We start from the raw sequence: 54,500 nt of genomic DNA, 5'->3' as shown, positions 1-54,500 counted from the left end.
CTGGCTGGCTGCGGTCCGAGGCGATGCTCGAAGGGTTCGGCGTCCGTGAGGACAACTGGCGGGACGCGACCGAACGGATCCCGCACTTCGCGATCTCCGAAAGCCCCGCGTACGTCGGCCGCGCGGTCGCCGCCCTCGCGGCCGACCCCGACGTACGACGCTGGAACGGCAAGTCCACGTCCAGCGGCGAACTGGCCCAGATCTACCACTTCACCGACCTCGACGGCTCCCGCCCCGACGCCTGGCGGTACATCGTCGAAGTCGAGCAACCGGGCAAACCCGCCGACACCACCGGCTACCGCTAAAGCTTGTACGGCGGGCAGGCTTCGGTCCCGTCGGTTGGAACCGCCACAGGCGACGCGTTGGCCGTGAGGGGTGCGTGGGGGTGTGCGGCTGCGATGGGGACGCCTGTTGTGGCCGCCAGGGCGAGGAGTTCGTGGCGGGAGGTCACGGCGACGGCTGGGTCTCGTTCGTACACGTACGTGAGCTCCGGCCACCGCGCCTGCGCGGGATGCACCAGCACATCACCACCAAGGATCGCCCGCTCGGTCACCACCGACTGATGCCCAGGCGTATGCCCCGGCGTAGGCAGCACCCGCATCCCGCGCAGCGCGACCTCCCCGTCGACCACCCGCAGCTGCCCGGCCTCCTCGATCGGCCGGATCCGGTGCGAGTACGTCGCCCCGCCCCGCACATGCTCCAACTCGTCCCGCTGCACGATGTACTCCGCCCGCGGAAACGCCGGCTCGACGCCGTCGGACACCCACCCCACATGATCCAGATGCACATGCGTCAACACGACCGCATCCACATCCGCCGCCTCCACCCCCACCTGTCCCATCAACCGAGGCAACCGCCCCACAACCCCCAACCACTCAGCCGCCTCCCCACCAGCCGGCCCAACCCCCGCATCCACCAACACCACACCCGCGTCAGACACCACCAAGTAACTATGAAAATGCAGCAGCCACCCGTCCCCCCGAACATTCCCCGGCATCACCCGCCCAGTCCATGCCGCCTCCTCAACACCCCACCCAGGCAACGCCTCGGAAACCCCCTCAGGAAACACAGCCACCGCATCACACAACACCGTCACATCCACGGCCAGCACTCCTCCCACCGAGCCGGAAACCCCATCTCCGACAGACTTCGCCCACACGCCGGAATCTCTGCGGGGACCAATTCGCGCACCCCCGAAGCCCAGTCGCCCTCGCCCACCCGATGGAGCAGGAACGCCAGGACGCACAGCGTCGAGTAGATCCTGTGAGGAGACACCTCCGGCGCGCTGAGGTGCCGCAACTCGGGAATGGTGGCCAGCTGACGTGCGCCGATCTTGTTGACCATGTGCCGATTCCACAGCCGGGAGTGATGTGCGCAGATGTTGCGGACGTAGTTCAGCACCCGCAGCCAGTTGCCCAACGTGTGCCCATTGCCGCGACCGAGGCCGTCGACGATGTCCAGCTCCTGTGCGATCGCCGTACGGTCAACAGCCTTCAGACCGCGGTACAGGTGGGCGGTGGATCCGAAGTCGAGGATCTCGGTGACGCCCCAGACCGGGAGGCGTCCGTCGTACTTCGTCTGGAAATGCACGACGAAGTCCTCCGATGATCGACGCTGAGCATCCAGCACCTTGGCGATCCAGTCGTCGTACCTGCTCCGGTGTCCGCCGTTGGCCTGAGTGAACTGTCCATCGAGGTTGGCGCGGTCGAGGTGCGCATAGGCACCGCGCTCGCCCAGGGTGAAGCCGATCATGACACGAAGTGCGATCTCGACACGCTCGACGGCGTCGAGGACATGCAGCTTGAGCCGGCGGTCGGCGTCGTACAGCCGAATCACCGTGCTGAAGTTGGTACCTCCAATGAATTGATCGGCGCGTTGTCTATGGCCGAGCTGGCGACGGTACGGGTACCAGTAGCCGCTCAATCGGTGGTAGCCGACCACGCTCAGCAGCTCGGCCGCTGCGGCGGGGTCGTCGACGGCCATGCCCCTGCTCTTCAGAAGCTGGACTTGGTCGTCGAAGGACAGGTGTGGCTTGGTGTAGGGCAGCACGTGAAATCCCCCGGAAAGACGACCAGCCCGTGCCCGAGTGGGCAGAGGGGCTGGTCTTGCTACTGACAGTCTATCCGGATGTGCGGGTGGCGACCACGCCAGATTCTGGGCCTGTGGATATCAGGTGAGGAGCATCCAGGTGGCGAGGGTGGTCATGAGGAGGGCTATGGAGGTGTCCAGGAATTGCCAGGCTCGGGGGCGGGCGAAGAGGGTGGCTAGTTTGCGGGAGAAGAAGCCCAGGGAGAAGAACCAGGTGAAGCTGGCGGTGACGGCTCCCAGGCCGTAGAGCCAGCGGCCGTCGGTGCCTCGTTGGTTTGCCAGGGAGCCCAGGAGTACGACGGTGTCCAGGTAGACGTGGGGGTTGAGGTAGGTGAAGCCCAGGCAGGCCAGTACGACGCTGCGGAGGGCGGACGGGGCGTGGTCGGCGGCTGTCATCGCGCCGGGGTTGAAGGCGCGTTTCGCGGCGAGGAACGCGTACGCGTAGAGGAACGCGGCGCCGCCGAACTTGGCGATGTCGAGGGCCAGTTGACTGCGGGTGAGGAGGGCGCCGAGGCCGAGGATGCCGCTGGAGATCAGGAGGGCGTCGGAGAGTGCGCAGGTCAGGACCACCGGGAGGACGTGTTCGCGGCGCAGGCCTTGGCGGAGGACGAACACGTTCTGGGCGCCGATCGCCACGATCAGCGACAGTGCCGTGGCGAAACCGGCGAGGAGGGGCATGCTGTCGACGGTAAGCAGCCGACCGCCTTCAAACCAGCTAAAGATTCTGATGCACCATTAGGATTGCTTCATCATGCAGTTCGACTCCGTGCAACTCGAGACGTTCGTGGCCGTCCTCGACGAAGGCAGTTTCGACGCGGCGGCCCGGCGGCTGCGCGTGACGCCGTCCGCGGTCAGCCAACGAATCAAGGCGTTGGAGAGCCGCCTGGGCCAGGTCGTGGTGATGCGCGGCAAGCCGGCCCGAGCGACCGCGGCAGGTGCGGCGCTGCTCCGGCTCGCCCGTCAGGTGTCGCTGCTCGAACTGGAGGCGATCGCCGCCGTCCGCGGCACGGTCGACGCGCAGCGGATCCCGATCGCGGTGAACGCGGACTCGCTCAACAACTGGTTCCTGCCCGCGATGCTCGACCTGTCCCGGACCCATCACGCCCGGTTCCTGGTGCACCAGGAGGACGAGGAGCACTCGGCGCAGTACCTCCGCAACGGTACGGTCCTGGCTGCGGTGACCGCGGACCCGCGACCGGTCCAGGGCTGCCGCGTCGTACGGCTCGGGAAGATGCGGTACCTGCCGCTCGCCACCCCGGAGTACGCCGAACGCTGGCTGGCCGGCAAGCCGCTGCCGGAGGCGCTGGCCGAGGCGCCGATGGTGGTGTTCAACGAGAAGGACGTGTTGCAGCACCGGCTGGTGCGCAAGGTGACGCGGCGGAAGCTGGATCCGCCGTCGCATGCGATCCCGGCGTCCGCGCCGTTCCACGAAGCGGTCCGGATCGGGCTCGGCTGGGGGATGATCGAGGATCAGGTGGCCGGCCCCGAGCTGGCCGCCGGCCGCCTGGTGGAAGTTGCTCCAGGCAAGTACATCGACGTACCGCTGTACTGGCAGCACTGGAAGCTCGAGTCCGGCGTCCTCGACGCACTCACGGCCGCCGTACTGCGTGCTGCTGAGGCAGGCCTTCGTCCGTCGTGAGCTCGATCAGTCCCAGCGCAGAGCCATCGGGTTGTCCGGCGGGATCAGCCCGTCGGACATCAGTACGGTGCTCAGCGGGCGGACGAGATCGTGCAACTCGGTGGTCAGCTCGTCGCCCAACGCCTGCCACCCCTGATCCGCCAACGAGTCGGTGGTGTCCTCGACCTGCTGCCGCAACGCCCGCCCGGCCTCGGTGAGTGCGCCGGAAGCATCGAGCAGACCACGCGCACGAAGATCCTCGGAGGCAGCCGACCACTCCTCGTCGCTCCATCGCCGGTTGAGCTGGAAGATCTCCTTCGAGGGTCCGCCGGCGGCGGAAATCGTCACCAGCGCTTGGCACGGGCTGAGGCCCGCGGCGACGAGTGTCGCGACATGCCCGTCACCCCGTGACTCGCGCAGGATCGTGGTCGCCTGCCACAGCACCAGATGCGGCTCGTCCGGCCACTCCAGCGCAGCGTTCGCCGCCGCGATCGGCCGTCCCGCAACCGGTGCGACCTCTGCCGCGCGCCGCCCGAGCTCGGCGGCCCGCGCGACATCAGCGTCCGGGAACAGGCGGCGTACGGCGTTGTCCACGGCCGTGAGGCGTGCGTCGAGGAGTTGGGCTGGGGTGGCGTAGGTCCACGCGTCCGGGAGTGATCGGGCGACCATCGCGGGATGGAAGTTGTAGAACACGGCGGCCACGATCTCGGGACCGACCGGGCCGAGGGGCGCGGCGCGGCAGCCGAAGTAGCTCATCCATCCGCCCTTCAGCCCGAGTGCGTCGGTCGCCTTCCGCGTCTCGGGGGAGAAGTACGTGATCGCGTGGTACGGCTCGAGCGCCTTCCACATCCGCCGGGCGCGATTCATGGCAGCGGGCGGTACATCACGTGCAGGCCGACGTACCCGAGTGTGGGGTGGTCGAAGGCTTCCGGGACGGTGCCGGCGATGCGGAAGCCGAGGGACTGCCAGAGGTGTACGGCGGGTTCGTTCGTCTCGACGACCGCGTTGAACTGGATCGAGCGGAACCCGGATCGGCCGGCCCACGCGATCATGTCCTCGCAGAGCAGCCGGCCGACGCCCTTGCCGCGGGCCTTCCCGTCGACCATGAAGCTCGCGCTGGCCACGTGCGCGCCGGGACCGGGGCGGTTCGGGTACATGTTCGCGCTGCCGAGAACGGTGCCGTCGGCATCGACCGCGACCGTGGTCCGGGCCAGCGGCGAACTGGACGGCGACATCCAGAGCGCACGGGCCTGTTCCTCGGTCAGCTCCGGGTCGTAGGTGTACGTCTCCCGGGCGGTGACGATGTCATGGAAGAACGGCCAGATGGCCGGCCAGTCGTCAGCGGTCGCGTTCCTGATCTGCACGAGAGAAGCATCACCCGAGGCTCGCCGGATGCCAAGAGGATTCCGGATAGGCTGTCTGAGGATGACAAACTCCGTGATCCAAGGGCTGCCGCGCTGGACGCTGGCCGTGCCGCCGCTCGCCTTCGTCGTCCTGGCCGGGACCTGGCATCGCGACCTCGGCGCGGTGCTGCTGATCCTGGTCTGTCTCGGTCTCGGCGCCGCGGTGATCGCCGCCGTGCACCACGCGGAGGTGGTCGCGCACCGCGTCGGTGAACCGTTCGGCACGCTGATCCTGGCGCTCGCGGTGACGATCATCGAGGTCGCGCTGATCGTCACGCTGATGGCGTCGGGTGGCGACAAGGCCGCGTCGCTGGCCCGCGACACCGTGTTCGCCGCGGTGATGATCACCTGCAACGGGATCCTCGGTCTGGCGCTCGTCGTCGGCTCGCTGCGGCACCGCGTGCAGGAGTTCCGGGTGCAGGCGTCGTACTCCGCGCTCTCGGTGACGACCGCGCTGGTCACGCTGAGTTTGGTGCTGCCGACGTTCACGACGAGCGCGCCGGGGCCGCAGTTCAGCTCGGCGCAGCTGGCGTTCGCGGGGGTGACGTCGCTGGTGATGTACGGCGTGTTCGTGTTCATCCAGACGATCCGGCACCGGGACTACTTCCTGCCGGTCGCTCCGGACGGTGAGGTCGACGAGGACGAGGACCACCACGCGGCCGCGCCGAGCGGGAAGACCGCGCTCCTGAGTCTCGGGCTGCTGTTCGTCTGCCTGGTCTCGGTGGTCGGGCTCGCGAAGACCGTGTCGCCGAAGCTCGAGTCCGCGGTGGAGTCGGCGGGCGCGCCGCTGGCCGTCGTCGGTGTGGTGATCGCGCTGCTCGTGCTGCTGCCGGAGACGGTTGCCGCAGTCCGCGCGGCACTGCGGAACCGTCTCCAGACCAGCGTCAACCTGGCGCTCGGCTCAGCGCTCGCCAGCATCGGCCTGACCATCCCCGCGATCGCGATCGCCTCGATCTGGCTGAGCGGTCCGCTCGTCCTCGGGCTGGGCAGCAAGGAGCTGGTGCTGTTCGCGCTGACGGTCGTGACCGGCATGTTCACCCTCTCGACCGGCCGGGCGACGTTGCTCCAGGGTGCTGTTCACCTCGCGGTGTTCAGTGCGTTCCTGTTCCTTGCGGTAAGCCCTTGAGGTACTCGATTACCGCCTGCTGGTGATTGTGCTCGGCCCAGCCCAGCGCGTTCCCGTTGTAGTTCGGGTCGCGTACGGACGGGTCGGCGCCCAGTTCGACGAGTTTGCGCACCGTCTCCAGGTGCCCGTTGAGCGCGGCCCGGTGGATCGGCGCGGCGCCGCCGGAGATCCGGTTCAGGTCGAACCCGAGCCGCTGCAACGGTTCCATCGCCTCCGCCCGGCCGACCTCGGCGGCGCGAACTGGCAGATGCGGGACGCGAGCGACGGCGCGGGCAGCCAGGGCGGCGTCGACGTCCGGTATCTCACCGCGCATCGCCGCGGCGTACACCTCGTGGATCTCGTCCAGCGGCGCCGCGCCGCGTGCGCGGAGCAGGTCGGCGATCTCCGTGTGCCCTTGCACAGCTGCCAGTTCGTACGGGCGCTGGCGGCCGAACCCCGGGTGCCTGGTACCGAGACCTTCCGGATCGGTGCCTTGGGCGAGTACCAGTTCGGCCCGGTGGAGCAGACCGGCCGAGGACGCGAAGACCAGTTCGTCCTCGAGCAGTTGCCGCGGAGTCGGGTGCGCGGTCGTCATCCGTTCGTGCCACGGTCCGCCGTCACCGCGCCCCAACCCGTACTCCAGCAGCAGTTCCAGGTGCACGTCGTCGTACGGCGGGGGACAGCCGGGACCGCAGTTGTACATCGTCTGGCTGTCGTTCGGGTCGGCGCCGGCGTCGAGGAGGACTCGCGCGAGTTCGACGCGATCCCGGTGCGGGGGCTGGTCGCCTTCGCCGCGGCCGAAGACGCCGGTGAGCGCCGTGAACGGTGACGGCAGGCCCTGCCAGAGGTAGCCGGCGTTCGGGTCGGCGCCGTTCTCGAGCAGGAGCCGGGCGATCTCGACCTGGTTGGGCGCTTCGAGCCGGTTGTAGGTGAGGTAGAGCAGCGGTTCCCAGCGGTACGGTCCGCCTTCGACACTCGCCTGACTGACGTCGATCCCGTCGAGGTTGCCGGCCACCACCTGCGTGTAGATGTTGCTCTCGGCAATCTCCGGGTAGCGCTCCAGCAGTTCGCGCGCAGACTGCTGCCGCGCCGGATCGTCCTGACCGTAGTGCAAGGTCGCGAGGCGCAGGAACTCGTCGGAACGTTGTTCGGGCGTGTCGAGCGGGCCGCCGACGGACTGCCGATGGGGTGACCGGCTGTAGTGGTCGACCAGCTCGAGGTGGCGCACGATCCGTGGCCAGCTGGGGAATCCGTAGCTGCGCGCGATCACCAGCTGCGCGTCCGCCAGCGTCTGTACGGGATGGAACTCCGCGGCCAGTGCGAGCGCCGCGCTGTCACCGGCGCGGACCTGTTTGAGCAGGGTCTTGGCCTGACCGCGCAGGTGATCGAGGTGCGGGTCGTCGGGAAGATTTCGGGTCGGCATCGCCGACCTCCTCTCTACGAGCCTGCTGTCCGCGTCGTCAGGCGAGAAAGGAGGTGAACTGGTGCCACACCACAGCGATCTATCAGGTGGGCTGAGCCCTTCCCGCGGACCGGTGGCACCCTGAGCGCCTACTCAGGAGCCTAGCTCAGCGCGGCTTTTCCATCCACCACTCGGTGAACTCGTAGGCGCGGTCCTTGTCCAGCCGGATCACCCAGAGGTTGCTGAACTCGCCCGGCGGATTGGTCAGGTACGTCGTCCAGCCGCGGACGAACCCGACACCGTCGCCGAACCCGAGCACCTCGTACTCGAACGTCGTCTCGCCGGGTGCGTCGGCGATCTCGAGCCAGGCCGCCACGATCGCGTCTCGGCCGGTCACCGGGGCTTCGTCCGGCCGCCGGTACCAGGCGGCGTCCTCGGTCCAGAGTGCCGCGATGTCCTTGGGATCGTTGCTCTCCCACGCCTTCCGGTACCTCTCGACCCAGCGGTCGAGGTCCTTCTCCTTCACAAGATCCTCCGGTGGTTGAGGACGACCGCCGCCGGGGTCGCGAGTACGCCGGGATGCTCGCGCGGATCCACCTCGTACGTGACCAGGTTGCCGGCGCCGCTCAGCCCGAGGAAGTCCTGCGCGCCGGTCGAGGCCGCGGTGATCGCCTGCTCCACAGTCAGCCCGTGCTTGACAAGCTGGTCGATCTCGGCGGCGACGGTGCCGACGGCGTCGGATCCGGTCAGCACGCGGACGCCGTACCGCTCGGCGAGCGGCAGCACCGACGCGAGGTACGCCGATCGTTCCTCGCGCCGGGCCTTGCGCTCCGGGGTCTCGTCGGGACTCGGGCTGACGGAAGCGCAGAGCGTCGGCGTCCACGCGCCGCCCCGGGCGCCCAGCGCGTGCAGGTCCTGCTCGGTGAGCGCCGTACCGTGCTCGACCGAGTCGATGCCGACCCGGATCAACTCGCTGACGTGATCGGTGTTGACGTGCGCCGCGACGCGGACGTTGCGGGAGTGGGCCAGCTCGACCATCGCCTCGACCACCTCGATCTCGTACGACGGCGCGACCTTGCTGCCGCGGATCGGGCCGTCCGGGCCGACCTCGGGGAAGTCGCCGACCAGTTTCAGCCAGGTCGCGCCGTCGGCGATCTCGGCCTCGACCGCGGTGAGCAGGTCCTCCGGGGCGACCGGTTCGTACGCGTCCGAAAAGTACCGGCCGTTCGGCGCGAGGAACCGGCCGGCCGCGAGGACGAGCGGACGGTCGGGGTCTGCCGTCCGGGCGAGTTCGAGCGTGACCTCACGGTTGCCGCCGACGTCCCGGACCGCGCTCACCCCGGCGTCGGCGAGTTCCCCGAGTCGCTCGGCCGCGAAGTCCGCACCGCGCAGGACCGGCCCGCGCGGACCGGGCGCCAGCGTCAGGTGACAGTGCGAGTCGACCAGACCCGGTACGGCGTACCGCCCGGGCAGCTGCTCGCCGGACGGGTCCTGGCCGAACGTCAGGCGGGCGGTGTCGCCGGAGGGAAGGACGGTTCCTTCGAAGACCCAGGTCATGAACATCATCTTGCCGCAGCCGAGACCCAGATCACGTCCTGTTCGACTTGAACATGTTCAAAAGAGCGGCGTACCGTCAGGGCCATAAGATTTGAACATGTTCAAGAGTGGGGACGAGAGATGGACATGACAGTCACGACGTACTTGGTCTACCTGCTGATCGCCGTACCGCTGACGATCTGGGTGGCGCGGACGCTGAGCCGGAACGGGCGGATCTTCCTGGTCGACGTGTTCCACGGCAACGCCGCCTTCGCCGATGCCGTGAACCGGTTGCTGGTGGTCGGGTTCTACCTGATCAACCTCGGGTTCGTGACGCTGTTCCTGCGCAGCGACAGCCCGGTGCTGGACGCGAGCGGGGTGTTCGAGCAGCTCAGCGTGAAGCTCGGGATCGTGATGCTCGTGCTCGGGGTGGTGCACCTGACGAACGTGTGGATCTTCAACAAGATCCGGACCCGCAGCCGGCTCGACAGCATGACCCGCCCGCCGGTGCCGCCGAACGACACCGTGCAGCCGCTCACGGCGGCCGAGCAGGCCACCCAGTACGGATATTGAAGGCCGCCCGGCCGTGCGTGAGTTGACGGTTCTGTACGACGCCCACTGCGGACTGTGCCGCCGCTTCAAGGAGTGGCTGGCGGCCCAGCATCCGGCACCGGACGGGTACGGCGGGGTGGTGCGTCTGCGGTTCGTCGCGGCGGGGTCGACGGACGCGCGGACGCTCTACCCCACGCTGGATCATGACGCGACGCTGCGGGACGTGACCGTGGTCGCGGACGACGGGTCCGTGTACGTCGGCGATCGCGCCTGGATCGTGTGCCTGTGGGCCACGGGGGAGCACCGGCACACCGCCGTACGACTGGCGAGTCCGGCGATGCGGCCGGTGGCGCGGGCGATGGTTCAGGCGGCGGCGGGGCTGCGGCGGATGAGTGGAGGTGATTACGCTGACGGGTGTGACGGACAGTGCGACCGCGAAGGGTGAACAGACGCGTGAGCTGATCCTGTCGACCGCGTTGCGGTTGTTCCGGGAACAGGGGTACGGGAAGACCACGATGCGCGCGATCGCCAACGAGGCGGGCGTGTCGGTGGGGAACGCGTACTACTACTACGGTTCCAAGGACCACCTCATGCAGGCGTACTACGACCTCCTGCAGGACCAGCACCGCGAGGCGGTCGAGCCGATCCTCGCGACCGAGAAGGCGTTCGTGCCGCGCATGACCGGCGTACTGCGGACCTGGCTGGACGTGTCCGCGCCGTACCACGAGTTCGCCGGCACGTTCTTCAAGACGGCGGCCGATCCGCGCAGCCCGTTGTCGCCGTTCAGTGAGGAATCCCGCCCGGCGCGGGACGCGAGTGTCGAGATCTTCCGGCGCGTCATCGACGGCTCCGACCTGAAGCTGGCCGCCGACCTCAAGACCGAACTGCCCGAACTGCTCTGGTTGCTGCAGATGGGCGTGGTCCTGTTCTGGGTCCACGACCAGTCCGAGGACGTCCGCCGAAGCCGCGCTTTGATCGACCGCGCGGTCCCGCTCGTCGACCGGCTGCTCCGCCTGACCCGCATCCCCGGCGTCCGAGGCGTCACGACCGACATCGTCACCCTGATCAACTCGATCAAGCCGTAGTTCTATTCGCCGGTGGCACCGTCCAGGCGTTGGCGGAGGAGGTCGGCGTGGCCGTTGTGGCGGGCGTACTCCTGGATCATGTGGTTGTAGAGGTAGCGGAGTGAGTGCGGCGGTTCCTGGCCGGGGCGGAGGAACGTGTCGTCCAGCGCGTAGTTCGCGGCCAGCGCGTCCGAGGTCTTGACGATCTGGCGGTATTCCTCGAGGTCCTGCTCGACGAGTTCGGGGTCGACGTGGTCGAAGTCGCCGTCGGGGAACTCGCGGGACCAGTTCTTCGGCGGCGAGTCGTGCAGCGCCAGCGCGCGGTGGAACCAGTACTTCTCCACCTCGCTCATGTGCCTGACGAGCCCGATCAACGACATCGTCGACGGCGGGACAGCGCGCTCGACGAGCTGCTCGCCGGTGAGCCCGGAGAGCTTCCACAGCAGCGTCCCGCGATGGAAATCGAGGAATCCCTGCAGCAACGCCCGCTCGTCCGCGACCGTCGGCGGGTCGACCCGAGACTGTTCAGTCACGTGCAGAACCTACCCGTGTGACGAGCGTCCCGTAAGAAACGGCCCGGTTGTGCCGTAAACTGCTCAGGACGGCCCGCCCAGTTCTGCCTCGGGCCGGTGAGCGCAATTACTGTGCGCCAGCAGTCGACCACCACGCGCCGCGGCCCACCGGCCGCGCCGGGCAGGACGACCCCCGAACTTTTGGAGTACCACTATGGCGGCCCGCCGCCTCACGTCTACAACCACGTCCAACCAATCCGCCTCCCAGTCCCGCAAGTCCGCCGGCGACAACCCGGCCGGGCAGTCCCGGCCGCGGCGCCGGCGCCGTTCAGGTGCCGCTCGCAACCAGCAGCCCGCTGCCACCGAGCAGCTCTTCGAAGTTGCCATCAGCAACGATGACGAGGTGACCGAAACGGTTGCCCCGGACAACCGCAGCTTCGCGGAGCTCGGCGTACCCGCTCGGCTGGTGGCCACCTTGGCCGCTGCCGGGGTCGAGAAGCCGTTCCCGATCCAGGCGGCCACGTTGCCGGACTCGCTGGCCGGCAAGGATGTCCTCGGCCGCGGACGCACCGGGTCGGGCAAGACCTACGCGTTCGTCCTGCCGGTCCTCGCGCGGCTCGCCGCGAGCGGCACCAAGCGCCGTCCCAACCATCCGCGGGCGCTGATCCTCGCTCCGACCCGCGAGCTCGCGACCCAGATCCAGGCCTCGATCACGCCGCTCGCCGACACGCTCGGCCTGCGCTCGATGACGATCTTCGGCGGGGTCGGTCACGGCCCGCAGATCAGCGGCCTGCGCAAGGGCGCCGACATCGTCGTCGCCTGCCCGGGACGGCTCGAGGACCACCTCCAGGCCGGTCACGCGAAGCTCGACGCGGTCGAGATCACCGTGCTCGACGAGGCCGATCACATGGCCGACCTCGGGTTCCTGCCCGCCGTACGCCGGATTCTCGAAGCCACCCCGGCCACGGCCCAGCGGCTGCTGTTCTCGGCCACGCTGGACGCCGGCGTCGACGTTCTCGTCCGGCGCTTCATGACGGACCCGGTCACGCACAGCGTCGACTCGGCCCGCTCGCCGGTGTCGCAGATGACGCACCACGTCCTGCACGTCCAGCCCGACACGCGGCTCCCGGTGCTCGTCGACCTGACCGCCGCGCCGGGTCGTTCGCTGGTGTTCACCAGGACGAAGTACGGCGCCAAGTCGCTCACGAAGAAGCTGATCGCCCAAGGCGTCCCCGCCGTCGAGTTGCACGGCAACCTGTCCCAGGGCGCCCGTACGCGGAACCTGGAGGCGTTCTCCGACGGCTCCGCGCGGACCTTGGTCGCGACGGACATCGCCGCTCGTGGGATCCACGTCGACGGGGTCACGCTGGTGATCCACGCCGACCCGCCGATCGAGCACAAGGCGTACCTGCACCGCTCCGGCCGCACGGCCCGCGCAGGCGCTGACGGCACCGTGGTCACGCTCATGACCGACGACCAGGTTCGCGACGTCCGCGACCTGACCCGCAAGGCCGGGATTGCGCCGAAGGTCACCAAGCTCGGCGCCGATCACCCGATGCTGTCTGAGCTCGCGCCGGGCGAACGAACCTTCGTCGAGCCGACGGCCAGGCCGGTCCAGCAGGAACGCGTCGCGGGCTCGGGCGGTAGCGGCTCGGGCCGCGGCAATCGACGTCGGCGCGCTTCGGGCACCGCTCAGCAGACGACCGGCAAGCGGTCCGGCCAGAACGGTTCCGGCCAGGCGACTCGTGCGGCCGGTGGCTCGCGGAGCTCCGGTCGCTCCAAGTCCCGCGGCGGCTCGGGGAGCCCGAAGAGCTACAGCACGAGCACTCCGGGATCGACAACTCGCCCCGCCGGAGCCGCCGCCTTCTCCGCAGGCTCACGCGCCGGCACCTCCCGCCGAGGCCGCTGACCCACTGACCCGCTGAAAGGCCCAGTCACCGCGACTGGGCCTTTTGTGCGTTTCCGTCCGCTTGCTCTTGGAAGCCGGCCGGACGACAGTCGGAGGCATGATCAGGCTCGCGGCTGGGGTGGTCGCAACTGGTGGGCTGGTGATGCTGGCCGTGCGGGCTGACCTGGCATCCCAGGTCGACGGCTGGCGGATGGCTGTGGACGTCGCTGTCGGTGGCGCCTTCATCCTTGCCGGGGCCTTGCCCACCGGGCCCGCTCGTCAGCGAGTGATGGTTGCCGTCGTAGGTGGTGCATGGCTGCTGGGATCTGTCTTCCTGCAGGCCCTCCCGCTGCATCAGGCAGTGCTTGCGGTGGCGTTGGTGGCATTTCCGACTGGCCTGATCCGCGGCCGATTCGCCTGGCTGGTGGCCGCGCTCGCGGGAGTGGTGGCTCTCGGCTTCGTCCCGCAACCCGGGGTGGCTCTGCTCTTCGCTCTGGTCGCCGTCTGCGCCGTGATGCGTCCACCGAGCGCTCGGTGGTACCCGGTGACGGCAGCCGTCGCAGTGGCAGTGACACTTGGCATCAGCTGGTCGCTCGCCCGCGGCGAGGAGTCGTTCGATCCGGCGCTCGCCCTCCTTGACTACCAGGTCGTCCTCGGGCTCGTCGCCGTGACCTTCCCCGTCGCGTACTGGTCGGCGCTACGAGTACGGCGACGGCTCGCCGACGCGGTCCTGGTCAGTCGACCGTTGGCCGGACTCGACGGCTTCGCCTCCGTGCTCGGAGAGGCGCTCGGCGATCCGAGCCTCAGAGTCCATCGCTGGCAGGACTTCGCTGGTGGGCAGGCAGATCGACAGCTGCTCATGGTGAGCGAGGACGACGTACCGGTGGCTGTCGTCGTGCATCAGTCGGCGGCGCTGGAGGATCCGCTGACTGCCCGGGCGGTCGCGACAGCCGTGCGGCTGGCGGTGGCCAACATCCGGCTGCAGGAGGAGCAATTGGCCCGGCTGCGCGAGCTGGAGGCGGCGCGTGCGCGAGTTGTCGCAGCCGCAGACCGTCAGCGGGAGGAGGTGGCGGAAGAGCTGGGGCAGAAGGTGGCAGCCTTCTTGAGGGACGCCCAGGCTGAACTCGCCGACGTGCGCGTCGGGACAGGGACCGCCTTGGGCATTGTGGGATCAGAACTCGTAGCTGCGATCGCGGAGATCGGCGACCTGGTGGCAGGCATTCCACCGGCGACGCTGGGGGAGGGAAGGCTGCGCGATGCCCTCGAGATCCTCGCGGCGCGAGCTCCGGCCGAGGTGGTGATCAGCTACGGCGACGACTCTGCCGGTGACGCCGCTGCCGAGACCGCGTTGTTCTATGTCTGTTCAGAGGCATTGGCCAATGCGGCCAAGCACGCCGGCGCCGGCCGGATCAAGATCGACGTATGCCGGTACGGCGATCTGCTGCAGGTCAGCGTCACCGACGACGGGCGCGGTGGAGCCGACGTGTCCGGATCGGGACTGACCGGCCTGTCCGACCGACTGGCTGTACTCGACGGCAGGCTCCGGGTGGAGAGTCCACCCGGAGCCGGTACGACGGTGACTGCCACCGTCCCTTGCCGACGCCGTCTGTCCTAGCCGATCTTCTGCCACGGCTCGAGGATCATCTCCGCCCCCTTTGGGGCGGACGACTCGCTGAGAACGAGAGTGTTGCCGTCGACCGCCCAGGTGAACTGGACCGGATGGTCCTTTCCCTTGGGCACGAGCCAGACCTGGTGACCGGTGCCGCGGAGATCTCCTGCGCCGAGCACACCGTCGGTGATGGTGCCACCGCAGTCATCGCTTGGGTCGCCGATGGGCCGGCAGCGGACCTCGAACGTTCCGTTCCGCACAGTCAGGGTCCAGGTCCCCGAATTTCCGTCGCTGTTGTCCAGACCTGCTGCGTGCACGTCCTCGAGGGTGATTTCCACCCGGTAGACACCGCTCGGCAGCGCGGAGACCTGTTGAGGGATCTTGGCGGCAGGAGCTTCCTTACCCGTCTGCCGACAGGCTTCTGGCACGTTCGGGACGTCAGCCAGGGGATTGGCCGTCGCGATGGCCTGGATGTCCTTCAGCATCGGCCCGCTCTTCGGGTCGGCCGCAAGCCGGTCGAGTACAGGCTGCAGTTTCCTGCGTAGGCCGGCGACCTCACCTGGTGTGGCGGTGATGAAACGGATGCCGTCGCTACACATCTCGCCGGCGATGGCCGACTCCTCGTAGGTGGCCTCGACAGACGCCCTCGTCGCTCGCTGTGCCGCATCCCGGATCCAGCTTCGCTGCTGCTCGGTCAGGGCCTCGAACCGTTGCCGGCTGAAGCTCAGGACGAAGACCTTCGGCCAGAGCACGACATTGGCGGTGACCTGGAGGGCCAGAACGGTGTCGTTCCTGGCGTACTGCGGAACGTCGAACTCGGCGCCGCGAAGACGACCGGCCTTGACCTCACCGCCCCACTCGATCCCGAAGTTCACCGGCGTACCGCCGAGCGCCCGGATGGCATCTTCCTGCACGGGCGAGTTGTAGGTCCGGAACCGCGTACCCGTCCAGTCAGCCGGTCCGAGCAGCGGCTTCTTCGCGGCGAACGGCCGGCGAAGCGGTCCGACGGCCAGTCCGAGGCCGACGACTCCGGTGCTGTCCAAGCTGGCGAGCAGGGACTTGGCGACCGGCGCTGTCACCAGCTGCTTCTCCGCGGTATAGCTGGTGATGGTCATCGGCGCCTCGACGGCCTTGAGGCTGGTGATCCCGGCTCCCGCGAAGGCCCGCGTCGACGGCCAGCCACCGTCGATCTCGCCGGCCGCGATCGCCTTCACGATGGCGGATTCGGCCTGTGCGTCGCCTTCGCCGTAGTTCTTCTTGATCTCGACCTTCAGCTTGCCGCCGGACACCGTGCGGAGGTTGTCGACGAAGGCCTGCGGTCCGAACGACTGACCGTTGTCGTTCACGTCGTCGATGGTGGCCAGCGTCAGTACGGCGCTGTCCCCACCGGCCTTGTCGACTGCCTTCGCACCACTACAGCCGAGCGGTGCCATCAGCATGATGCCGACGAGGCTGTAGCTGAGACCGCGCCTGCGCAGTACGTTCATGGTTTCTCCCCCTACGTCCAGAAGATTGGACGTTGAGTAACGTCCAGTACTCCGGACGCTACGAGTGGCGCTGTCTTCTGCCGACCGTGTTGGCACGCGGATCGAATGTGGCTACCACTGCACCCAACTGTGACTTCACAAGCGCACAATGGGAAGCGTGACCATGGTGGCGGGGGCAGGCCCGGTGGTAGCGGTGCGCAGTGCAGGTATGGCCGTGTCCGCGACGGTGCTGTCGGCCGCGGTCGTGGTGCTCTGCGTGCTGCCGTTCGCGTTCGCCAACCCGAACGCAGCCACGGTTCAGCGGCTGCCGGCCTGGTATGTGCTGGTCGTCGCCGTGGCCGCCACGGTCTCCGTCGCTGGGGCCTGGGCCGCACGGTCGCACAGCGGCCGCGCCTCAGCAGCGCTCGCGCTGGCCGGCGTTGCGGCGATCCTGCCGCTGTGGGCCTCTCAGGAGTGGCTGCCGGACTCGTTGCGCGGCGCTATTCTCGCAACGAGACCACTGGCGGTGGCCGCGATCGCCGCGACGGCTCTACTCTGGCCGGCCCGAGTAGAGCCACGAGCGGACCGGCTCGTGATCGTCATCGCCGGGATCGCAGTCGTTGCTGCCGGCGTGCACGTGCTGGCGTATGACCCGTTCGCCGATCCGGGCTGCGCCCAGACCTGTGCCGACCTCTCGCCACTCCTCGGCGAGCTGGTCGGGACCCGCTCCACGATGGCGATCACCACGGCGGTCATCGTCGGCATCGCTGTGATCGGTGGAGTCGCGGTCGCCGCGACTCTCAGGACCCGTTCGGCTCGGCTGGTGAGTGGCGCGGCCCTGGCTGCTCTGACGGCGCTCGGAGGGCTGGCCGTCGTACGGTGGCTGACCTTCGAGAACATGACGCCGTCAGCCGTCAGACTCCCGCTGGAGCCGTTGGCCGTCGCCGCTGTCGGAGCAGCGGTGTGCCTGCTGCACCTGCGTGTTCTGCGGACCCGCGCGGCCGTCGACAGGGTGGTGGCCGGCCTGTCGGCAGAGTCCGTACGGCGCGGAGCCGTCGTCGATGTCCAGTTCGCTGTCCTGGGTGAGGACCGCTGGCTCGACCCGGCCGGCGCGGCCGTCGTGGAACCACCCGAGCCGGCCCGAACCGTGGTCCTGACCGACGGCTCGGCGCCGACCGTTCGGCTTGTCGCCGCTCGCACCGTGGACCCGGCGGAGATCCTCGCGGGCCTGTCCCCGGTCACCCGGTTGGCGCTTCACAATGCACAGTTGTCGACGGTCGCTCGGTCGCGGATGGCAGAGGTCCGCGCGTCACAGCGCCGGGTCGTCGTCGCGTCGGACGGCGAACGCCGGCGGATCGAGCGCGACCTGCACGACGGCGCGCAGCAACGGCTGGTCGGCGTAGGTCTCCAGTTGCGCATCGCCCGCGCCGAGGCCGACCAGGACACCCGCATCACGATCGAGAGGGTGGAGAACAAGGTCGGCGACGCTCTCAGCCAGTTGCGTCGGCTGGCGCACGGAGTGTTTCCGAGCGTGCTCGCCGACGAGGGTCTCGAGCAGGCTCTGGTGGAGCTCGTGGCGGCATCCGACGTACCGGCGGAGCTTACGACGCAGGTCACCGACGCGCTGACAACGGAGGTGGCGATGGCTGCTTATGCGACTGTCGCTGCCGCAGTCGGTAGCGTCGTACAACCATCTGTTGCCACCCGGTGCCGGATCGAGGTCCGCCAGGTCGCGAAGTCGCTGACCGTCAGGGTGGAGACGGAGTCCGCGACCATCCGGACACCGGATCTCACGGCGATCGGCGACCGGGTCGGTGCGGTCGGGGGAGAGGTCACCTGGTCCGATCCCGAGGCCGGCGGCTACATGGTGACGGCGGTGATCCCATGCGAGTCGTGATCGCGGACGATGTCATGCTGATCCGCTCGGGCCTCGCGCGCCTGCTCGGTGACGCCGGTATCGACGTCATCGGTGAGGCCGCTGATGCCGACGAACTGCTCCGCCTGGTCGCACTCGGTACGCCGGATGCCGCGATCGTGGACATCCGGATGCCGCCGACCCACACCGACGAAGGCTTGGTGGCCGCTCGCCGGATCCGCGAGCAGTACCCCGCTACGGCGGTGGTCGTGCTGAGCCAGTACGTCGAGAGCCGGTACGCATCCCGCCTTCTCGCGGATCAACCCGGTGGCGTCGGCTATCTGCTCAAGGAACGCGTGTCCGACATCGCCGTACTCGTGGATGCACTCCGGCGGGTCGCCGACGGCGAATGTGTCCTCGACCCGACGATCGTGTCGCGGCTGATGCGGCGACGGCGACCGGACTCGCCCCTGACCCAGCTCACGAGCCGGGAGCGAGACATTCTGGCGCTGATGGCGGAGGGACGGTCCAACTCGGCTATCGCCGGGGAACTCCACATCAGCGAGCGCACCGTCGAGGCAACCTGCGCTCACCTGTTCCGCAAGCTCCAACTGGAACCCTCGGCCGATGTGAACCGCCGGGTTCTCGCGGTACTGACTGCCCTCCGCGGTTGACCCGACGGGTACGGTTCCACTGCTGGTGCCGTGACCTGACAGAGAGGTTCTGATGCGGATCCGTACGGTCCTGAACGACCTCGTGCCGGAAGCGCTCGGCGTGACCGACTCGCATGACCACCTGTTCTTCCGCTCGGCTGTGCTTCCCGGGCAGGAGCTGGACGACGAGGCGGCAGCGATTGCCGAGGTACGGGCGTTCGCGGACGCGGGCGGCCAGGCGATCGTGCAATGGACCCCGCACGGACTGAACCGGCAAGCCGGTCTGCTGCCCGGAATCTCCACCAGCACAGGCGTTTCGATCGTCGCGGCCACCGGCCTGCACCGGCGCGAGCACTACCCGGACGGGTACGTCGACAAGGTGCAGGACCAGCTGGCCGAGATCTTCGTCCGCGAGCTGACGACCGGAATCGGAGACACACCGGTCCGCGCCGGGCTGATCAAGGTGGCCGGCGGGTTCCACGTCCTCGACGGGCATGCCGAGCTCGTCCTGCGGGCAGCGGCCGAGGCCCATCACGCGACCAACGCGCCGATCGCCGTCCATCACGAGCTCGGTTCCGCAGCGGACGCCGTACTCGATCTGCTCGTCGACACGCTCGACGTCCATCCGGCCGCTGTGATCCTCGGGCATCTCAACCGGTTTCCCGATCATCGCGTGCATCTCGAGCTGGCGCAGCGGGGTGCGTGGCTGGCGTTCGACGGGCCGTCGCGGGCCAACAACGCGACCGATCCACGGCTGACCGATTGCCTCGCGGCGCTCATCGACGCGGGGTACGCCGACCGCCTGCTGCTCGGCGGCGACACCACGACGGCCCGTGCCCGCGCCGCGACCGGCGAGGGGCCCGGGATGCCGTACCTGCTGACCCACCTCAGGCCGCGGATCACGCGGTACTTCGGTGCGGACATCGCCGAAGCGGTGTTCCGGAACAACCCAGCGCGCGCCTTCGCCACGGATTGGCGCGCGTAGCGGTACTTTCCCGGCATGAGCGTGATCGCGCAGATCTTCGTCGGCATCGCGGGTGTGTTCCATGTGGTCGTGTTCGCCATGGAAAGCGTGCTGTTCCGTACGCCGAGTACCTACCGGCGGTTCCTGGTGAAGGACACCGAGGTGGAGACCGCTCGGCCGTGGGCGTTCAACCAGGGCTTCTACAACCTGTTCCTGGCGATCGGCGCGCTCGGCGGCCTGATCTGGGGCGGCGACAAGGGCCACGCCATCGCGCTCTTCGCGTGCGCGTGCATGGCCGGCGCCGGCATCGTGCTCGTCGCCTCCGACCGCCGCATGATCCGCGCCGCCGCCCCCCAGGCAGTACCGCCGATCCTCGCTCTCGTCCTCGCCGCAGTTCTCTAGTTGACTTAAAGTGCACTTGAGCAGCGATGGTCGTCGACATGACCACCGTTGCCGAGCCGACCGTTGAGACAGGCGGCGTCCTTTCCCCGCAGTACCGCGCACTGACCGTCGGGATGGTCGCGCTGATCACCCTGGTCGCGTTCGAGTCCCTGGCGGTCGCGACCGCGATGCCGACCGTCGCGCAGGCGCTCGACGGCCTCAACCTGTACGCGCTCGCGTTCGGCGGCCCACTCGCCTCCGGCGTGGTCGCGATGGTTGTCTCCGGCACCTGGAGCGACCTGAAAGGCCCGACCCGGCCGCTCTGGCACGGTACGGCGTGGTTCCTCGCCGGACTGCTGATCGCGGGCCTGGCGCCGTCGATGGAGGTCCTCGTCGCGGGCCGCATCATCCAAGGCTTCGGCTCCGGTCTGCTCACGGTCGCGCTGTACGTCGTCGTGGGTCAGCTGTACCCGGCCCGCCTCCGCCCGCGGATCTTCGCCGCGTTCGCGACCGGCTGGGTCGTACCGTCCCTCGTCGGTCCCGCGATCGCCGGCCTTGTCGTCGAGCACGCCAACTGGCGGCTCGTGTTCCTCGCCGTACCCGCGATCGCGATCCCGGCCGCGCTCGTCATGCGTCCCGGCCTGGCCCGCGGGAGCGCGTACGACGTACGTCCAGGGAAGCTGTGGGACAAGCGGGCGCTGTGGGCGGCCGCGGCCGCGGTGGGTGTCGGGCTGCTGCACTACGGCGGACAGCAGCGTGGCGTCGTACAGATCGTTCTGCTCGTGATCGGTCTTGGCGGGGTGGTGGCTTTCGGACCGCGGCTGCTGCCGTCGGGGACGTTCGCGTTCGGGCGCGGACTGCCATCGGTGATCGCGCTGCGCGGGCTGGTCGCGGCCTCCGGGTTCGGCGCTGAGGTGTTCTTGCCGTTGATGCTCACCCGGGAACGTGGCCTGTCGCCGGCGCTCGCCGGTCTCGTGCTGACGGTCAGCGCACTGAGCTGGTCCGCCGCATCGTGGTACCGCGGCAGGCCGCACCAGCCGTTCTCCCACGCGGTCTTCCTGCAGGCCGGCATGCTCGCGATCCTGGTCGGGATCATCACGGCCGCACTGACGCTCAACCCGGACGTCCCGGTACTGGTCGGCATTGTCGGCTGGAGCCTGACCGGTCTGGGTATGGGAACCGTGTTCCCGACCCTGTCGGTGCTGGTCCTGGAGTACTCCGAACGCGACGAACAAGGTGCCAACAGCTCGGCCCTGCAGCTCAGCGACTCGTTGTCGACAGCAACGATCCTGGCGATCGGAGGGTCGCTGTTCGCGGCCATGGAACCGCATTCCGCCGTACTCGCGTACCTGGTCGCCTTCGGGCTTCCCGCGTTGCTCGCACTGCTCGGAGTACCCGCAGGGCGCCGTACCGCTACTCCTTGGAGCCGGTGACCGCGATACTCGCGCCGAGACCGATGATCATCAGACCGCCGGCGCCCCCGACCATCTCCAGCCGGCGCGGTGAGCGCGCGAACCACTCGCGCGCCGTACCGGCCACGAACGCCCAGACGCTGTCAGAGGCGAGCGCGATCAGAATGAAGATCAGCCCGAGGATCAGGATCTGCGCCGACGCCGGCGCACTGGCCCCCTTGTCGACGAACTGCGGCAGCACAGCAGCGAAGAACACCGCCGTCTTCGCGTTCGTCACCCCCACCAGGAACCCCTGGCGGATGGTCCGCCGGGTCGTGCTCGGCGTCGCCGTACCGCGCATCGCCTCGACCAGCGACTTCCGCGACCGAAACGCCTGCACCCCGAGATAGATCAGATACGCCGCCCCGACAAGCTTCACCACGGTCAACGCCACCGCACTGGCCGCGATCAACGTCCCCAGCCCCACCGAGATCCCACCCAGCAGGACCGCCGCCCCCACCGTGTTCCCCACCATCGTCAACACAGCTTCCCGCCGCCCCACCGCGAGCGCCCGCCCCACAATGAACAACACACTGGGCCCCGGCACAACGATGATGATGAACGCAGTAACAGCAAACGCCAACAGATGATGAGCGGACGGCATCTCCCCAGAGTAGTTCAGGAGAGCGCTCCGCAGCCACTGAACCGCGACGGTGCAGCGCTTGTGAAGTAACGCCTGCTACTTGGAAAGTGACCACCACGCAGCCGGACACGCGCTACCGCAAACGCGACCTGCCGGACGACGACATCATCCGAGTCGGGACCGGGGAGCACTACAGCCCATTTCGGGAAGGAAGAACTCCCCAAACCAGCCGCGCACGCGTCGCGGAGCACGCGTGGGCTTCCTGCATTCGTCCTGGCTTCGTTGGTGTGGGTGGGATAGGTCACCGGGGGGTCGTGGTGCGTTGACCGGGGTGTGGTGGGGGCTCTACGGTTCGGGGGTCAACCTGCGGTGCCATGAGGGAAGCCGGTGAGAAGCCGGCGCGGCCGCGCCACTGTGATCGAGTTTCGGCTCGTAAGTCAGGACGCTCGGGCACTCGCAGCCTTTCTAAGGGGACGCGCACTTCCCCAGGAGGTTCAGTTCAGATGGCAGCTCCTGCCCAGTCGGTCGCCGTACCGGCTCTCTCGCCCAAGCTTCTCGCTGCCGCGCTGCTCAGCGTCGGCCTGATGCTGCTGCTCGCGTATCTGGTCGGGTTCGACCAGGGTGCGGTGTCCCGGTCCGGGATGTACCTGCACGAGCTGATGCACGACGGCCGGCATCTTCTCGGCGTGCCCTGTCACTAGCACAGCCACTAGACGACGAAAATCATGCGTACCTTCGGATCGCTCCTGGTGCGCGGACTGATCGTCGGACTCTTCGCCGGCCTGCTGGCCGGAACGTTCGCCTACGTGCTGGGCGAGTCGCGTGTCGACGCGGCGATCGCGATCGAAGAGGCCGGCAGTCACGCGCACACCCATGACCATGGCGACAACACCGAGCCTGCTGCCGCCGAAGAGGAAGAGCCGCTCGTCAGCCGTGACGGCCAGCGGGCAGGGCTGTTCCTCGCCACCAGTCTGTACGGCGTCGCGCTCGGCGGACTGTTCGCGGTCGCGTTCACGCTGCTGCGCCGCAAGCTCCGGACCGGGAACGACGCGTACGCCGCGCTCGGGCTCGCCGCGGCGGGTTTCGTCGGCGTCGTGCTGGTCCCGTTCCTCAAGTACCCGCCGAATCCGCCCGCGGTGGGCGATCCGGACACGATCACGAAGCGGACGGTCACGTACCTCCTGACGCTCGTGATCGGCCTGCTCGCGGTCTGGGCCGGTGTCGCGCTGTCCCGGTGGGCCGCGCGGTACGGCGAGGTCGCCCGGCTCGCGGGCGGTGTCGTCGGGCTGGTCGTCACCGTCGTGGCGGCGTACCTGATTCTGCCGCGGATCAACGAGGTTCCGGAGACGTTTCCCGCTACGCTGCTGTGGCAGTTCCGGTTCGCCTCGCTCGGTACGCAGGCGACGCTGTGGCTCCTGCTCGGATTCGGGTACGCGGTCGCGGTGGACCGCCGGCCGAGCCGATCGAAGGTTGCTGCCGCTTGACCGCACCCCAGTCTCTGACGCTGCTCGCGCATGTCTTGACGCCCGCGTTGCGCGGACTCGTGCTCGGTGGAGACGCCGAGCCGGATCCGGCGAGTGTCGAGGCGGCGCGCGAGCTGAAGCTGTCCGCCGACGCCGTGTACGCCGGTCCGGAGCGGGCCGCCGTAGGCACAGCCGCCGTACTCGGGCTGGACCCGGTCGTGGAGCCGGCGTTGCGGGACCGTGAGTACGGCGAGTGGACCGGACGCGGGCTGGAGGAACTGCTCGCGGCCGAGCCGACACAGGTGGCGGCGTGGCTCGAGCGGCCGCACACCGCCACGCCCGGCGGCGAGACCGAGAACGACGTACTCACCCGGGTCGCTGATTGGCTGGGCGATCTGGCGGCACGAGAGCACGGCTCCACGCTCGCGATCGTCCATCCGGCGGTCGTCCGCGCGATCGTCCTGTACGTCGTCGACGCGCCGGCGGAATCGCTCCGCCACGTCGACGTACGCCCCCTGGCCGCGATCAACCTCTCGTACCACTCCGGCAACTGGTCACTGGCCTTGACGCCTTAGGCCTGACAAACTGCGACTGGCCCGGTTGCACGCCCAGGTGACCGGCTGTCACGGGGAGTCACGATGGTTGAGTTCGACGAGCTTGCCGAACGGTTCCGTGCGAGTCATGCCGTGCTGGTCGCGGCGCGCGATCGGCTGCAGGCCGCCGTCGACGCCGGCACGGCGAGTGACGACCAGCAGAAGCGGCTGGAGACGGTCAAGGAGCTGCTCACTCCGGTCACGGTGTCCGAAACGGATGCCGACGGCAACGTCGTCGAGGTCCAGCGGCCGCGGCAGTTCTACTCGGTGGATCCCGAGGGACAAGGGCGTGCGGTCGAGGTCCTCGGCGATCTTCAGAAGGCGAAGCACATCGCGGTCCTCGTTCCCGGGATGGGGAACAGCCTGGACACGTTCAACGGCCAGGCGGATCGCGGCGACCTGATCCGGACCGAGGCGGGACCGGACACGGCGGTCGTGGTGTGGATGGACTACGACTCACCGAAGAACCTGCTGGAGGCCGCGAGCCAGGACGCGGCGGTCGAGGCCGGTCCACGGCTCGCGGCGTTCCTCGACGAGGTCGACGAACTGAAGGCGGACGATGCCGACGTCTCGCTGGTCACGCACTCCTACGGCACCGACGTGGGCGCGGAGGCGGTGCGGGCCGGCGCCCGGCCGAAGTACCTGGTGATGACGGGTTCGCCGGGGATCGCGAAGTACGTCGACGAGGCCGCTGACTTCGTCCAGCCGCCGACCCGGCTGTTCACCGAGCGCGCGGCGGGGGACTACGTCTCCTACTCCGAGTGGCACGGGCCGGATCCGGCGAACTTTCCGGACGCGATCCGGATGGCGACCGTCGACCCGCGGGGCGAGGACCCGGTGTCGGTGCACTGGCACAACGAGTACTACCGGGAGAACAGCGAGGCGCTGCGCAACATCGGGCGGGTGATCCGGGGCGACCTGGACAGCATCACGACCACGAACACCAGCCGGTCCACCGAGACCAAACTGCTCCTCGGGGCCTCGTGGGGCGGTCCGCTCAACACGGTCGCGGGAATGGCGTCCAAGGTGTACGACGGAGTTGTGGCGCTCACCAAACCGTCGAAGGAGTCCGCCGGAGCCGCCGCCGGCCAAACCGCCGCGGGCCGCCCGCCGGACGCTGCGGGACGAGGCGCGGGTGGTGCGGGGCGGGGTTCGGAAGGGCGGCGGCGATGACAGGGGATCGCGAGTTTCTGCGGAGCGAGTTGCTTGCGGTGGCGGCAGCCGTCGTACCCGGTCAGCGGCCGGTGGTGACGCATGACCCGGGGCCGATCAATCCCGGCGTACTGTTCGACGGTCGTGGGCCCGCGACCGTGTCCAGGGTCACCGTTCAGACCGGTAATCCGCGGTCGCCGGATCCGGTGGCCGAGGTCGAGGCCGCCGCGGACGCGCTGCGGGCACGCGGCTGGACAGCGGACGTCGTACCTCCGGAGAACGGTCATTACCGCGTCGCCGCCCAGCGGGACGGCTTCGACGTCGCCGTCCACGCGTGGGAGGCGGACTGGCGGATAACGCTCACCGGGGAGACGCCGGTCGTTTCTTGACGCCGAAACGCGGCGTGCCCTCGCGGGGCTTGGCCGTACGGTGTATCACGGAAGCGTGACCTTGACCGAAGCCCGCAATTACCTCCGCTCGGAACTCCTTGCGGTGGCGGCAATCGTCGTACCCGGTCAGACGCCGGTCGTGGCCCAGGACGTCGGGCCGATCGACCAAGGTGCCCTGTCCGACGACCGCGGACCGGAGTCGGTCTGCACGATCACCGTCGAAACCGGCGACCCCACGACCACACCCGACCCCGAGGCCCAGATCGGCTTCGCCGCCGAAACCCTCGAGTCCCGCGGCTGGAAGGTCACCATCTCCGAGGCCTCCGAGGGCCGCCACGAACTGACCGCCCGCCGCCAGGGCTACGACCTCACCGCCACCGCCCAAACCACCGACTGGCGCCTGAACCTCACCGGCCAGACCCCGTACGTCGACGACCTGTAGCCGGGGTCAGCTGGTCGCGGCGCGTTCGGCGGCGCTGCGGAGGACGCAGAACTCGTTGCCTTCAGGGTCCTGCATGGTGACCCAGCCGGTGCCGTCGGGTTCGCGGTGGTCGTGGGCGATGGTGGCGCCGAGCGTGAGGAGCCAGGCGACCTCCTCGTCGCGGGTGGTCTCGGGCTCGAGGTCCAGGTGGCCGCGGTTCTTGACGACCTTCTCGTCGTTGTTCTGCTCGAAGAGCACGGTGAGGCCGTCGGCCGGGACCGAGGCGTACGGGTCGCCGGGGTGGTCGTCGTCGGGGCGCTCGGCCTTCAGGACCTGCAGCCAGAAGCCGGCGATCTCGTAGGGGTCGTGGGCATCGAACGTCACCGTCCGCACGCGAGAAGTCATGGGCAGAGGGTAGAGGGCGTCTGAGAACCCTGCGCCTACTGCGGGGCACTCGGCACGGCACCTCCTCGCGACGGCGCAGAGTTCTCAGACGCCCTCTTACTTCCGGAAGAACAGCCGGTCCTCGGGAATTTCCGGGTCCAGGTACGGCGTGAAGCCCGCGGCGACCGCGATCTCGGTGAGGGCGGGCGCGGTCCAGCGGTGCACGTAGATGTTCATCGGATGGCCGCCGTAGCCGGACGTCTTGTGGGTCGATTCCTCGCCGACGTGGAAACCCATCAGGAGGACGCCGCCGGGGGCGAGCACGCGATGGAACTCGGCGAACGCCTGCGGTACAACGTCGCGGGGCAGGTGGATGATCGACCACCACGACACGACGCCGGCGACCGAGTCGTCCGGTACGTCGAGGGCGGTCATCGAGCCGACGCGAAAGCTGAGCTCCGGGTGATCGCGGCGGGCGACCTCGATCATCCCGGGCGAGAGGTCGATTCCCTCAACCTGCAGCCCGCGCGCAGCCAGCAGTCCGGTCGTCCGCCCCGGTCCACACCCGACATCCAGCACGATCTTCGAGTCGCCGGGCAGGAGCTCGGCGAGGAGGTCGAAAGCGGCGTCTTCCCAGTCGGCGCCGGTCACGACAAGTTCGGCGTACGACGGTGCGACGGTGTCGTACGAGCTGCTGATGTCGTCCAAGTAGGTCACCCAGCCGACCCTAGAACCAGCCGGGGACAGTTTCAGACCTTGCCGAGGGACTGCTTCTGGCGGCCGAGGCCTTCGATCTCGAGTTCCATCGTGTCGCCGGGGGACAGGTACGGGAACCGGCCGGACAGCGCGACGCCTTCCGGCGTGCCGGTGTTCACGATGTCGCCGGGGCTGAGCACCATGTACTGCGAGAGGTCGCGGATCAGCGCGGCGACCGAGAAGATCATGTCGGCCGTGTTCGAGTCCTGCCGCGGCTCACCGTTCACCCAGGAGCGCAGGTTCAGGTTCGTGGGATCGACCTCGTCGGCCGGAACCAGCGCGGGCCCGAGCGGGTTGAACGTCTCGCAGCACTTCCCCTTCGACCACTGGCCGCCGGAGACCTCGATCTGGAACGCGCGTTCGGACACGTCGTTCGAGACGGCGTACCCGGCGACGCATGCGAGCGCCTCCTCGTCGGTCTCGACGTACCGCGCCTCTTGGCCGATCACGACCGCGAGCTCGACCTCCCAGTCGGTCTTCACCGAACCCCGCGGCACCAGTACGTCGTCGTACGCGCCGACCACGGTGTTCGGGTGCTTGAAAAAGACGATCGGCTGCTTCGGCGGCTCGGCACCGCCCTCGGCCGCGTGCGCCGCGTAGTTCATGCCGATGCAGACCACGGCGCCCGGCCGGGCGATCGGCGCGCCGATCCGCAGGCCCTCGGCGTCGGCGACGGGCAGCTCGCCGGCCTCCAACGCGGCGCGGGTCCGGGCGATGCCGTCGGCGGCGAGGAACGCTCCGTCGATGTCGGCGGTGAGCGGGCTCAGGTCGTGAACGGTGCCGTCGGCGGCGCGCACGTACGGGCGCTCCTCGCCGACCGCGCCGAGACGCAGCAATTCCACAACTGTCTCCTACGACTTGTCGAAGATGGGCCGCAGCCGGGCGCGGGAGGCCTCGATGTGGGACCGCATCGCCGCGGCCGCTTCCTTCGGTTCGCCCTTACGGACGGCGGTCACCACTGCCTTGTGCTCTCGCAACGCCTTCGTCGCGATGCCGCCACCGTAGTACAGCCGGAACAGGTGCAGGTGGCAGTGTGTCCGCTGGAAGGACAGCCGCGCGGTCTCGTTGCCGGCCAGCTCGAGAACGAGGTCGTGGAACCGCTGGTCGTGCGCCGCCATCGCCCGATAGCTGTCGTACGACGGACGGTCCGGTACGTCGGTGTAGCTGAGCATCTCCGCCTTGAGTCGGGCCAGGTCGTCGGCGCCGGACCGCTCGGCGGCGCGCCCGGCCGCCCACGGCTCGATGTGCAGGCGGTACTCGAAGAGGTCCTCGAACTCGTCGCGGGTCAGCCGCGACGACACCCGGTACCCGCGCAGCGGCTCCTTGATCACCAGGCCGTCGGACTCCAGCCGGGCCAGCGACTCCCGGATCGGGGTCTGGGAAATGCCCAGCTCACGGGTCAGTGCATCGATGTTCAACCGAGTGCCCGGCTCGACCACGCTGTCCATGATCAGGCCCTTGACCGTCTCGTAGACGTCGTCACTCAGCACCTGTCGCTGCGGCAGGCGGGCGAGCTGCCCCGCCAGGCCCACATGCGCATCCGTCACTGTCGCCCGCTCCTCCCGCACCGTGCTCCACCCGCGAAGGGCCTCATTCTGCCCGACTCGCAGTCCGCCTTGACGGGTCCAGTGTGAAGCGGGAGCATCAGGTACGCAATATCCTATAGGATCTTGGAGGAAATCGGTGAGCTCTACGATCGTGGGGGCCGAGGCGTACCTTGTCGACCTGGAGGTCGAGACGGTCCGCACCGACGCCGTCCAGGCCTTCCTGAAGCAGGAAACGATCTTCGTCTCCTTGTCGACATCCGACGGGCTGACCGGGCTCGGGTACTCGTACACGATCGGCACGGGCGGCTCCGCCGTACTGGCGTTGCTGCGGGACCACCTGTTGCCGCGACTCGTCGGGAAGGACGCGCGGAACGTCGAGGGGCTCTGGTCGGACCTGTTCTGGTCTACACACGCTACGACGGTCGGTGCGATCACTTCACTCGCTCTAGCTGCCGTGGACACCGCTCTGTGGGACCTGCGGTGCCTGCGGGCCGGAGAGCCGCTGTGGCGGCTGGCAGGTGGGTACCGGCAGCAGGTGCCGCTGTACGACACAGAGGGCGGCTGGTTGCATCTGACAACAGATGAGCTGGTGGCGGGCGCTCTCGCGTCACAGAAGGCCGGTTGGCCCGGTGTGAAGCTGAAGGTCGGCAAACCGCGTGTCCACGAGGATGTGGAGCGGCTGCGGGCAGTGCGGGACGCAGTGGGTCCGTCGCTGGACATCATGGTCGACGCCAACCAGTCCATGACGTACGCCGAGGCGAAACGACGGGCTGCGGCGTTCGAAGCCGTGGACCTGTCCTGGTTCGAAGAGCCGTTGCCGGCCGACGATGTGACGGGGCATGTGCGTTTGGCCGAGTCGACCTCGATTCCGATCGCTGTGGGGGAGTCGCTCTACTCCGTCTCGCAGTTCCGGGAGTACGTCGCTTCAGGCGGCGCCGGGATCGTGCAGGTCGACGTCGCGCGGGTCGGCGGGATCACACCGTGGTTGAAGGTCGCGCATCTGGCGGAGACGTTCAATCTCGAGGTGTGTCCGCACTTCCTGATGGAGTTGCACGTCAGTCTGACCGCAGCTGTGCCGAACGGGCGGTACGTCGAGCACATCCCGCAACTGCGGGCGATCACGCGCTCGGAGATGGCTGTGGCCGACGGGCATGCGGTCGCGCCCGACGTACCGGGTCTGGGGATCGACTGGAATGCTGATGCCATCGACGACCGGCGCGTTGCCTGAGTGAAGGGACCACACCCGCATGACAAGAGTCGACGCGCATCACCACGTCTGGGATCTCACCGTCCGCGAGCAGACGTGGATGGCGGGACCGGAGATGGATCCGATCCGGCGCAACTTCTCGATCGCAGACCTGGCGCCGCTCGCCGCAGCTGCCGACGTCAGTGAGACCGTACTCGTGCAAACAGTCGGTCTGGTTGCGGAAACAGCCGAGTTCCTGGAGATTGCCGCTGGCAACGACCTGGTGGCGGGCGTGGTCGGCTGGGTCGACCTGACCGCTCCCGACGTCGCTGACACGCTGGCATCGCTCCAGGCGCGTCCGGACGGCTCGTACTTGAAGGCGATCCGCCATCAGGTGCACGACGAGCCCGATGTCGACTGGCTGGTGCGTCCCGACGTACAACGTGGTCTGGCCGCGGTCGCGGACGCCGGACTCGCGTACGACCTTCTCACGAAGACACCGCACCTGCCAGCCGCGATCCAGACCGTCCGCAACCTCCCGCAGCTCACGTTCGTCGTCGACCACATCTCCAAACCGGTCGTCGGCGAGCCGCTGGACCTGTGGGCCACCCAACTCCGCGAGCTGGCCGCCCTCCCCAACGTCACCTGCAAACTCTCCGGCATGGTCACCGAGGCAGACTGGGCCACCTGGACCGCCAAAGACCTCCAGCCGTACGCCGACACCGTCCTGGAAGCCTTCGGCCCGGACCGGGTGATGTTCGGCTCCGACTGGCCGGTCTGCCTCCTCGCCGCCTCCTACGCCGACGTCGTCACCACCGCGGAAACCCTCACCTCCACCCTGTCCCCCTCCGACCAAGAGTCCGTCTTCACCACCACAGCCACCCGCACCTACCACCTGACCTAGAGTCCTGCCCATGAACGAAGAGCTCGTCGGTGCGGTCCAGTCAGCGATCGGCGGATAGGTGGAGCTCCGGGCGATCGAGCGCGAGCCGGAGGCGTTCCAGCGCGGCCTGAACGCGGCGCAGATCGAGGTGATCTGCCGACAGGCGTTCGGCTCCGGCGTCGTGGTGGTGCAGGCCGTCGAGCTGGGACTCGGGGGGTACAACAGCGTCTACCGGGTGGAGTTGGGTGGGTCGGATGCCCCGGTGATTCTGCGGGCGGCGCCGCAGGAGCAGGTGCAGTTCGGGTCCGAGTTGCACTTGATGCGGAACGAGTATGCGAGCGTTCCGTGGCTCGCGGTGATTGCGCCTTTGATGCCACAGGTGCTGGCGGTGGACTGGTCGCACGACGTCGTCGACCGGGACTGGATGATTCAGACCTACCTACCCGGTGTCCCCGCTCCGGAGCACCTCGGCCGGTACCCGCGGTCCGGCCGTACGACGTTCTTCCGCCAACTCGGCGCGATCACCCGGACCGTGCACGACGTACGCGGACCGCACTTCGGTCGCGTTTCCGGTCCGGCGTACGCGTCCTGGAGTGAGGCGGTCATCGCATCGTTCACGCAGATCGCCGACGACCTGGAGCAAGCGGGCCTGGACGACGCCGACGTACGGAAAGCCGCCGACCTGGCCGCACAAGGGCACGCGACGCTGGACGAAATCGACGAACCGCAGCTGCTGACGGGCGACCTCTGGACGGTCAACTGCCTCCTCGACGCCGAGGCTCCCGAGCCCCTGATCTCCGGAGTACTCGACTTCGACCGCACCGAGTTCGGCGACCCAGCCGCCGACTGGACGATCCGCATGGCCCAGTCGAAGGACGACGAACGAGAGTCCTTCTGGGAGTCGTACGGCGCCCTGAACCAAACACCCGCCGCCCGCTGGAGATCCAGGATCTACGAGGCCCGCCACCTGGCCGCAATCCGCCTCGAACGCCACCGCCTGGCCAAATCCGAACTCGTTCATGAAAGCTACGCCGCCCTGGCAAAGGTTCTCGCCCAACTCGGCTAGCCTTCGGTCGACGAGGTTGTCGGATTGGGGCAGGGCTGTTCGTGGTGGTGACATGAGACTTCTTCTGACTTCCGCTGGTATCACGAACCCGAGCATCGAAGACGCGCTGGTGGATCTGCTGGGCAAACCGATCGCCGAGTCCAACGCGCTCTTCATCCCGACCGCCATCTACCCCTTCCCCGGCGGGGCCGGGGCGGCATGGCGGGCGATCTCGGGCCAGGGGCGGTCGCGGTTGGCTGAACTGGGCTGGAAATCGCTGGGGATCCTGGAGCTGTCGGTGCTGCCGAGCATCGAGGAGGCCGCCTGGGTGCCAACGGTCAGGGAGGCCGACGCACTGCTGGTAGGCGGCGGCGACCCGCTGTTTCTCGCGAACTGGATGCGGCAGTCCGGCGTGGCCGGCCTGCTGCCGAAGCTGCGCTCCGAGGCGGTGTACGTCGGCGTGAGCGCGGGAGCGATCGCGGCTACGTCCACGTTTGTCGAGACGTACACCGAACCACCTCGCGCGGCCGACGGACCGCTGAAGTCGGAGGAGACGGTCTTCGCCACACCCGAGGGCGACGTCAGGAGAACCCTGGTCACGGGACAGGGGGCGGGACTCGTCGACTTCGCGGTGATCCCGCACTTCGAGAACCCGCAGCACCCCGATGCCTCGCCGGCCAACGCGGAGATCTGGGCATCCCGGATCCCGGCGCCGACGTACGCGATCGACGACGACACCGCGATCAAGGTGACCGACGGCAAGGTCGACGTCATCTCCGAGGGCCGCTGGCAGCTGTTCTCCTAGCCGGGCACGAACTCGACACGGACGCCCAGCAACCGAATGGGCCGGCGGACCTCGAACTTTTCCAGGAGCGCGAGAGCCGTGGTTGCGATCACCTCTGGATCCTGGGTGGGCTCGGGCAGTTTGCGGCTCTTGATCGGGGTGAAGAAGGTGATGAACCGGACCTTCACCCAGACGCGTTGGACGGTGCGGCCGTCGGCGACCACTTCCTCGGTGACCTCGATCGCGATGCGCCGGAGTTCGCGCTCGATGTCGGCGCGTTCGACGAGGTCCTCGGGGAACGTCTCCTCGTGGCTGCGCGAGACGGGTTCGCGCGGTACGTCGGTGACCTCCTTGTCGCCGAGCCCGCGGCCGAGGGCGGCGTACCAAGTGCCCATCTTCGGACCGAACCGCTTCTTCAGGACCTCGACATCGGCCGCGGCGAGGTCGGCGACCGTCAGCACGCCTAGCTCGTTGAGGTTGCGTTCCATCCGGGAGCCGATGCCCCACAGGTCGCGGACGGGGCGGTGGTCCATCACCTCCCGCCAGTTGGCCACGGTGAGGCGGTAGATCCCGGTGGCGGGGCCGGCGCCCTCGAAAGGCGCGGCGTGCGAGCGTTCCTGCTTGGCGAAGTTGGTGGCCAGTTTGGCGCGGGTCTTGTTGTCGCCGATGCCGACCGCGCAGGTCAGCGAGGTGCGAGACTCGACGGCGGCCCGGAGCTCCGCGGCCAACGCCTCGGGGTCGTCGGTCTCGGCGCCGACCATGCACTCGTCCCAGCCCCAGACCTCGACCACGACCGGGAACGACCGCAGCGTGTCCATCACCTCGGCCGACGCCGCGTCGTACGCAGTCGGATCCGACGGAAGGAAAACGGCGTCCGGGCATTTCTTGTACGCCGCCCGCACCGGCATCCCGGAATGTACGCCGAACGCCCGCGCCTCGTACGACGCCGTGGCGACCACCTGCCGTGGCTGGGTCGGGTCGCCGGACCCGCCCACCACGACAGGCAGCCCGCGGAGCTCAGGCCGCCGCCGGATCTCGACGGCCGCGATGAACTGATCCATGTCCACGTGCAGGAGCCACCAGCTCATAGCTCACAGGTAACCACATCAGCTGGACGCGCTGGAGTACGTCAGCAGCCCGCGCCGCCACAGCAACCGCACCAGGCCCTGAGCCACGACCGCGAGCCCGAGCCCCACGGCCACCGTCCCCCAGCCGAGATCGCCAGTCAGCGCCCGTACCGGGAACGTCGTCGCGAACGCCACCGGGAACGCGAACGTCAGGAACGTCCGCACCGCGGCCGGGAAGAACACCAGCGGGTACCGCCCGGCCTCCATCAGGTTCAGGAACACGAACCCGATCGGGTTCACCGACTGCAGCCAGAAGGCCAGGAACGACATCGCCGACCACACCGCGGTGAGCAGCACCAACCCGGTGCCGACGAGTACGACGGCCTGCGCGACCTGCCCCGGACCGAAGCCGATACCGGCCTGCACGAGCCCGATCACCAGGACCACGATGCCGCTGGCGACGTTCGTGAGCTCCGCGACGTTGATCCAGCGCAGCGTCAGGTAGAACTGGCTCGACACCGGCCGCAGCAGGACGCTGTCCAGCTCACCCTCGGTCAGGTACGTCGTCATCCGGTTCAGGTTCGGCGCGATGAACGTCGCCATCAGACCGGTGACGATCTGGAACACGCCGACCAGCGCGATCACCTCGGCCCGCGACCACCCGTGCACCTCGGCCGTGAACCCGAACAGCAGCAACGTCGGCACGATCCCCAGCCCGAGCTGCACGAGCCCGACGAGCAGCGTGGTCAGGAAATGCGCACGGAAATGAGTTTCCCGCACCACGGCCTGCGCGAAGAACCGCCGCCACAACCGCAGATGCCGCCACTGCTTGTGCCACCAGGTCCGATCCAACGTGCTCATGCGCCCACCGCCGAGTACGCGCGGATCCCCGCGGACCAGACCAGCCGGGCGATCGCCGCGAACACCACGACGTACCCGAGCTGGATCCCCAGCCCCACCAGCAGTTCGCGCCCGGTCAGCTGACCGGCGACGATCTCGACCGGGAACGACACCGTGTAGCGGAACGGCTGATGGTCGACGAATCCTCGCGACCACGACGGCATCAGCGCCAGCGGTACGACGGCACCGGACAGGACGCTCGCGATGATCACGCGCGCCTGGACGAGCGCGCTGACGTCGTCCATCCAGAACGCCAGCGACGCGATCAGGATGTCGATCGTGAACACCAGCATCGCCCCGAGCAGGATGCTGAGCGCGAACAGCACCCAGCGTCCCGGGCCGGCCGGGATGTTCATCGAATCCCGGAAGATCCACCACACGATGCCGATCATCGGCACCAGCGCGAACAGCTTCAGGAACTTCTCCGACAGGTTGTTCGCGACGAAGCCGGTCAGCAGCGACGCCGGCCGGATCATCCAGCTCGACAGCTTCCCCATCCGGATGTCCTGGGCGAGGAACCCGGCCATCCACGACGACGTCGCCATCGTGACGAACCCGAGCAGCACGAAGTACGTCGTCACGTACCGCTCGTCGACCGGCAACTGGGCACCGCTCGCCAGCGCCGTCCGCCAGATCAGCAGCGAGATGATCGGCATGGTGATGTTCGCCAGCATGAAGATGATCCAGGCGCCGCGGTACACGGACTGCTGCGCGATGTCGGCCGCCGTCATCCGCCGTACGACGCGAAGGTTCCGGGTGACGGTGCTCATGCGTCCCCCAGCGTGCTGCGGCGCAGGAACAGGTCGCGCATGATGTCCTCGATGTCGGCGTCCGCGACGTCGAGGTCGACCAGCGGGCCGAGCCGGGTCAGCTGCTCCATCACGGCACCGGCGCGTTCCCGATCCGCTTCGAGCGTGACCGTCGGCCCGGAGACCTCGACCCCGGTGACCCCGGTGACCCCGTCCAGGTGACCGACTTCCACAGGTGCCGCGTACGTCGCACGCACCAGCTTGCGAGGTTGCGCCGTACGGACCAGGTCGTCGAGACCGCCGTCGAACTGCAGCCGGCCGTGGTCGATGATCATCACCCGCGAGCAGAGCGCCTCGATGTCGTCCATGTCGTGGCTGGTGATCAGGATCGTGGTCCCGCGGAGCCGGTTGACGTCGGCGAGGAACGAGCGGACCCGGGCCTTCGCGACCACGTCGAGACCGATCGTCGGCTCGTCCAGGAACAGGATCTCCGGGCCGTGGACCAGCGCGGCCATCAGTTCGAGCTTCATCCGTTCACCGAGCGAGGTTTTGCGGACCTGCACGTTCAGCAGGTGCTCGACCTCGAGCAACTCGGCGAGTTCGGCGACGTTCCGGTCGAACGCCGCGGTGGACAGGCCGTACATGTCCTTGTGCAGCAGGAGACTCTCCATCGCCGGGACGTCCCACCACAGCATGGTCTTCTGGCCCATGACGAGCGCGATCCGGCGCAGGTAGTCGTGCTTGCGGTCCGACGGCGTGTGGTCGAGCACCTGCAGTTCCCCGGAGGTGGTGTAGAGCAGGCCGGACAGCATCTTCAGCGTGGTCGTCTTGCCGGCGCCGTTCGGGCCGAGCAGCCCGACGACCTCGCCGCGGCCGATGGAGAAGGTGACCCGGTCGACGGCGAGCCGGGTCTCGTACTTGCGTCGCACCAGGCTCTTCAGCGCGCCGCCGAGCCCGGCGCGTTGCTGGTGGAACGTGTAGGTCTTGGTCAGATCATGGGCCGAAATGACAGGTGTCATCGGGAATGCACCGCTTTCGAGAGAACGTCAGGACCGGGCAGCGTCACCGCGCAAAACGCGCAGAGCGCAGGCCGCTCACGTCACGTGAGATCGGCCAGGCGGACACTGAGGTCCGTCCCGGCTACGCGGTCCGGTCCGACCGCGGGGGTTGGATTCAACCCTTATCTCGACGGCGTGTCGACATCGCTCCCTGTGGGTCCTTCCGACGTGCGGCTGCCACCAACCACGGTATGCCGCCCCGGAAAGCGCCGTCCAGTCGGTTTCTCAGAGGTCCTTGCGCATCTGCTGCGAGATCACCGCGTAGCCGAGTGAGTCGTACAGGCCGATCGCGGTGGTGTTGTCCCCGAAGACGTTCAGCTCCAGCTGTTTGTAGCCGAGTCGACGGCATTCTTCCTCGCCGGCCAGCATGATCGCCCGCCCGTACCCCTTGCCGCGCTGGCCGCTGTCCACCTCGATGCCGTAGATGAACGGCACGTTCGACTTGGTGCTGATCCACAGACTTCCGACCGGCTTGTCCTCCGCGACCGCGATCCAGATCAGTTGCTGATCGGTGGCTGGTCCCTCGGGCAGGTGCTTCTCGGTCTCCTCGTACGCGACTGCGAGCGCCTCGTCCGGGGTCAGCCCGCGGGCCGGTCCGACGGCCGCAGCGAACGACGCAGCCGTACGCTCCATCCAGCTCGGGTACTCGGCGTCGGTGATCGGGCGCAGGAGCACTGGCGGCGTGGTCACGAGGCTGACGATATCCCTTCGCCGTTCGGTGAGCGGAAAGGGCGGCCATGTCAAGGATTGCGCTCTGCGCCGGGTCGCCTGTCGCGTCATGTGGTGGGTAGACGTCCGAGATGCCGGGTTGGCGACCCAAATACCGGGCGCAGACCCAGCATCTCGGACGCCTACCCACCAAAGGCTTGGCTGCTTCCGGTTGGCGGGCAACCCTCGGTCCGCGGGCAACGGCTCGCCTGCACGCACCTGCGAGCACCAGATATCGTGCGCAGGTGGCGGATCTGACGTTGGAGATGGCGCAGAAGTTGCTGGCCGCGCAGCCGTTCAGTGTGCTGGTCGGGGCGCGGGTGGTTGCGTTCGGGGGCGGTGGGGCGACGTTGGAGGTCGACATCCGGCCGGACCTTCAGCAGCAGAACGGGTTTCTGCACGGCGGCCTGCTGAGTTACGCGGCCGACAACGCGCTCACCTTCGCCGGCGGTACGGCGCTGGGCCCCGAGGTGCTGACCGGTGGCTTCACGATCAGCTATCTCCGCCCGGCCCGGGGCATGGTGCTCCGGGCCGAGGCGAAGGTTGCCTACTCGAGCAGGCGGCAGGCGACCTGCACGTGCGAACTCACGACGCTCGACAACGCCGGTACGTCGACCCTGTGCGCGATCGCCCAGGGCACGATCATCGCCCGTTAGTCGAAGAGGTCTTCGAGGAAGGACTTCTTTTTCTTCTTGTGCGGGTACTGGTTCCCGTACCGGCGGTCGTCGTCGTAGCGCCGGTCGTTGTCGTACCGGCGGTCGTCGTCGTACCGCTTCTTCTCCTCGTAGCGCTTCTCCTCGTACCGCGGCTGCTGTGCCTGCTGCGACTGCTGCGGCGCGTTGAACCGCGCCTCGGCGTCGACGAGCCGCTCCAGCTCACCCCGGTCGAGGAAGATCCCGCGGCAGTCACCGCACTGGTCGACGGTGATCCCGCTGCGCTCGTACGTCCGCATCGCGCCGTGACACTTAGGGCAAACCAAGCTCTCCATCCAGCAACCCTAAGTGACGATTTCCCCGTCACGGCGCGCTTTCAGCGAACTCTCAGGAACTTCCTACCGACAACCGGCAGGCGGACAGTACGACGCCCCGCCGACAATCTGCCGACGGGGCGATTCGGGTTACTTGAAGCTGCTGAGGAAGCTCTTCAGGAGGGGGCCGGCGGTGTGTGAGCCGGACTCGCCGCCCTCGACGATGACTGCGAACGCCACGTCGCCGCGGTAGCCGGCCATCCAGGCGTTGGTGGTCACCTTGCCCTTCACCACGACCTCGGCGGTACCGGTCTTCGCGGCGACTGCCCCGTTCCCGGCGAGCACGCTGGCGGTACCGCCGGTGACCGTGGTCCGCATGAACGTCCGCAGCGCCGCAACAGTTGCCGCGGGCAACGGGGAGGCGGCCGCGCCGGCGGCGTCCTTGCCCGGTACGAGCACCGGTTTCATCGCCGTACCGTGGTCGACCGTGGCCGCGACCAGCGCGATCGCCAGCGGGCTCGCGGTGACCGTACCCTGACCGATCATCGACGCGGCCTCCTCGACGTCGTCCTTAGGCGCCGGGACCTGGCCGCCGTACGCCGAGATCGACAGGTTCAGGTCCCGCCCGATGCCGAACATCGCCGCGGCCTTCGTCATCCCGTCCTTCGGCAGCCGCGCGTGCTGCGAGATGAACGCGGTGTTGCAGGACTTGTTGAACGCCGTCTGCATCGTGCCGTTGCCGTACGCCGCGAGCGCGTCGTAGTTCTTGAACGTCTTGCCGAACACGTTGATCGTGTCCGTGCACGGCAACGGCGTCGCAGCGGTCTCACCGCTGCCGAGCAGCGCCGCCGAGGTGACGATCTTGAACGTCGAACCCGGCGCGTACCGGCCCTGGAAGGCCCGGTTGTAGCTGGCCACCTGCGGCCCGTTGGCCGCGGCGAGGATCTGACCGGTCGACGCCTGGACGGCGACCAGCGACGCCGGCAGCTTGCTCGTCGCCAGTGCGGCCTCGGCGGCCTTCTGCATGTTCGTGTCCAGCGTGGTCTTCACCGGCTTGCCGGCGGTGCCCTTCTGGCTGAACACGGTCTTGATCGTCAGCTTGGTCTTGCCGTCCCGCAGCGCGACCGTGCCGCCCGGCGTACCGGCGAGCTGCTGCTGGAACGCGTACTGCAGGCCGGTCGTGCCGACCTGGTCCTGCGCCGAAGCGGTCGGACCGGCGTTCTTCAGGGTCTCGTCGGTCGCGGTCTTCATGGTGCCGAGGAGCGACCGGGCGAACGTCGCGGTCGGCGGCAGCGACTGCGTACCGCCCATGGTCAGCACGCCCGGGAGCTTGCTCATGGTCGGCCGGAGCGCCTCCCACTCCTCGGCGCGGATCGTGATCGCGTCCACGAACTGCCCGGCCGGTGCGGCCTTCGCCCGCGCGGCGAGCTTCGCGCCGTCGACGTCGAGGTACTTCGTGAACGCGGCGTACGTCGCTGCCGTCGCCTTGGTGCCCGCGGCGACGCCGACGATCACCACCGGCCGGTTCGCGGTCAGGGCGACGCCGTTGCGGTCCAGGATCGAGGCCCGGGCCGGCAGCGCGCGCACGCGCTTGAGGTAGTTGTTCTCGCCGAGACCGGGGTAGATCGTGTCGCCGGAGGCCTTCACCTTCCAGGCGTCGCCGGTCTTGGCCGCGGTCGCCGTACTGGTCCACTTCATCGCGCCGATGCCGCGCAGCTGTGCCTCGACGGCCAGGTCCTGCGTGCAGCTGCCGTCGGTGCACTTCGGCTCGCCTTGCGGGGTGACCGTCACGGTGCTCGCGACCAGCGCGCTGTCGACGTCGTCGAGCCGCTTGGCGAACACCGTCGGGTTGTCGGTGAGCGCTCCGGCCGCGTCGGGCTTCCCGTTCGGCGCCCAGGCCTTCACCCAGGCGTCGGCGAACTGCTTGATGACCGCGCCGGACGCCTGCTGCTCGTCGCTGCCGGACTTACCGCCGCCGCCGGACTTGCTGTCCGAACAACCAGCGGTGATCAGCAGACTACTCAGGCAGACGATCGCAGTGGTTCGCTTCACAATCCCAACTCTCGCACGACGACGGATGGACACCGGGGGACGGTCTTCGGCGTGTGGCTCCCTCGGAAACCTACTCAACCGACGCAAGTACGACGCGTGCACCCGCTCAGGAGTTGGCAGCAGATGATCGGTGAATCGGGACCGAGATGTTGCGCGAATCGACGGACCCGGATTCTGGAACCGCGTTCCAGAGTCGCGGCTGCCAGCGTATTCTGCTCCTTTGTGACCCGCCTTGCTCTGCACAGCCGCCTGATTCCCGGGACCGAAGAGGCCTACGAGACCGAGCACGCCCGCGTCTGGCCGGAGCTGATCACCGTGATGCGCACCGCCGGGATCAGCGACTGGTCGATCTGGCGCAGCGGCCGCGACCTCTTCCACCTGGTGGTGACCGACGACTTCGAGGCCGCGGTCGCGTACCTGCGCAACGACCCGATCGACCAGCGCTGGCAGCAGCACATGAGCCAGTTCGTCGAGGGTTTCGCCGAGAACCCGGAGGGCGTGGCCGGCCAGTCGCTGCGCCACGTCTGGACGATGAGCGAGCAGACCGACAGGACCTAGCCCGAACGGCCCCGAGGTTCGGGCCTTTCTGCCGTTTCCGGCCGTCGACCGCCGGGTGACGGTGGTGTCGTGGACCACTTGCGATGGAGCGCAGCGCTGCCGCGGCTGGCCGTCTGCGCCGGGCGTACCGCCGTACAGTTGGTGCGGCGCCGGATCCGGTTCCCGCGCGGTCACGTCGGGCAGCGGGTCCGGTTCGCGGACGGGTCGACCTCGTGGGTCTACCGCGAGACCGTGCTCGAGGGGCCGGCGCCACTTGAGCCGTGTGTGCTGATCGTCCAGTTCCGGCTCCGGCGCGTCCGTGGGCTGGGGCATCGGGCGTTCCGCGCCGAGAGCTGGCTGAACACCCCGCTGTTCGCAGGTTTCCCGGGGTTCGTGTCCAAGCTCTGGTTCGCTGCCGACGAGTCCGGCGTGTACCGCGGCCTGTACGACTGGGACGGTCCGGACCGGGCCGACGCGTACGTCCGCGCGCTGTGGTGGCCGCTCGCCCTCGTCTCCGAGCTCGACTCGATCCAGTTCCGCGTGTTGCCGGGTCTGCGCCGCGATGACGTGATTGCCGACCCGGCCTGCTCCGGCGGCCCGGCAGAGCCCAGCCAGTGGTGGCGACCGACGGAGTCCTGGTGACACGCGTCCTGGTTGTGGGCGCAGGGCCGACAGGCCTCGCTCTTGCGTTGCAGGCCCATGCGTCGGGTGCCTCCGTCCGGGTCGTCGACCAGCGCCCCGAGCCGGCCCGGCCGTCGCGGGCGATGATGCTGCACGCTCGATCGCTCGAGGTACTCCGTCCGCTCGGCGTCGTCGACTCGCTGCTGATGTACGCCGACACCGCGCCGACCGTCCGGCTCCACCTGCGTGGGCGTGTCCTCCCGGTGACGATCGCGGAGCTCGCGGTGCCGGACACGCCGTACCCGCATCTGACCTTGCTGCCGCAGGCTCAGGTCGAGCGGGTCCTCGCGGCGACGCTGGAGAGTCGCGATGTCAGGATCGAGCGAGGTGTCGAGCTCACGGATCTGACGGCGGCCAGGAGCGGCGTACGAGCACGTTTTCGGGCTGCGGAGCCGGCGAGTTTCGACTACCTCGTCGGCTGTGACGGTGCGGACAGCGTCGTTCGCCAGGCGGTCGGCATCGGGACGACCGGCGGCGCGTACGACCGGGAGGTCGTGCAGGGCGATCTGGAACTGGACGGCGAGCTCGGTACGGACACCGCGCATGTGTCGACCACTCGCGCCGGGCTGATCTTCCTGTTCCCGCACGGCGACCAGGCGACTTGGCGGCTGCTCGCAACCCGGGCGGTCGGCGGCGGGCCGATGACGTCGCGCGACGGGCAGCAACTGCTGGACGCGGCGCGTTTGAAGGCCCGGGTCAGCCGGCTCGCCTGGTCGGAGGTCGTGCCGATGCGTTACCAGCTGGCCGATCGCTACCGGCACGATCGGGTGTTCCTGGCCGGCGATGCGGCGCATGTCCATTCACCGGCCGGAGGTCAGGGGATGAACACCGGTCTCCAGGATGCGATCAACCTCGGCTGGAAGCTGGCGCGGGCGGCGTACGCAACCGATCCGCAGACGCTGCTCGACTCCTACGAGCTGGAGCGTCGGCCCGTCGCGCGTGTCACGACCGCCTGGACGAACCTGGTCTTCTGGGCGGAATCCGGTCTGGATCCGGTGGCGTCGCTCATCCGCACCGTGCTGCTGCCGGTCGGCGCACCGTTGGTACTGCCCACAGTATTGCGCCGGCGGCAGCTGCCGGCCGCGGGTTTCCGCATCCTTGCGCAGCTCCGTGTCGCGTATCCGAGCAGTCGGTTGTCGATCGACGACGGCCGGCCGGAGTCGCTGCCGATTCGTGTCGGTGACCGGCTGCCGGACCTGCCGGTCACCGTCGCGCGCGGCGACACCCGGCTCCAGACCCTCACCGCGCAGCCGGGCACCCATCTGCTGTTGCTGCGCGACGCGCCGACGGTCGAGACGGCCGACGAGTCGATCCACGTGCACCGGCTGCTGGACCGCAACGGCCACGGCCTGCTCGCCGTACGCCCGGACGGGTACGTCGGTCTCCGGACCACGCAGGCATCATCCCCGCAAGTACCGCACTGGCTCCACCTGACAGGCGCCATCTGACCCGCCCCCGCCGCACGCCCCCGCACCGCTCTTTGTGCACCGGATCCGTACGGCGGCCCCGGAAAACGCGGACGTGGCGCACAAGGTCGGGTTTTCAGGTGCGTGCGACGGGCTGGTCGGTGATGGTCAGTCGCGCATTTCCCAGAGGAGGATCTCGGCTGCGGTGGGGCCGGCGGTGATGCGTTCGCCGTCCGAGCCGGTCAGCCGTACGGCGTCCGCGGTCCCGAGATCGCCCGCGCTTTCGAGGTTCGCCGTACCCGACGTGACGAAGACATGCAGGTACGGCGCAGCGGGCAGCTCGATCGACTGGCCGGGAGCGAGCCGGGCCACCGACAGACCGGCGGCCGGCTGATTGAGGTGGATCGCGCTGTCGGCGGCGTGCTTGGCGAGGCCGGACGCCACCGGAATCAGTTCCCCGGTCGTCAGGTCGAGCTCAGCCTGCTCGTACGACGGTGGCAGGTCGAAACGGTCCGGCCGAACCCACATCTGCACGTAGTGCACAGGTTCGTCGCCGTCGTTCCACTCGGAGTGCTGGATCCCGGTGCCCGCACTCATTCGCTGGGCGAGTCCCGGGTGGACGCTCCCACTGTTCCCCTGCGAGTCACGATGAGCCAGTGCGCCCCGCAGTACCCAGGTGACGATCTCCAGGTCCTGGTGCGGATGCGTACCGAACCCGGTGCCGGGGGCAACCGTCTCGTCGTTGTGCGCGAGCAGGAACCCGAACCCGACGTTCGCCGGATCGTAATGCGGCCCGAACGAGAACGAGTGCCGCGAGTCCAGCCACTCGCTCGCGGTCCGGAAGCGGTCGTCCGCCCGATGGATCTCCACAAGTCTAGTAATACCCCTTGTGGCCGTCGAGCAGTTCGCGGATCGCGTCGAGGTGGCCGACGTGGCGTGCGGTCTCCTCGATCATGTGGAGGAGCATCCAGCGCAGTGTGGCCTGGGCCGCCTTGAAGTCCGGGTGCTTGCCGACGTCGTCGAGTGAGTGGGTCGCGACGATCCCGTTCGACTGCGTGCACTGCGCCTCGAACTCGTCCAGCAGCTGTGCCAGCGGTACGCCGGTGACCATCATGTCGGCGTCCTCGGGCTCCTCCTGGAACTGCGGGTTGCCCTCGTACGACTCGCCCAGGAACAGCACGTTGAACCAGCAGTGCTCGGTCCACCGCATGTGCGACACCAGCCCGGCCGGTGTCATCAGCGGCGAGTCCGGGAGCGCCACCCGGTACGCGTCGGCCTCGGCCAGTCCTTCCAGCTTCCACCGCACCAGCGCGCGCTGCTGGTCCAGCCAGCCCACTACCTGCGTTCGCTCATCGGCAACAAAAGGCGGTCTCTCCCGCGAAAATGTCATGGCGGGACGGTAGCCAATGCCCCCGATCGTCGCAGCGCATTAAAAACGGACTGCGCCGCTCGGTGGGCGGCGCAGTCCGGTCTACTGGTTGAGACGTCCGGTCAGCCGGTCGGGTTCCCGTTGTCGGAGCCGAGAGTGGCCTTGATGGACTGGGGCTTGCCGTTGCGGGTGACAGTGAGCGTCACCTGATCGCCCGGGCGGTGCGAACGGACCGCGGCGACCAACGCGTCCCCTGACGCGATCGCCTTACCGTCCACAGCGGTGACCACGTCACCTGACTGCAGACCGGCCTTGTCCGCCGCACCGCCGGACGTAACCTCGCCGAGGCGTGCTCCGTTCGTGAGCCCGTCGGAGGACTGCGCGTCGCCGACCGTCACTCCGAGCCGCGCATGCGTGGCCTTGCCCTTGGCCACCAGCTCGTCGATGATCGGCTTGGCCTGGTCGATCGGGATCGCGAACCCCAGGCCGATGTTCCCGCCTTCGGATTGTCCCGATCCGCCGGCGGTTTTGATCGCGCTGTTGATACCGACCACCTGGCCGGCGAGGTCGATGAGGGCGCCGCCGGAGTTCCCCGGATTGATCGCGGCGTCCGTCTGGATTGCTGGGAAGACCGTCGTACTGTCCTGCTCCTCGTCGCCCGACGTCACCGGGCGGTTCAGCGCCGAGACGATGCCGCTGGTCACGGTCGCCTCCAGGCCGAACGGCGAGCCGATCGCCACCACGCCCTGCCCTACCGCGAGCTTCCCGCTCTGGCCGAGGGTGGCCGGCGTCAGGTCGGTCGCGTTCGCCTGGATGACCGCCAGGTCGGTGAGCGGGTCGGTGCCCTTGACGGTGGCCGTCACGGTCCGCCCGTCGTTCAGGATCACGGTGAGCTCGGCACCCTGCCCGGCGCCGGACACGACGTGGTTGTTCGTGACGATCAGTCCGTCCTTGCTGATCACGATGCCGGACCCGGTCGCCTGCCCCTGCTGGGTCGCGACCGCGATCTTCACCACGCTCGGCAGGACCTTCGCGGCGGCGCTCTGCACCGAGCCGTCCGGCGCCGACGCGGGCGCCGCCTGGTTGCCGGTCAGCGGGGCGGTCACCGAGGGAGAGTTGGAGGTGTGGTCCGTGGTCGCCGAGTAGACGGCCGCGCCGCCGACACCGCCTGCGGTGCCGACCAGCAGCGCGGTCAGCGCCACCACGGCGAGTCCGGCCCGGCGCTTCGGCTTCACCGCGGTCGCGGTGGCCGGCTGCGGTCCGATGGGCCAGTTCGGGCCCGGAGACGTCCCCTGATGCGTCCCCGGCGCCCCGAACTGCGGATAAGCACTCCCACCTGCGGGGTACTGTCCCGGCCGCTGCCCTTGCGGCCCCGAGTCCAGCCGCGGCAGCCCACCAAGCGGCGCGTGCTGTTGCTGCTGATGCTGCCCGTACATCGGCAGCTGCTGCGTCCGCTCCGGCCCCTGCGGTCCCTGTGCGTTCTGGCCGGGCTGGTTCTGCGGCTGCTGCGGCTGGTTCTCGGTCATGGCAAGTACTTTGTCGGCCAGACCTGAGAAGGCCCTGAAGATCCCCTCGGAGTGACCGAAGAACTCCATGAAGATCCTCTGAAGAGGGATCCGGCGATACTAAAGTCTTAACTCGCCGCTAACAAAAACCTGCGTTGGCGAAGGTAGACATTCGCAGATCTGCTGGCTAGAGTCTCTGTTGTTGCCAAGAGAGAACAAAGAAGCCGACGCGGGTGGCGATCGACCGCCCAGGCAGTATCAGCAGTACCAGTAGTAACGCGGTACCAGCAGTAACGAAGTAAGAAGTCGGAACACTGAAGAAGAGGAGTGGATTACATCATCAGGATCGCCCGCTCTGGCTGTCTTTCGCCGGGCGGGTACCGCAGTCCCATCGTGATTGGAAGGTGGTTCTCGGTTACGCATTGTGCGATCCCAGCGGAGTCCGGCCTTCAAGGCGGACCGCGGAAGTAGAGGCCGGCCCGAGGGTCGGTAGATGGTGACAATCCAAACCCAGGGCCCCGGTGCTTCGGCACCGGGGCCCTCGACACGGAGGTGCGATGACCCCAGGCCGGCCAGTGGAGCAGACGATGTCAGATGACCCTGAAACACCCGCAACGAACTTGGACGACGAGGACTTCCCCGCCTACACGATGGGACGGGCCGCCGAGTTGCTCGGCGCCACGCCAGGATTTCTGCGCAGTCTGGACGAGGCGAAACTGATCACCCCCCAGCGCTCCGAGGGCGGACACCGCCGCTATTCCCGCTACCAGCTCCGCCTGGCCGGCCGCGCTCGCGAACTGGTAGACAACGGGACGTCGCTGGAAGCCGCCTGCCGGATCATCATCCTGGAGGACCAACTGGCCGAAGCGCTGCGGATCAACGCCGAGCTCAGCGCAGCTGACGAGGAAGGCTGATCAAGGGGCCCGGTGTCCCGGGACCACGGCCGGTTTACCGAGTCTGGGTCGCGGCGTGCGGCAGCCACAGGGTGAACTGCGCGCCCGCGCCCGGCACGTTGCGGGCGTAGATCATGCCGCCGTGCTGCTCTGCCGCGTGCTTCACGATCGCGAGGCCGAGGCCCGATCCAGGACGGCTGCGGGCCTCGCTGGAGCGGTAGAACCGGTCGAAGACGTGGGGCAGGTCGGCCTCGGCGATGCCCGGCCCGGAGTCGGTCACAGTCAGTACGCCGTCCAGCAGCCGGACTGTCACGTGTCCGACGGGCTGTCCGTCGCTGCGCTTCTCCGTACCTTCCGGAACGCTGTACTTCGCCGCGTTGTCGAGCAGGTTCGTGACCGCGCGTCCGAGCAGTCGCTCGTCACCCCAGACCGGGAACGGCGTGAGCTGCACGTGCCAGTCCAGCCCGGGCGCGCGTCGCCGTACCTTGATGACGGCGTCCTCGACGACGTTGGACAGCTCGATCAGCTCCGCGTTCCGCACCTGCGGGGTGTCGCGGGCCAGTTCGGTCAGGTCGCCGATCAGCTGCGTCAGCTCATCCATCTGGGCGCGTACGTCGTCCAGCAGTTGCTGCCTGTCCTCGGGCCGGAGACCGCCGCGCTTGTCCGCCTGAGCGAGCAGGTCCAGGTTCGTGCGGACGCTGGTGAGCGGCGTCCGGAGCTCGTGGCCCGCGTCGCCGACGAGCCGGCGCTGCCGGTCGCGGGACTGCGCGAGCGCGCCGAGCATCGCGTTGAACGCCATCGCCAGCCGCGAGATCTCGTCGGTCCCGGCCACCGGAATCGGCTTCAGGTCCTCGGTCCGCGCGACGTGCTCCGCGGCTCCGGTCAGTCGCGCCAACGGCCGCAGACCGGACCGTGCGACCGCGTTGCCCGCGAGCGCCGCACCAATCACGCCGATCAGCCCGAACGCCCACAGCACGATCCCCAGGTTGTGCAGGGTCTGGTCGATCGGCCCCAGCGACTGCGCCACGACCAGCGCGCCGGGCTGGTACAGACCGTCGTCGTAGTTGCACGGCTCGCGCACCGGGCAGAACCGGGCGGGTACGGCGACCACGCGGAAATGCGATCCGCCGTTGCGTACGCCGACGGTTCGCAGGCTGGCCTGGTCGCCCTGGTTCTGGGCGATCTGGAGCTCGTCGTCGCCCATCGGCGGCAGCGGACTGTTGATCGGTGCGTACTTGTCACCGGTCGCGCTCAGCACGCCGACGCGGATGTCGCTGAGGCCGAACGCGTCCGCGGAGGCCTTCTGCAGGTTGTCGAGGTTGGTCAGGACGCCCTTCTGCGCGGCCTGCCCGGCCCGCTGGATCAGGCTGTCGTCCAGGTTCTGGTACATCTGCTGGCGCACGGTGACGTAGGCCGCGACGCTGACGATCGCCACCGCGAGGCCGACCGCGACCGCGGCGAGCAGCGTCACGCGGGCATGCAGCGTGAGCTTGTGGAGCGTCTCGTTCCACCAGGTCTGGGTCCGGGCAGCGGTCGCCGCGACACGATTGCCGTTGCTGCTGGCAACGGGCCGCGCGGACGGTGCCGGCTGCTGCTGCGGTTGCTGCGGTCGATCGGCGTACGAGGGGAACTGCTCAGGGTGTTGCTCACTCACGGCGGGGTGTCCCTCAGTACGTACCCGATGCCGCGGACGGTGTGGATCAGGCGCGGCAGACCGTTGACCTCGGTCTTACGGCGCAGATAGCCCACGTACACCTCGAGCGAGTTCGCGGTGGTGGGGAAGTCGTAGCCCCAGACAGCGTCCAGGATGACCGCGCGCTCGAGCACCCGGCGCGGGTTGCGGATCAGCAGCTCGAGCAGCGAGAACTCGGTCCGGGTGAGCTGGATCGCCACGTCGCCGCGGTGCACCTCGTGCGCGTCGACGTCGACCACGAGGTCGGCGTACTGCAGCACCTCGCCGCGCTGGCCGCCCTCGCCCGGGGTGGTGCTGCGGCGCAGCAGCGCACGCAGCCGGGCCAGCAGCTCCTCCAGCGCGAAGGGCTTGGTGAGGTAGTCGTCGCCGCCGGCGTCCAGGCCGTCCACCCGGTCTGCGACCGCGTCCCGCGCGGTGAGCACCAGGATCGGCACATTGTTGCCCGCGGCCCGCAAGGCCTTGGTGGTCTCCAGCCCGTCCAGCCGCGGCATCATCACGTCCATCACCACGACGTCCGGCTCGACGTTTCCGATCACCGCGAGCGCCTCGGCGCCGTCGGACGCGGTCACCACCTCGAAGTCGTTGAACTCCAGCGAACGGCGCAGCGAGTCCCGGACCGCCCGGTCGTCGTCCACCACCAGTACCCGCATCGTCTTGCCCCGCTCCGCTCGAAGTTCCGCTCAGCCGAGAGTAGGTCGCTTCTGTGAGAATCGCCTGAGAACCCGCTGATCGCTCGCACAACACCTCCAGGACACCTTAGGTTGCCAGACGTGGACGTTCTGGAATTCACCCCCGAGCCCGCCGACTTCGCCTGGACCTTCGGGGGTGTCGCGCCGGTCCGCCGGGTCAAGCCGGGCACCGCGCTCCGCCTGTGGACCGAGGACGCGTTCGCCGGGAGCCTGCGCAGTACGACGGACCTCGCGAGCGCCTCGCTGACGATGCCGTTCGTCAACCCGCAGACCGGGCCGTTCTACGTCGAGGGCGCCGAGCCGGGTGACACGCTGGTGCTGCACTTCGTCGAGCTGACCCCGGCCCGGAGCTGGGGCGCGTCGGCGACGATCCCGTTCTTCGGCGGGCTGACCAGCACCGACCGGACCGCGACGCTGCAGGACCCGCTGCCGGAGCGGACCTGGATCTACGAGGTGGACAGCGCTCGCCGGACGGTCGGGTTCCAGGCACAGGGGAGTGAGCTGGAGGTGGCGCTGCCGCTCGAGCCGATGCTCGGTACCGTCGGCGTCGCGCCCGCGGGTGGTGAGGTCCGCTCGGCGTTGGTGCCGGACACGTTCGGCGGCAACATGGACACGCCGGAGATGCGGGCCGGGACCACCTGCTACCTGAACGTCAACGTCGAGGGCGCACTGTTCTCGGTCGGCGACGGCCACTACCGGCAGGGTGAGGGCGAGTCCTGCGGCACCGCGGTCGAGGGCGCGATGAACGTCGTACTGATCGTGGAGCTGCTCAAGACGCCGGGACCGGTCTGGCCGCGGCTGGAGAGCGACGAGTACCTGTCCGTGATCGGGTCGAGCCGGCCGCTCGAGGACGCGTGGCGGGCCGGTCAGGTGGACATGGTGCGCTGGCTCGGTGACCTGTACGGGCTGGACAAGCTGGACGCGTACCAGCTGCTCAGCCAGGTCAGCGAGGTCCCACTGGCGAACGTGGTCGACGCCAACTACAGCGTGGTCACCAAGATCCCCAAGCGCCTACTCCCGCCGGTCACGGCGTACGACGGCATTCACCAGCACCTCGCCGAACAGCGGCCCGACCTCCTCGGCGAACCGCTGTAAACGAACGCCGAACTTCATGTGATTCTCCTGGAGATAGCGACGCCGGCCAGGCACAGCGCACCGCCGGCCAGCGCCACCACGGTCGGAGCCTCACCGAGCAGCAGCCAGCCCAGCACGATCGCGACCACCGGCACGGCGTACACGGTGACTCCCATCCGGCCGGCACTCGTACGCCGGAGCGCAAAGGCCCAGGTGGTGAAGCCGAGCGCGGTCGGGAACGCCGCCAGGTAGACCATCCACCAGATGGTGCCTACGTCGGCCGAGCGGACCTCTTCGAGCAGTCTGGGCGCGAACGGCAGGCAGACGACCGCTCCGATCGTGCAGGCGAGCCAGGTGACCTCAGCAGCAGGCAGACGGCTCAGGAGCGGCTTCTGCGTGACCACGCCGACGGCGTACGAGATCGCGGCGACGACACAGAGCACGACACCCCACGTCTCGGCGCGGCCGCTCGAAGTCGACGTACCGATCACGACGATGCCGGCGAACGCGACCAGGCCGCCGATCACCAGTTGCCGTGGAAAGCCCTCACCGAGACCGACTCCGGCGAGGACGGCGATCAGCAGCGGGGCGATGTGGACGAGCATGGCCGCCGTCCCGGCGTCGAGCCGTCGCTCGGCCTCGTTGAGCGCCAGGTTGTAGACGCCGAACCAGAGCACGCCACATGCGATCAGCGGCAGCCAGTCGCGCTGCGCGGGCCAACGACGTACGGTCGCGGCCGGTCGGGGACGAGCGAAGAGGAGGGCGCCGAGGAAGATGCTGCCCAGTCCGAGCCGGGCCAGCGACAGGGCGCCGGCGGAGATCTCGGTGCCGACGTGGCGGATGGCGACGAACGACGACGCCCACAGGACGACCGTGACGGCGGCGGCGCCCGCAGCGAGCCGGCCGGCCCGCGGCGGAGCTTCGGTAAGGGTTGTCACGCTCACTAGAGTAGGAACGAAGTATGCGAGGATCTATGACGGATCGGAGCCTAGGAGGCGGTTGTGCTTACCGAAACGAGAAGTCAGATCCTGGATGACCTCAATACCCGGATCCTGACCGAGCTCACGGCCGACCCTCGGCTACGGACCACCGAGCTCGCGCGACGGCTGGGGGTGTCGACGCCGACGGTGCGCGAGCGGGTCGCGCGGCTGGAGGAGTCCGGGGTGATTCGCGGGTACCGCGTCGACATCGACCCGGCCGCGCTCGGCCGTCCGGTCGCCGCCTGGGTGCGGCTGCGCCCCGGCCCCAACCAGATCCCGAAGATCATCGAGCTGGCCGGCCGGACGCCGGAGGTCGTCGAGTGCCACCGGATCTCCGGGGAGGACTGCTTCCTGATGCGCGTCCAGGTCGCCGAGATCGCCGCGCTGGAGGACGTGCTGGACAAGTTCCTGGTGCACGGTCAGACCACCAGCTCGTTCGTCGTCTCCACGCCGGTGCCGCCCCGCAGCGTGCCGCTGTCCGCAGGATGAACCCCAACCACCGCTGAGAGTGGTCTGCATCACTAGTCTGGTGGCGATTTCGTCTCCGGGAAGGACCCTGGCTCATGGCTGCCGACAAGTCTGTCCGCCGAGTTGCCCTGCTCACCGCCGGCGGGCTCGCGCCCTGCCTGTCGTCCGCCGTCGGCGGGCTGATCGAGCGCTACACCGACGTGGCGCCCGACGTGGAGATCATCGCCTACCTGAACGGGTACCACGGCCTGCTCAGCGGCCGGTTCCTGACCGTGACGCCGGAGGTCCGGGAGAAGGCGCCGGTGCTGCACAAGTTCGGCGGCAGCCCGATCGGCAACAGCCGGGTGAAGCTGACCAACACCGCCGACCTGGTCAAGCGCGGCCTGATCCAGGACGGGCAGAACGCCCTCCAGGTCGCGGCCGAGCGGCTCGTCGCGGACGGTGTCGACGTACTGCACACCATCGGCGGGGACGACACCAACACCACGGCCGCCGACCTCGCGGCGTACCTGCAGGAGCACGACTACGACCTGACCGTGGTCGGCCTGCCGAAGACGATCGACAACGACGTGGTCCCGATCCGGCAGAGCCTGGGCGCCTGGACCGCGGCCGAGCAGGGCGCGCTGTTCGCCCGCAACATCATCGCCGAGCACACCTCGAACCCGCGGATGCTGATCGTCCACGAGGTGATGGGCCGGAACTGCGGCTGGCTGACCGCGGCCACGGCTCAGGCCTACCAGCAGTGGGTCGACGAGCAGGAGTGGAACCCGGGGATCGGTCTGGACAAGGCCGGCTGGTCGGTGCACGCCGTGTACGTGCCGGAGGCAACGATCGACCTGGACGCCGAGGCGGAGCGGCTGCGGAAGGTGATGGACGAGGAGGACTGCGTCAACATCTTCCTGTCCGAGGGGGCCGGCGTGCCGTCGATCGTGGCGGAGATGGAGGCCCGTGGCGAGGAGGTCGGCCGGGACCCGTTCGGGCACGTCAAGCTGGACACCATCAACCCGGGCGCGTGGTTCGCGAAGCAGTTCGCGGAGCGGATCGGTGCGGAGAAGACCATGGTGCAGAAGAGCGGGTACTTCAGCCGCTCGGCCGCGGCCAACGACCGTGACCTCGCGCTGATCAAGGAGTGCACCGACTACGCGGTCGACGCGGCGCTGCGCGGTGAGTCCGGCGTCGTCGGCCACGACGAGGAGCGCGGCGACGAACTGCGCGCCATCGAGTTCCCGCGGATCGCCGGCGGCAAGGAGTTCGACCCGACCGCCGACTGGTTCGTGAGCCTGAAGTCGGAGATCGGTCAGGCCTGATCACGGAGGCGGTCGGCCCATTGGTCGGCCGCCTTCTCGATCTGCGCGAGGACCTCGTCGAAGCCGTCGTCCTCGCCGTAGTACGGATCCGGTACGTCGTCGCGCGCGAACAACTGCGCCTCGGTACCGCTCAGCTCCGCGAGATGCCCGAGTCCATCGCGAGGCCCAGATGCCGTTCGCAGGACCGGGGGCCCGCCGATCTGTTCCAGATGGTTCTGTCGGTGGATTGGTCATCCTCGGCGCGTCAGGTGTAACTCACTCCCCGAGGCGAGTGGTATGTTCTCCGGTATGATTGACCCGCGAAATACACAGTCGGTGGTTGACGCCCTCGGCCAGTCACCGCTCGACGCCATCGGCGCCGCGGTGCGTGACACGCGAACCGATCTGAAGACCTACCGGACCACACTCCCCGCCATGGCGGCCCGACATAGCCAGCGTGGCATCCTCAACTGGGTTCACGACCAATTCTTCGCGCACGTCCGCGCTCAATTCGAGGCGAACGTGAAGAGCACCAAAGTTCTCGACCGTGAGCCCACTCGCGACATCTTCGTTGGGCAGAACTTCCGATTCCGGTTCAAGAAGCACGCCAGCGACGACATGGTTTCCTCCTACCCAACCGATGGGTTCCTTGCCTTCGCGTTGCAGGACCCACCGCAGTTGATCCAGGAGATCCGCCTCATCGGCGGCTACCGGTGGGATCCCGAGATCCGCGAGATTGGCACCGCAGTTCTGTCCGCCCGGGACGGCAAGAAAAGTGTCCTGTGGGTCGTGGAACTCGCGGAAACTGCCGCAGGCGACAGTGATGTCGTGCATTTCCAGCCTCAGACCCCCGACACCAGTCTTCCTGCGCTGCCGCAGATCGTCGAGTCCGTCGAGATCGAGAAGGATGCCGGGTCACAATGAGCAGCCTTGGCGAGGTCATCGTCACCGCCCGCGTCGCTGCTGGAATGACTCAAGCCGACCTGGCGAACACCGTAGGCGTCACCCAGGCCGCGCTGTCTCGCTACGAGAACGACCTCCGCGAGCCCGACACCGACATCATCAACCGGATTGCTGACGCCCTTGGCGTCACCGTCCGGTTCCTGGAGCGAGCAAGCCGACCGACAGCAGCACTGGCTGTCGACGCCCATATGCGCCGCCGTGCTACTGCCAAACCCACCGTCTGGCGGCAACTCGAGGCACAACTCAACATGCTGCGCATGCATTCGGACCTACTCCGAGAAGAAGTCGCGCTCGCGGCGAGTCTCACCATGCCAGGGTTCGACCCGTTCACCGTCGACCCAGCTGACGCCGCGAGGATGACTCGGGCTCAGTGGAGGATGCCATCTGGGCCGGCCCGGACGATCGTGCGATGGATTGAAGCGGCAGGCAGTGTCGTTCTGGTGACCGACCTCGGCAACCAGCGCATCGATGGGCTGTCCCAATGGACCGCAGACCATCCGGTGATCGTCGTCAACTCGGCTAATCCGACCGATCGTATCCGCTGGACCCTAGCCCACGAGGTCGGGCACTTGGTCCTGCATCGCGAAGATGCCACCGACGACATGGAGCGCGAGGCTGACACTTTCGCGGCCGAGTTCCTCATGCCTGAGGTCCTCATCCGGACTGAACTGACCAACCTGACTCTTGGCAAGGCGGTCGACCTGAAACGCGAGTGGGGCGTG

Annotated in this window: 62 protein-coding genes and 1 riboswitch (2 of these 63 cut by a window edge); of the genes, 33 read left to right on the top strand and 29 right to left on the bottom strand. The window is 68.5% G+C overall.

The genetic code is table 11. From position 1 onward, the window contains the following. Positions 1-305, top strand: partial view of an SDR family oxidoreductase gene (locus E0H50_RS02240; RefSeq protein WP_131284190.1) — the final stretch only. 607 nt of this gene lie to the left of the window's left edge; only the last 305 of its 912 coding nucleotides appear in the window; its start codon lies off the left edge, out of view; the stop codon is at positions 303-305. On the opposite strand, the gene E0H50_RS02235 is transcribed toward E0H50_RS02240, so the two are convergent. The 3 genes from E0H50_RS02235 to E0H50_RS02225 form a co-directional block, all read right to left on the bottom strand. After that, the gene (locus E0H50_RS02235; protein ID WP_238150718.1) at positions 302-997 is read right to left on the bottom strand and encodes an MBL fold metallo-hydrolase; all 696 of its coding nucleotides are present in this window, start codon (positions 995-997) and stop codon (positions 302-304) included. The genes E0H50_RS02240 and E0H50_RS02235 overlap by 4 nt on opposite strands. A 95-nt stretch (positions 998-1,092) precedes the next feature. Beyond that, positions 1,093-2,049, bottom strand: a complete 957-nt coding sequence (locus tag E0H50_RS02230) for an Abi family protein (protein WP_131284186.1) — start codon at positions 2,047-2,049, stop codon at positions 1,093-1,095. Positions 2,050-2,169: 120 nt separating this feature from the next. After that, complete coding sequence (locus tag E0H50_RS02225) at positions 2,170-2,766, bottom strand: LysE/ArgO family amino acid transporter (protein WP_131284184.1); 597 nt, start codon at positions 2,764-2,766, stop codon at positions 2,170-2,172. A gap of 73 nt (positions 2,767-2,839) precedes the next feature. Here E0H50_RS02225 and E0H50_RS02220 point away from each other — a divergent pair, with 73 nt between their 5' ends. Then, positions 2,840-3,727, top strand: coding sequence for a LysR family transcriptional regulator ArgP (locus E0H50_RS02220; protein WP_131284182.1), 888 nt, complete (start codon positions 2,840-2,842; stop codon positions 3,725-3,727). 6 nt (positions 3,728-3,733) lie between these two features. On the opposite strand, the gene E0H50_RS02215 is transcribed toward E0H50_RS02220, so the two are convergent. Beyond that, on the bottom strand, positions 3,734-4,573 hold the full coding sequence (locus tag E0H50_RS02215) for an SCO6745 family protein (RefSeq protein ID WP_131284180.1): 840 nt from the start codon (positions 4,571-4,573) through the stop codon (positions 3,734-3,736). Further along, positions 4,570-5,070, bottom strand: coding sequence for a GNAT family N-acetyltransferase (locus E0H50_RS02210; protein WP_131284178.1), 501 nt, complete (start codon positions 5,068-5,070; stop codon positions 4,570-4,572). The genes E0H50_RS02215 and E0H50_RS02210 overlap by 4 nt, the downstream gene beginning before the upstream one ends. Before the next feature lie 61 nt (positions 5,071-5,131). On the opposite strand from E0H50_RS02210, the gene E0H50_RS02205 reads away from it, so the two are divergent. After that, the gene (locus E0H50_RS02205; protein WP_131284176.1) at positions 5,132-6,235 is read left to right on the top strand and encodes a calcium:cation antiporter; all 1,104 of its coding nucleotides are present in this window, start codon (positions 5,132-5,134) and stop codon (positions 6,233-6,235) included. Here the strand turns inward: E0H50_RS02205 and E0H50_RS02200 are convergent. From E0H50_RS02200 to E0H50_RS02190, 3 genes are all read right to left on the bottom strand, one after another. Next, entirely contained in the window at positions 6,201-7,637 is a 1,437-nt protein-coding gene (locus E0H50_RS02200) for an ankyrin repeat domain-containing protein (protein ID WP_131284174.1), read from the bottom strand. The genes E0H50_RS02205 and E0H50_RS02200 overlap by 35 nt on opposite strands. Positions 7,638-7,782: 145 nt before the next feature. Next, entirely contained in the window at positions 7,783-8,142 is a 360-nt protein-coding gene (locus E0H50_RS02195) for a YybH family protein (RefSeq protein ID WP_131284172.1), read from the bottom strand. Then, a complete protein-coding gene (locus E0H50_RS02190) occupies positions 8,139-9,173 on the bottom strand; it encodes an amidohydrolase family protein (protein WP_131284170.1) in 1,035 nt (344 codons plus the stop codon). Before E0H50_RS02190 ends, E0H50_RS02195 begins: the two co-directional genes overlap by 4 nt. Before the next feature lie 120 nt (positions 9,174-9,293). Between E0H50_RS02190 and E0H50_RS02185 the strand changes: the two genes are divergently transcribed. From E0H50_RS02185 to E0H50_RS02175, 3 genes are read left to right on the top strand one after another with little or no spacing between them, the layout of a single operon-like run. Continuing rightward, positions 9,294-9,725, top strand: a complete 432-nt coding sequence (locus E0H50_RS02185) for a hypothetical protein (protein ID WP_131284168.1) — start codon at positions 9,294-9,296, stop codon at positions 9,723-9,725. Positions 9,726-9,738: 13 nt separating this feature from the next. After that, entirely contained in the window at positions 9,739-10,149 is a 411-nt protein-coding gene (locus tag E0H50_RS02180; protein WP_165546976.1) for a thiol-disulfide oxidoreductase DCC family protein, read from the top strand. Then, the gene (locus E0H50_RS02175; protein ID WP_131284164.1) at positions 10,121-10,789 is read left to right on the top strand and encodes a TetR family transcriptional regulator; all 669 of its coding nucleotides are present in this window, start codon (positions 10,121-10,123) and stop codon (positions 10,787-10,789) included. Before E0H50_RS02180 ends, E0H50_RS02175 begins: the two co-directional genes overlap by 29 nt. Before the next feature lie 2 nt (positions 10,790-10,791). On the opposite strand, the gene E0H50_RS02170 is transcribed toward E0H50_RS02175, so the two are convergent. Next, on the bottom strand, positions 10,792-11,301 hold the full coding sequence (locus E0H50_RS02170; protein ID WP_238150717.1) for a DinB family protein: 510 nt from the start codon (positions 11,299-11,301) through the stop codon (positions 10,792-10,794). 193 nt (positions 11,302-11,494) lie between these two features. Between E0H50_RS02170 and E0H50_RS02165 the strand changes: the two genes are divergently transcribed. Continuing rightward, the gene (locus tag E0H50_RS02165; protein ID WP_238150716.1) at positions 11,495-13,189 is read left to right on the top strand and encodes a DEAD/DEAH box helicase; all 1,695 of its coding nucleotides are present in this window, start codon (positions 11,495-11,497) and stop codon (positions 13,187-13,189) included. Positions 13,190-13,286: 97 nt separating this feature from the next. After that, positions 13,287-14,783, top strand: coding sequence for a sensor histidine kinase (locus E0H50_RS02160; protein ID WP_131284160.1), 1,497 nt, complete (start codon positions 13,287-13,289; stop codon positions 14,781-14,783). On the opposite strand, the gene E0H50_RS02155 is transcribed toward E0H50_RS02160, so the two are convergent. Further along, positions 14,780-16,264, bottom strand: a complete 1,485-nt coding sequence (locus tag E0H50_RS02155; RefSeq protein WP_131284158.1) for a TRAP transporter substrate-binding protein — start codon at positions 16,262-16,264, stop codon at positions 14,780-14,782. The two genes, E0H50_RS02160 and E0H50_RS02155, sit on opposite strands and share 4 nt — an antisense overlap. Before the next feature lie 163 nt (positions 16,265-16,427). On the opposite strand from E0H50_RS02155, the gene E0H50_RS02150 reads away from it, so the two are divergent. Genes E0H50_RS02150 through E0H50_RS02130 form a run of 5 tightly spaced genes read left to right on the top strand, consistent with a single transcriptional unit; the run spans position 16,428 to position 21,529 of the window. After that, positions 16,428-18,140 carry a sensor histidine kinase gene (locus E0H50_RS02150; RefSeq protein WP_238150772.1) on the top strand — a complete coding sequence of 571 codons (1,713 nt, stop codon included), beginning with the start codon at positions 16,428-16,430 and terminating at the stop codon, positions 18,138-18,140. Continuing rightward, entirely contained in the window at positions 18,128-18,772 is a 645-nt protein-coding gene (locus E0H50_RS02145) for a response regulator transcription factor (RefSeq protein ID WP_131284154.1), read from the top strand. Before E0H50_RS02150 ends, E0H50_RS02145 begins: the two co-directional genes overlap by 13 nt. A 52-nt stretch (positions 18,773-18,824) precedes the next feature. Next, positions 18,825-19,736: a phosphotriesterase family protein gene (locus E0H50_RS02140; protein WP_131284152.1), complete on the top strand. Its 912-nt coding sequence runs from the start codon at positions 18,825-18,827 to the stop codon at positions 19,734-19,736. A 15-nt stretch (positions 19,737-19,751) separates the two neighbouring features. Continuing rightward, complete coding sequence (locus E0H50_RS02135) at positions 19,752-20,117, top strand: DUF1304 domain-containing protein (RefSeq protein WP_131284149.1); 366 nt, start codon at positions 19,752-19,754, stop codon at positions 20,115-20,117. 38 nt (positions 20,118-20,155) lie between these two features. After that, positions 20,156-21,529 carry an MFS transporter gene (locus E0H50_RS02130; RefSeq protein ID WP_131284147.1) on the top strand — a complete coding sequence of 458 codons (1,374 nt, stop codon included), beginning with the start codon at positions 20,156-20,158 and terminating at the stop codon, positions 21,527-21,529. Here the strand turns inward: E0H50_RS02130 and E0H50_RS02125 are convergent. Next, positions 21,510-22,151, bottom strand: coding sequence for a LysE family translocator (locus E0H50_RS02125; protein ID WP_131284145.1), 642 nt, complete (start codon positions 22,149-22,151; stop codon positions 21,510-21,512). The two genes, E0H50_RS02130 and E0H50_RS02125, sit on opposite strands and share 20 nt — an antisense overlap. Before the next feature lie 303 nt (positions 22,152-22,454). Next, a riboswitch (cobalamin riboswitch) is annotated at positions 22,455-22,599 on the top strand. 34 nt (positions 22,600-22,633) lie between these two features. On the opposite strand from E0H50_RS02125, the gene E0H50_RS02120 reads away from it, so the two are divergent. The 6 genes from E0H50_RS02120 (at position 22,634) to E0H50_RS02095 (ending at position 26,169) form a co-directional block, all read left to right on the top strand. Then, positions 22,634-22,831 (top strand): CbtB domain-containing protein, encoded by a 198-nt coding sequence (locus E0H50_RS02120; protein ID WP_131284143.1) that lies wholly within the window; start codon positions 22,634-22,636, stop codon positions 22,829-22,831. A 24-nt stretch (positions 22,832-22,855) separates the two neighbouring features. Next, complete coding sequence (locus E0H50_RS02115) at positions 22,856-23,614, top strand: CbtA family protein (protein ID WP_131284141.1); 759 nt, start codon at positions 22,856-22,858, stop codon at positions 23,612-23,614. Next, positions 23,611-24,168 carry a histidine phosphatase family protein gene (locus E0H50_RS02110; protein WP_131284139.1) on the top strand — a complete coding sequence of 186 codons (558 nt, stop codon included), beginning with the start codon at positions 23,611-23,613 and terminating at the stop codon, positions 24,166-24,168. The genes E0H50_RS02115 and E0H50_RS02110 overlap by 4 nt, the downstream gene beginning before the upstream one ends. A gap of 63 nt (positions 24,169-24,231) precedes the next feature. Then, positions 24,232-25,359: an alpha/beta hydrolase gene (locus E0H50_RS02105; RefSeq protein WP_131284137.1), complete on the top strand. Its 1,128-nt coding sequence runs from the start codon at positions 24,232-24,234 to the stop codon at positions 25,357-25,359. Continuing rightward, positions 25,356-25,727 carry a hypothetical protein gene (locus E0H50_RS02100; protein WP_131284135.1) on the top strand — a complete coding sequence of 124 codons (372 nt, stop codon included), beginning with the start codon at positions 25,356-25,358 and terminating at the stop codon, positions 25,725-25,727. Before E0H50_RS02105 ends, E0H50_RS02100 begins: the two co-directional genes overlap by 4 nt. Before the next feature lie 55 nt (positions 25,728-25,782). Then, positions 25,783-26,169: a hypothetical protein gene (locus E0H50_RS02095; RefSeq protein WP_238150715.1), complete on the top strand. Its 387-nt coding sequence runs from the start codon at positions 25,783-25,785 to the stop codon at positions 26,167-26,169. 6 nt (positions 26,170-26,175) lie between these two features. Here the strand turns inward: E0H50_RS02095 and E0H50_RS02090 are convergent, their stop codons facing one another. The 4 genes from E0H50_RS02090 to E0H50_RS02075 all read right to left on the bottom strand — a co-directional run bounded on the left by E0H50_RS02090 (position 26,176) and on the right by E0H50_RS02075 (position 28,835). Further along, complete coding sequence (locus tag E0H50_RS02090) at positions 26,176-26,553, bottom strand: VOC family protein (protein ID WP_131284133.1); 378 nt, start codon at positions 26,551-26,553, stop codon at positions 26,176-26,178. 96 nt (positions 26,554-26,649) lie between these two features. After that, positions 26,650-27,249, bottom strand: coding sequence for a class I SAM-dependent methyltransferase (locus E0H50_RS02085; protein WP_131284131.1), 600 nt, complete (start codon positions 27,247-27,249; stop codon positions 26,650-26,652). A 32-nt stretch (positions 27,250-27,281) separates the two neighbouring features. Then, the gene (locus tag E0H50_RS02080; protein WP_131284129.1) at positions 27,282-28,130 is read right to left on the bottom strand and encodes a fumarylacetoacetate hydrolase family protein; all 849 of its coding nucleotides are present in this window, start codon (positions 28,128-28,130) and stop codon (positions 27,282-27,284) included. Between the two features lie 9 nt (positions 28,131-28,139). Next, complete coding sequence (locus tag E0H50_RS02075; RefSeq protein ID WP_131284127.1) at positions 28,140-28,835, bottom strand: GntR family transcriptional regulator; 696 nt, start codon at positions 28,833-28,835, stop codon at positions 28,140-28,142. A 136-nt stretch (positions 28,836-28,971) separates the two neighbouring features. Here E0H50_RS02075 and E0H50_RS02070 point away from each other — a divergent pair, with 136 nt between their 5' ends. From E0H50_RS02070 to E0H50_RS02055, 4 genes are read left to right on the top strand one after another with little or no spacing between them, the layout of a single operon-like run. After that, positions 28,972-30,063, top strand: a complete 1,092-nt coding sequence (locus E0H50_RS02070; RefSeq protein WP_238150714.1) for a mandelate racemase/muconate lactonizing enzyme family protein — start codon at positions 28,972-28,974, stop codon at positions 30,061-30,063. 19 nt (positions 30,064-30,082) lie between these two features. After that, positions 30,083-30,925, top strand: coding sequence for an amidohydrolase family protein (locus E0H50_RS02065; RefSeq protein WP_131284123.1), 843 nt, complete (start codon positions 30,083-30,085; stop codon positions 30,923-30,925). A 58-nt stretch (positions 30,926-30,983) separates the two neighbouring features. Continuing rightward, positions 30,984-31,970 carry a phosphotransferase family protein gene (locus tag E0H50_RS02060; protein ID WP_131284121.1) on the top strand — a complete coding sequence of 329 codons (987 nt, stop codon included), beginning with the start codon at positions 30,984-30,986 and terminating at the stop codon, positions 31,968-31,970. 52 nt (positions 31,971-32,022) lie between these two features. Further along, positions 32,023-32,754: a Type 1 glutamine amidotransferase-like domain-containing protein gene (locus E0H50_RS02055; RefSeq protein WP_131284119.1), complete on the top strand. Its 732-nt coding sequence runs from the start codon at positions 32,023-32,025 to the stop codon at positions 32,752-32,754. Here the strand turns inward: E0H50_RS02055 and E0H50_RS02050 are convergent. The 5 genes from E0H50_RS02050 to E0H50_RS02030 form a co-directional block, all read right to left on the bottom strand. Then, positions 32,751-33,821, bottom strand: a complete 1,071-nt coding sequence (locus E0H50_RS02050; RefSeq protein WP_131284118.1) for a DNA polymerase IV — start codon at positions 33,819-33,821, stop codon at positions 32,751-32,753. The two genes, E0H50_RS02055 and E0H50_RS02050, sit on opposite strands and share 4 nt — an antisense overlap. Before the next feature lie 18 nt (positions 33,822-33,839). Continuing rightward, positions 33,840-34,661: an ABC transporter permease gene (locus E0H50_RS02045; RefSeq protein ID WP_131284116.1), complete on the bottom strand. Its 822-nt coding sequence runs from the start codon at positions 34,659-34,661 to the stop codon at positions 33,840-33,842. Beyond that, positions 34,658-35,470: an ABC transporter permease gene (locus tag E0H50_RS02040; protein WP_131284114.1), complete on the bottom strand. Its 813-nt coding sequence runs from the start codon at positions 35,468-35,470 to the stop codon at positions 34,658-34,660. Before E0H50_RS02040 ends, E0H50_RS02045 begins: the two co-directional genes overlap by 4 nt. Then, positions 35,467-36,468 (bottom strand): ABC transporter ATP-binding protein, encoded by a 1,002-nt coding sequence (locus tag E0H50_RS02035; protein ID WP_131284112.1) that lies wholly within the window; start codon positions 36,466-36,468, stop codon positions 35,467-35,469. The genes E0H50_RS02040 and E0H50_RS02035 overlap by 4 nt, the downstream gene beginning before the upstream one ends. Positions 36,469-36,732: 264 nt before the next feature. Then, the gene (locus tag E0H50_RS02030) at positions 36,733-37,197 is read right to left on the bottom strand and encodes a GNAT family N-acetyltransferase (RefSeq protein WP_238150713.1); all 465 of its coding nucleotides are present in this window, start codon (positions 37,195-37,197) and stop codon (positions 36,733-36,735) included. A 263-nt stretch (positions 37,198-37,460) separates the two neighbouring features. Between E0H50_RS02030 and E0H50_RS02025 the strand changes: the two genes are divergently transcribed. Continuing rightward, positions 37,461-37,871, top strand: a complete 411-nt coding sequence (locus E0H50_RS02025) for a PaaI family thioesterase (protein ID WP_238150712.1) — start codon at positions 37,461-37,463, stop codon at positions 37,869-37,871. On the opposite strand, the gene E0H50_RS02020 is transcribed toward E0H50_RS02025, so the two are convergent. Further along, a complete protein-coding gene (locus tag E0H50_RS02020) occupies positions 37,868-38,203 on the bottom strand; it encodes a TFIIB-type zinc ribbon-containing protein (protein ID WP_131284108.1) in 336 nt (111 codons plus the stop codon). The two genes, E0H50_RS02025 and E0H50_RS02020, sit on opposite strands and share 4 nt — an antisense overlap. A gap of 129 nt (positions 38,204-38,332) precedes the next feature. Further along, entirely contained in the window at positions 38,333-40,234 is a 1,902-nt protein-coding gene (locus tag E0H50_RS02015; RefSeq protein ID WP_131284106.1) for a penicillin-binding transpeptidase domain-containing protein, read from the bottom strand. A gap of 222 nt (positions 40,235-40,456) precedes the next feature. Between E0H50_RS02015 and E0H50_RS02010 the strand changes: the two genes are divergently transcribed. The 3 genes from E0H50_RS02010 to E0H50_RS02000 all read left to right on the top strand — a co-directional run bounded on the left by E0H50_RS02010 (position 40,457) and on the right by E0H50_RS02000 (position 42,900). Then, positions 40,457-40,792, top strand: a complete 336-nt coding sequence (locus E0H50_RS02010) for an L-rhamnose mutarotase (RefSeq protein ID WP_131284104.1) — start codon at positions 40,457-40,459, stop codon at positions 40,790-40,792. Between the two features lie 69 nt (positions 40,793-40,861). Beyond that, positions 40,862-41,413, top strand: coding sequence for a hypothetical protein (locus E0H50_RS02005; RefSeq protein ID WP_202867977.1), 552 nt, complete (start codon positions 40,862-40,864; stop codon positions 41,411-41,413). Then, complete coding sequence (locus tag E0H50_RS02000) at positions 41,410-42,900, top strand: FAD-dependent monooxygenase (RefSeq protein WP_202867976.1); 1,491 nt, start codon at positions 41,410-41,412, stop codon at positions 42,898-42,900. The genes E0H50_RS02005 and E0H50_RS02000 overlap by 4 nt, the downstream gene beginning before the upstream one ends. Positions 42,901-43,026: 126 nt before the next feature. On the opposite strand, the gene E0H50_RS01995 is transcribed toward E0H50_RS02000, so the two are convergent. From E0H50_RS01995 to E0H50_RS01985, 3 genes are all read right to left on the bottom strand, one after another. After that, positions 43,027-43,728, bottom strand: a complete 702-nt coding sequence (locus E0H50_RS01995; protein WP_202867975.1) for a pirin family protein — start codon at positions 43,726-43,728, stop codon at positions 43,027-43,029. Between the two features lie 4 nt (positions 43,729-43,732). Beyond that, positions 43,733-44,248: a DinB family protein gene (locus E0H50_RS01990; protein ID WP_131284098.1), complete on the bottom strand. Its 516-nt coding sequence runs from the start codon at positions 44,246-44,248 to the stop codon at positions 43,733-43,735. A 101-nt stretch (positions 44,249-44,349) separates the two neighbouring features. Continuing rightward, positions 44,350-45,753 carry a S1C family serine protease gene (locus E0H50_RS01985; protein ID WP_131284096.1) on the bottom strand — a complete coding sequence of 468 codons (1,404 nt, stop codon included), beginning with the start codon at positions 45,751-45,753 and terminating at the stop codon, positions 44,350-44,352. A 566-nt stretch (positions 45,754-46,319) separates the two neighbouring features. Between E0H50_RS01985 and E0H50_RS01980 the strand changes: the two genes are divergently transcribed. Then, entirely contained in the window at positions 46,320-46,646 is a 327-nt protein-coding gene (locus E0H50_RS01980) for a MerR family transcriptional regulator (protein WP_131284094.1), read from the top strand. Between the two features lie 34 nt (positions 46,647-46,680). Here the strand turns inward: E0H50_RS01980 and E0H50_RS01975 are convergent, their stop codons facing one another. Then, entirely contained in the window at positions 46,681-48,279 is a 1,599-nt protein-coding gene (locus tag E0H50_RS01975; protein ID WP_238150711.1) for a sensor histidine kinase, read from the bottom strand. Beyond that, complete coding sequence (locus tag E0H50_RS01970; RefSeq protein WP_131284092.1) at positions 48,276-48,968, bottom strand: response regulator transcription factor; 693 nt, start codon at positions 48,966-48,968, stop codon at positions 48,276-48,278. Before E0H50_RS01970 ends, E0H50_RS01975 begins: the two co-directional genes overlap by 4 nt. 120 nt (positions 48,969-49,088) lie before the next feature. Between E0H50_RS01970 and E0H50_RS01965 the strand changes: the two genes are divergently transcribed. After that, positions 49,089-50,102: an acetamidase/formamidase family protein gene (locus E0H50_RS01965; protein WP_131284090.1), complete on the top strand. Its 1,014-nt coding sequence runs from the start codon at positions 49,089-49,091 to the stop codon at positions 50,100-50,102. Between the two features lie 14 nt (positions 50,103-50,116). Here the strand turns inward: E0H50_RS01965 and E0H50_RS01960 are convergent, their stop codons facing one another. Beyond that, complete coding sequence (locus tag E0H50_RS01960; RefSeq protein WP_131284088.1) at positions 50,117-51,019, bottom strand: DMT family transporter; 903 nt, start codon at positions 51,017-51,019, stop codon at positions 50,117-50,119. A gap of 63 nt (positions 51,020-51,082) precedes the next feature. Here E0H50_RS01960 and E0H50_RS01955 point away from each other — a divergent pair, with 63 nt between their 5' ends. Both E0H50_RS01955 and E0H50_RS01950 read left to right on the top strand, forming a co-directional pair. After that, complete coding sequence (locus tag E0H50_RS01955) at positions 51,083-51,550, top strand: Lrp/AsnC family transcriptional regulator (RefSeq protein WP_202867974.1); 468 nt, start codon at positions 51,083-51,085, stop codon at positions 51,548-51,550. A 74-nt stretch (positions 51,551-51,624) separates the two neighbouring features. Continuing rightward, complete coding sequence (locus tag E0H50_RS01950) at positions 51,625-52,836, top strand: pyrophosphate--fructose-6-phosphate 1-phosphotransferase (protein WP_131284086.1); 1,212 nt, start codon at positions 51,625-51,627, stop codon at positions 52,834-52,836. Here the strand turns inward: E0H50_RS01950 and E0H50_RS01945 are convergent. Then, positions 52,827-52,949 carry an arsenate reductase/protein-tyrosine-phosphatase family protein gene (locus E0H50_RS01945; protein WP_238150710.1) on the bottom strand — a complete coding sequence of 41 codons (123 nt, stop codon included), beginning with the start codon at positions 52,947-52,949 and terminating at the stop codon, positions 52,827-52,829. The genes E0H50_RS01950 and E0H50_RS01945 overlap by 10 nt on opposite strands. Before the next feature lie 175 nt (positions 52,950-53,124). On the opposite strand from E0H50_RS01945, the gene E0H50_RS01940 reads away from it, so the two are divergent. Together E0H50_RS01940 and E0H50_RS01935 are read left to right on the top strand one after the other, a co-directional pair. Further along, positions 53,125-53,739 carry a hypothetical protein gene (locus E0H50_RS01940; RefSeq protein WP_131284082.1) on the top strand — a complete coding sequence of 205 codons (615 nt, stop codon included), beginning with the start codon at positions 53,125-53,127 and terminating at the stop codon, positions 53,737-53,739. After that, on the top strand, positions 53,736-54,500 hold the 5' portion of the coding sequence (locus E0H50_RS01935; protein ID WP_131284079.1) for a helix-turn-helix domain-containing protein. The gene runs 285 nt beyond the window's last position; the window shows 765 of its 1,050 coding nt (coding positions 1-765); the start codon lies at positions 53,736-53,738; the stop codon falls past the right edge of the window. The genes E0H50_RS01940 and E0H50_RS01935 overlap by 4 nt, the downstream gene beginning before the upstream one ends.

The sequence above is a fragment of the Kribbella sindirgiensis genome (assembly GCF_004331435.1).
Taxonomy (GTDB): Bacteria; Actinomycetota; Actinomycetes; order Propionibacteriales; family Kribbellaceae; genus Kribbella; species Kribbella sindirgiensis.
This window is presented reverse-complemented; position numbering and strand designations above follow the sequence as displayed.

Bases quoted from the DNA above. Each gene is read 5' to 3' on its own strand.
- E0H50_RS02235 (WP_238150718.1), bottom strand. From the start codon at position 997: ATGCCGGGGAATGTTCGGGGGGACGGGTGGCTGCTGCATTTTCATAGT.
- E0H50_RS02225 (WP_131284184.1), bottom strand. From the start codon at position 2,766: ATGCCCCTCCTCGCCGGTTTCGCCACGGCACTGTCGCTGATCGTGGCG.
- E0H50_RS02220 (WP_131284182.1), top strand. From the start codon at position 2,840: ATGCAGTTCGACTCCGTGCAACTCGAGACGTTCGTGGCCGTCCTCGAC.
- E0H50_RS02215 (WP_131284180.1), bottom strand. From the start codon at position 4,573: ATGAATCGCGCCCGGCGGATGTGGAAGGCGCTCGAGCCGTACCACGCG.
- E0H50_RS02205 (WP_131284176.1), top strand. From the start codon at position 5,132: ATGACAAACTCCGTGATCCAAGGGCTGCCGCGCTGGACGCTGGCCGTG.
- E0H50_RS02200 (WP_131284174.1), bottom strand. From the start codon at position 7,637: ATGCCGACCCGAAATCTTCCCGACGACCCGCACCTCGATCACCTGCGC.
- E0H50_RS02190 (WP_131284170.1), bottom strand. From the start codon at position 9,173: ATGACCTGGGTCTTCGAAGGAACCGTCCTTCCCTCCGGCGACACCGCC.
- E0H50_RS02185 (WP_131284168.1), top strand. From the start codon at position 9,294: ATGGACATGACAGTCACGACGTACTTGGTCTACCTGCTGATCGCCGTA.
- E0H50_RS02165 (WP_238150716.1), top strand. From the start codon at position 11,495: ATGGCGGCCCGCCGCCTCACGTCTACAACCACGTCCAACCAATCCGCC.
- E0H50_RS02160 (WP_131284160.1), top strand. From the start codon at position 13,287: ATGATCAGGCTCGCGGCTGGGGTGGTCGCAACTGGTGGGCTGGTGATG.
- E0H50_RS02155 (WP_131284158.1), bottom strand. From the start codon at position 16,264: ATGAACGTACTGCGCAGGCGCGGTCTCAGCTACAGCCTCGTCGGCATC.
- E0H50_RS02150 (WP_238150772.1), top strand. From the start codon at position 16,428: ATGGTGGCGGGGGCAGGCCCGGTGGTAGCGGTGCGCAGTGCAGGTATG.
- E0H50_RS02145 (WP_131284154.1), top strand. From the start codon at position 18,128: ATGCGAGTCGTGATCGCGGACGATGTCATGCTGATCCGCTCGGGCCTC.
- E0H50_RS02140 (WP_131284152.1), top strand. From the start codon at position 18,825: ATGCGGATCCGTACGGTCCTGAACGACCTCGTGCCGGAAGCGCTCGGC.
- E0H50_RS02135 (WP_131284149.1), top strand. From the start codon at position 19,752: ATGAGCGTGATCGCGCAGATCTTCGTCGGCATCGCGGGTGTGTTCCAT.
- E0H50_RS02130 (WP_131284147.1), top strand. From the start codon at position 20,156: ATGACCACCGTTGCCGAGCCGACCGTTGAGACAGGCGGCGTCCTTTCC.
- E0H50_RS02125 (WP_131284145.1), bottom strand. From the start codon at position 22,151: ATGCCGTCCGCTCATCATCTGTTGGCGTTTGCTGTTACTGCGTTCATC.
- E0H50_RS02120 (WP_131284143.1), top strand. From the start codon at position 22,634: ATGGCAGCTCCTGCCCAGTCGGTCGCCGTACCGGCTCTCTCGCCCAAG.
- E0H50_RS02115 (WP_131284141.1), top strand. From the start codon at position 22,856: ATGCGTACCTTCGGATCGCTCCTGGTGCGCGGACTGATCGTCGGACTC.
- E0H50_RS02105 (WP_131284137.1), top strand. From the start codon at position 24,232: ATGGTTGAGTTCGACGAGCTTGCCGAACGGTTCCGTGCGAGTCATGCC.
- E0H50_RS02100 (WP_131284135.1), top strand. From the start codon at position 25,356: ATGACAGGGGATCGCGAGTTTCTGCGGAGCGAGTTGCTTGCGGTGGCG.
- E0H50_RS02090 (WP_131284133.1), bottom strand. From the start codon at position 26,553: ATGACTTCTCGCGTGCGGACGGTGACGTTCGATGCCCACGACCCCTAC.
- E0H50_RS02065 (WP_131284123.1), top strand. From the start codon at position 30,083: ATGACAAGAGTCGACGCGCATCACCACGTCTGGGATCTCACCGTCCGC.
- E0H50_RS02055 (WP_131284119.1), top strand. From the start codon at position 32,023: ATGAGACTTCTTCTGACTTCCGCTGGTATCACGAACCCGAGCATCGAA.
- E0H50_RS02050 (WP_131284118.1), bottom strand. From the start codon at position 33,821: ATGAGCTGGTGGCTCCTGCACGTGGACATGGATCAGTTCATCGCGGCC.
- E0H50_RS02045 (WP_131284116.1), bottom strand. From the start codon at position 34,661: ATGAGCACGTTGGATCGGACCTGGTGGCACAAGCAGTGGCGGCATCTG.
- E0H50_RS02040 (WP_131284114.1), bottom strand. From the start codon at position 35,470: ATGAGCACCGTCACCCGGAACCTTCGCGTCGTACGGCGGATGACGGCG.
- E0H50_RS02035 (WP_131284112.1), bottom strand. From the start codon at position 36,468: ATGACACCTGTCATTTCGGCCCATGATCTGACCAAGACCTACACGTTC.
- E0H50_RS02020 (WP_131284108.1), bottom strand. From the start codon at position 38,203: ATGGAGAGCTTGGTTTGCCCTAAGTGTCACGGCGCGATGCGGACGTAC.
- E0H50_RS01990 (WP_131284098.1), bottom strand. From the start codon at position 44,248: ATGACATTTTCGCGGGAGAGACCGCCTTTTGTTGCCGATGAGCGAACG.
- E0H50_RS01985 (WP_131284096.1), bottom strand. From the start codon at position 45,753: ATGACCGAGAACCAGCCGCAGCAGCCGCAGAACCAGCCCGGCCAGAAC.
- E0H50_RS01980 (WP_131284094.1), top strand. From the start codon at position 46,320: ATGTCAGATGACCCTGAAACACCCGCAACGAACTTGGACGACGAGGAC.
- E0H50_RS01970 (WP_131284092.1), bottom strand. From the start codon at position 48,968: ATGCGGGTACTGGTGGTGGACGACGACCGGGCGGTCCGGGACTCGCTG.
- E0H50_RS01950 (WP_131284086.1), top strand. From the start codon at position 51,625: ATGGCTGCCGACAAGTCTGTCCGCCGAGTTGCCCTGCTCACCGCCGGC.
- E0H50_RS01940 (WP_131284082.1), top strand. From the start codon at position 53,125: ATGATTGACCCGCGAAATACACAGTCGGTGGTTGACGCCCTCGGCCAG.